Origin of the sequence: Anoxybacillus sp. PDR2 (genome assembly GCF_009834045.1) — a bacterium.
GTDB lineage: Bacteria > Bacillota > Bacilli > Bacillales > Anoxybacillaceae > Anoxybacteroides > Anoxybacteroides rupiense.
This window is the reverse complement of sequence record NZ_CP047158.1, coordinates 715,172-772,842: the sequence shown is the minus strand read 5'-3', so window position 1 is coordinate 772,842 and position 57,671 is coordinate 715,172. Positions and strand designations below refer to the sequence as shown.

59 protein-coding genes and 2 riboswitches (2 of these 61 running past the window's edge) are annotated in these 57,671 nt (G+C 42.4%); of the genes, 12 read left to right on the top strand and 47 right to left on the bottom strand.

Annotation, left to right across the window (positions count from 1 at the left end; genetic code table 11):
* From GRQ40_RS03785 to GRQ40_RS03735, 11 genes are all read right to left on the bottom strand, one after another.
* Nucleotides 1-223: the 5' end (the start) of a LacI family DNA-binding transcriptional regulator gene (locus tag GRQ40_RS03785; protein WP_066148110.1), read on the bottom strand. It extends 794 nt beyond the left edge of the window; 223 of the gene's 1,017 nt are visible here — the first part of the coding sequence; its start codon is at nucleotides 221-223; the stop codon falls past the left edge of the window.
* A 137-nt stretch (nucleotides 224-360) separates the two neighbouring features.
* Nucleotides 361-2,763: a YhgE/Pip domain-containing protein gene (locus GRQ40_RS03780; RefSeq protein ID WP_159719392.1), complete on the bottom strand. Its 2,403-nt coding sequence runs from the start codon at nucleotides 2,761-2,763 to the stop codon at nucleotides 361-363.
* 71 nt (nucleotides 2,764-2,834) lie between these two features.
* Entirely contained in the window at nucleotides 2,835-3,407 is a 573-nt protein-coding gene (locus tag GRQ40_RS03775) for a TetR/AcrR family transcriptional regulator (protein WP_044745648.1), read from the bottom strand.
* Between the two features lie 97 nt (nucleotides 3,408-3,504).
* Nucleotides 3,505-4,935, bottom strand: coding sequence for a protoporphyrinogen oxidase (gene hemY, locus GRQ40_RS03770; protein ID WP_066148105.1), 1,431 nt, complete (start codon nucleotides 4,933-4,935; stop codon nucleotides 3,505-3,507).
* 17 nt (nucleotides 4,936-4,952) lie between these two features.
* Nucleotides 4,953-5,888, bottom strand: coding sequence for a ferrochelatase (hemH, locus tag GRQ40_RS03765; protein WP_066148102.1), 936 nt, complete (start codon nucleotides 5,886-5,888; stop codon nucleotides 4,953-4,955).
* Between the two features lie 10 nt (nucleotides 5,889-5,898).
* Complete coding sequence (gene hemE, locus GRQ40_RS03760) at nucleotides 5,899-6,948, bottom strand: uroporphyrinogen decarboxylase (protein ID WP_080860796.1); 1,050 nt, start codon at nucleotides 6,946-6,948, stop codon at nucleotides 5,899-5,901.
* Nucleotides 6,949-7,088: 140 nt separating this feature from the next.
* Complete coding sequence (locus GRQ40_RS03755; protein ID WP_080860500.1) at nucleotides 7,089-8,264, bottom strand: M20 family metallopeptidase; 1,176 nt, start codon at nucleotides 8,262-8,264, stop codon at nucleotides 7,089-7,091.
* 145 nt (nucleotides 8,265-8,409) lie between these two features.
* The gene (locus GRQ40_RS03750; protein WP_066148095.1) at nucleotides 8,410-9,804 is read right to left on the bottom strand and encodes a hypothetical protein; all 1,395 of its coding nucleotides are present in this window, start codon (nucleotides 9,802-9,804) and stop codon (nucleotides 8,410-8,412) included.
* A gap of 163 nt (nucleotides 9,805-9,967) precedes the next feature.
* Nucleotides 9,968-10,471 carry an antibiotic biosynthesis monooxygenase family protein gene (locus GRQ40_RS03745; RefSeq protein WP_044745643.1) on the bottom strand — a complete coding sequence of 168 codons (504 nt, stop codon included), beginning with the start codon at nucleotides 10,469-10,471 and terminating at the stop codon, nucleotides 9,968-9,970.
* On the bottom strand, nucleotides 10,468-11,676 hold the full coding sequence (locus GRQ40_RS03740) for an ABC transporter permease (protein WP_159719391.1): 1,209 nt from the start codon (nucleotides 11,674-11,676) through the stop codon (nucleotides 10,468-10,470). Before GRQ40_RS03740 ends, GRQ40_RS03745 begins: the two co-directional genes overlap by 4 nt.
* Nucleotides 11,669-12,412, bottom strand: a complete 744-nt coding sequence (locus GRQ40_RS03735; protein WP_304439438.1) for an ABC transporter ATP-binding protein — start codon at nucleotides 12,410-12,412, stop codon at nucleotides 11,669-11,671. Before GRQ40_RS03735 ends, GRQ40_RS03740 begins: the two co-directional genes overlap by 8 nt.
* A gap of 489 nt (nucleotides 12,413-12,901) precedes the next feature.
* On the opposite strand from GRQ40_RS03735, the gene GRQ40_RS03730 reads away from it, so the two are divergent.
* The gene (locus tag GRQ40_RS03730) at nucleotides 12,902-13,324 is read left to right on the top strand and encodes an HIT family protein (RefSeq protein ID WP_159719390.1); all 423 of its coding nucleotides are present in this window, start codon (nucleotides 12,902-12,904) and stop codon (nucleotides 13,322-13,324) included.
* 33 nt (nucleotides 13,325-13,357) lie between these two features.
* Here the strand turns inward: GRQ40_RS03730 and GRQ40_RS03725 are convergent, their stop codons facing one another.
* Complete coding sequence (locus GRQ40_RS03725; RefSeq protein ID WP_159719389.1) at nucleotides 13,358-14,191, bottom strand: peptidylprolyl isomerase; 834 nt, start codon at nucleotides 14,189-14,191, stop codon at nucleotides 13,358-13,360.
* A gap of 380 nt (nucleotides 14,192-14,571) precedes the next feature.
* Here GRQ40_RS03725 and GRQ40_RS03720 point away from each other — a divergent pair, with 380 nt between their 5' ends.
* Nucleotides 14,572-14,664 (top strand): YjcZ family sporulation protein, encoded by a 93-nt coding sequence (locus tag GRQ40_RS03720; RefSeq protein ID WP_063504933.1) that lies wholly within the window; start codon nucleotides 14,572-14,574, stop codon nucleotides 14,662-14,664.
* 42 nt (nucleotides 14,665-14,706) lie between these two features.
* Here the strand turns inward: GRQ40_RS03720 and GRQ40_RS03715 are convergent, their stop codons facing one another.
* On the bottom strand, nucleotides 14,707-14,886 hold the full coding sequence (locus GRQ40_RS03715; RefSeq protein WP_066148079.1) for a hypothetical protein: 180 nt from the start codon (nucleotides 14,884-14,886) through the stop codon (nucleotides 14,707-14,709).
* A gap of 537 nt (nucleotides 14,887-15,423) precedes the next feature.
* On the opposite strand from GRQ40_RS03715, the gene GRQ40_RS03710 reads away from it, so the two are divergent.
* Complete coding sequence (locus GRQ40_RS03710) at nucleotides 15,424-15,762, top strand: YhaI family protein (protein ID WP_159719388.1); 339 nt, start codon at nucleotides 15,424-15,426, stop codon at nucleotides 15,760-15,762.
* Here GRQ40_RS03710 and GRQ40_RS03705 read toward each other — a convergent pair.
* From GRQ40_RS03705 to GRQ40_RS03675, 7 genes are all read right to left on the bottom strand, one after another.
* The gene (locus tag GRQ40_RS03705; protein WP_172798649.1) at nucleotides 15,757-16,353 is read right to left on the bottom strand and encodes an HTH-type transcriptional regulator Hpr; all 597 of its coding nucleotides are present in this window, start codon (nucleotides 16,351-16,353) and stop codon (nucleotides 15,757-15,759) included. The genes GRQ40_RS03710 and GRQ40_RS03705 overlap by 6 nt on opposite strands.
* A 393-nt stretch (nucleotides 16,354-16,746) precedes the next feature.
* Nucleotides 16,747-17,271 (bottom strand): tryptophan transporter, encoded by a 525-nt coding sequence (locus tag GRQ40_RS03700; protein WP_066148070.1) that lies wholly within the window; start codon nucleotides 17,269-17,271, stop codon nucleotides 16,747-16,749.
* Nucleotides 17,272-17,385: 114 nt separating this feature from the next.
* On the bottom strand, nucleotides 17,386-18,468 hold the full coding sequence (serC, locus tag GRQ40_RS03695) for a 3-phosphoserine/phosphohydroxythreonine transaminase (protein ID WP_066148067.1): 1,083 nt from the start codon (nucleotides 18,466-18,468) through the stop codon (nucleotides 17,386-17,388).
* 292 nt (nucleotides 18,469-18,760) lie between these two features.
* A complete protein-coding gene (locus GRQ40_RS03690) occupies nucleotides 18,761-18,943 on the bottom strand; it encodes a sporulation YhaL family protein (RefSeq protein WP_159719387.1) in 183 nt (60 codons plus the stop codon).
* A 97-nt stretch (nucleotides 18,944-19,040) separates the two neighbouring features.
* Complete coding sequence (yhaM, locus tag GRQ40_RS03685) at nucleotides 19,041-19,985, bottom strand: 3'-5' exoribonuclease YhaM (RefSeq protein WP_066148064.1); 945 nt, start codon at nucleotides 19,983-19,985, stop codon at nucleotides 19,041-19,043.
* An 89-nt stretch (nucleotides 19,986-20,074) separates the two neighbouring features.
* Nucleotides 20,075-21,313, bottom strand: coding sequence for an ABC transporter permease (locus tag GRQ40_RS03680; protein ID WP_159719386.1), 1,239 nt, complete (start codon nucleotides 21,311-21,313; stop codon nucleotides 20,075-20,077).
* The gene (locus tag GRQ40_RS03675) at nucleotides 21,306-22,205 is read right to left on the bottom strand and encodes an ABC transporter ATP-binding protein (protein ID WP_159719385.1); all 900 of its coding nucleotides are present in this window, start codon (nucleotides 22,203-22,205) and stop codon (nucleotides 21,306-21,308) included. Before GRQ40_RS03675 ends, GRQ40_RS03680 begins: the two co-directional genes overlap by 8 nt.
* A gap of 153 nt (nucleotides 22,206-22,358) precedes the next feature.
* Between GRQ40_RS03675 and GRQ40_RS03670 the strand changes: the two genes are divergently transcribed.
* Entirely contained in the window at nucleotides 22,359-22,544 is a 186-nt protein-coding gene (locus GRQ40_RS03670; protein WP_066148059.1) for a YhzD family protein, read from the top strand.
* A gap of 292 nt (nucleotides 22,545-22,836) precedes the next feature.
* Here GRQ40_RS03670 and GRQ40_RS03665 read toward each other — a convergent pair whose 3' ends face one another.
* The 5 genes from GRQ40_RS03665 to GRQ40_RS03645 form a co-directional block, all read right to left on the bottom strand.
* Nucleotides 22,837-24,348: a coproporphyrinogen III oxidase gene (locus GRQ40_RS03665; RefSeq protein ID WP_236546393.1), complete on the bottom strand. Its 1,512-nt coding sequence runs from the start codon at nucleotides 24,346-24,348 to the stop codon at nucleotides 22,837-22,839.
* 106 nt (nucleotides 24,349-24,454) lie between these two features.
* On the bottom strand, nucleotides 24,455-25,321 hold the full coding sequence (locus GRQ40_RS03660) for a Cof-type HAD-IIB family hydrolase (RefSeq protein ID WP_066148056.1): 867 nt from the start codon (nucleotides 25,319-25,321) through the stop codon (nucleotides 24,455-24,457).
* 92 nt (nucleotides 25,322-25,413) lie between these two features.
* On the bottom strand, nucleotides 25,414-25,767 hold the full coding sequence (locus tag GRQ40_RS03655; protein WP_044745626.1) for a YlbF/YmcA family competence regulator: 354 nt from the start codon (nucleotides 25,765-25,767) through the stop codon (nucleotides 25,414-25,416).
* A gap of 262 nt (nucleotides 25,768-26,029) precedes the next feature.
* Nucleotides 26,030-27,163, bottom strand: coding sequence for a DUF445 domain-containing protein (locus GRQ40_RS03650; protein WP_159719384.1), 1,134 nt, complete (start codon nucleotides 27,161-27,163; stop codon nucleotides 26,030-26,032).
* Between the two features lie 121 nt (nucleotides 27,164-27,284).
* Nucleotides 27,285-27,695 carry a hypothetical protein gene (locus GRQ40_RS03645; RefSeq protein WP_044745624.1) on the bottom strand — a complete coding sequence of 137 codons (411 nt, stop codon included), beginning with the start codon at nucleotides 27,693-27,695 and terminating at the stop codon, nucleotides 27,285-27,287.
* Between the two features lie 100 nt (nucleotides 27,696-27,795).
* Between GRQ40_RS03645 and GRQ40_RS03640 the strand changes: the two genes are divergently transcribed.
* From GRQ40_RS03640 to GRQ40_RS03630, 3 genes are all read left to right on the top strand, one after another.
* Nucleotides 27,796-27,975, top strand: coding sequence for a hypothetical protein (locus GRQ40_RS03640; protein WP_044745623.1), 180 nt, complete (start codon nucleotides 27,796-27,798; stop codon nucleotides 27,973-27,975).
* 355 nt (nucleotides 27,976-28,330) lie between these two features.
* Entirely contained in the window at nucleotides 28,331-29,236 is a 906-nt protein-coding gene (locus tag GRQ40_RS03635; protein WP_159719383.1) for a PucR family transcriptional regulator, read from the top strand.
* A gap of 114 nt (nucleotides 29,237-29,350) precedes the next feature.
* Nucleotides 29,351-30,460, top strand: a complete 1,110-nt coding sequence (locus tag GRQ40_RS03630; RefSeq protein ID WP_159719382.1) for an ABC transporter ATP-binding protein — start codon at nucleotides 29,351-29,353, stop codon at nucleotides 30,458-30,460.
* A gap of 320 nt (nucleotides 30,461-30,780) precedes the next feature.
* On the opposite strand, the gene GRQ40_RS03625 is transcribed toward GRQ40_RS03630, so the two are convergent.
* On the bottom strand, nucleotides 30,781-31,023 hold the full coding sequence (locus GRQ40_RS03625) for a hypothetical protein (RefSeq protein ID WP_066148042.1): 243 nt from the start codon (nucleotides 31,021-31,023) through the stop codon (nucleotides 30,781-30,783).
* A 653-nt stretch (nucleotides 31,024-31,676) separates the two neighbouring features.
* Here GRQ40_RS03625 and GRQ40_RS03620 point away from each other — a divergent pair.
* Nucleotides 31,677-31,883, top strand: coding sequence for an alpha/beta-type small acid-soluble spore protein (locus GRQ40_RS03620; protein ID WP_044745619.1), 207 nt, complete (start codon nucleotides 31,677-31,679; stop codon nucleotides 31,881-31,883).
* A 55-nt stretch (nucleotides 31,884-31,938) separates the two neighbouring features.
* On the opposite strand, the gene GRQ40_RS03615 is transcribed toward GRQ40_RS03620, so the two are convergent.
* The 13 genes from GRQ40_RS03615 to tenA form a co-directional block, all read right to left on the bottom strand.
* Complete coding sequence (locus tag GRQ40_RS03615; RefSeq protein WP_044745761.1) at nucleotides 31,939-32,673, bottom strand: amino acid ABC transporter ATP-binding protein; 735 nt, start codon at nucleotides 32,671-32,673, stop codon at nucleotides 31,939-31,941.
* Nucleotides 32,674-32,687: 14 nt separating this feature from the next.
* A complete protein-coding gene (locus GRQ40_RS03610; RefSeq protein ID WP_044745618.1) occupies nucleotides 32,688-33,398 on the bottom strand; it encodes an amino acid ABC transporter permease in 711 nt (236 codons plus the stop codon).
* Nucleotides 33,376-34,206: an amino acid ABC transporter substrate-binding protein gene (locus GRQ40_RS03605; RefSeq protein ID WP_159719381.1), complete on the bottom strand. Its 831-nt coding sequence runs from the start codon at nucleotides 34,204-34,206 to the stop codon at nucleotides 33,376-33,378. Before GRQ40_RS03605 ends, GRQ40_RS03610 begins: the two co-directional genes overlap by 23 nt.
* 332 nt (nucleotides 34,207-34,538) lie before the next feature.
* The gene (locus GRQ40_RS03600) at nucleotides 34,539-35,804 is read right to left on the bottom strand and encodes a hemolysin family protein (protein WP_159719380.1); all 1,266 of its coding nucleotides are present in this window, start codon (nucleotides 35,802-35,804) and stop codon (nucleotides 34,539-34,541) included.
* A gap of 587 nt (nucleotides 35,805-36,391) precedes the next feature.
* Nucleotides 36,392-37,417, bottom strand: coding sequence for a thiazole biosynthesis adenylyltransferase ThiF (locus GRQ40_RS03595; RefSeq protein WP_066148031.1), 1,026 nt, complete (start codon nucleotides 37,415-37,417; stop codon nucleotides 36,392-36,394).
* Nucleotides 37,414-38,181, bottom strand: a complete 768-nt coding sequence (locus GRQ40_RS03590) for a thiazole synthase (RefSeq protein ID WP_066148367.1) — start codon at nucleotides 38,179-38,181, stop codon at nucleotides 37,414-37,416. The genes GRQ40_RS03595 and GRQ40_RS03590 overlap by 4 nt, the downstream gene beginning before the upstream one ends.
* Before the next feature lie 2 nt (nucleotides 38,182-38,183).
* Nucleotides 38,184-38,387, bottom strand: coding sequence for a sulfur carrier protein ThiS (thiS, locus tag GRQ40_RS03585; RefSeq protein WP_159719379.1), 204 nt, complete (start codon nucleotides 38,385-38,387; stop codon nucleotides 38,184-38,186).
* A 12-nt stretch (nucleotides 38,388-38,399) separates the two neighbouring features.
* A complete protein-coding gene (gene thiO, locus GRQ40_RS03580; protein WP_159719378.1) occupies nucleotides 38,400-39,536 on the bottom strand; it encodes a glycine oxidase ThiO in 1,137 nt (378 codons plus the stop codon).
* Between the two features lie 2 nt (nucleotides 39,537-39,538).
* Nucleotides 39,539-40,180, bottom strand: coding sequence for a thiazole tautomerase TenI (gene tenI / locus GRQ40_RS03575; protein WP_159719377.1), 642 nt, complete (start codon nucleotides 40,178-40,180; stop codon nucleotides 39,539-39,541).
* A gap of 12 nt (nucleotides 40,181-40,192) precedes the next feature.
* Nucleotides 40,193-40,978, bottom strand: a complete 786-nt coding sequence (locus tag GRQ40_RS03570) for an energy-coupling factor transporter transmembrane component T family protein (RefSeq protein ID WP_159719376.1) — start codon at nucleotides 40,976-40,978, stop codon at nucleotides 40,193-40,195.
* Nucleotides 40,953-42,443, bottom strand: coding sequence for an ABC transporter ATP-binding protein (locus GRQ40_RS03565; RefSeq protein ID WP_080860466.1), 1,491 nt, complete (start codon nucleotides 42,441-42,443; stop codon nucleotides 40,953-40,955). Before GRQ40_RS03565 ends, GRQ40_RS03570 begins: the two co-directional genes overlap by 26 nt.
* A gap of 12 nt (nucleotides 42,444-42,455) precedes the next feature.
* Complete coding sequence (locus GRQ40_RS03560; protein ID WP_044745759.1) at nucleotides 42,456-43,043, bottom strand: ECF transporter S component; 588 nt, start codon at nucleotides 43,041-43,043, stop codon at nucleotides 42,456-42,458.
* Nucleotides 43,012-43,725 (bottom strand): thiaminase II, encoded by a 714-nt coding sequence (gene tenA / locus GRQ40_RS03555; protein ID WP_080860465.1) that lies wholly within the window; start codon nucleotides 43,723-43,725, stop codon nucleotides 43,012-43,014. Before tenA ends, GRQ40_RS03560 begins: the two co-directional genes overlap by 32 nt.
* A 103-nt stretch (nucleotides 43,726-43,828) precedes the next feature.
* Nucleotides 43,829-43,936: riboswitch (TPP riboswitch) on the bottom strand.
* 142 nt (nucleotides 43,937-44,078) lie between these two features.
* Here tenA and GRQ40_RS03550 point away from each other — a divergent pair.
* A complete protein-coding gene (locus GRQ40_RS03550) occupies nucleotides 44,079-45,263 on the top strand; it encodes a class I SAM-dependent rRNA methyltransferase (protein WP_080860463.1) in 1,185 nt (394 codons plus the stop codon).
* A gap of 27 nt (nucleotides 45,264-45,290) precedes the next feature.
* Here GRQ40_RS03550 and GRQ40_RS03545 read toward each other — a convergent pair whose 3' ends face one another.
* From GRQ40_RS03545 to GRQ40_RS03525, 5 genes are all read right to left on the bottom strand, one after another.
* Entirely contained in the window at nucleotides 45,291-45,818 is a 528-nt protein-coding gene (locus GRQ40_RS03545) for a YfiT family bacillithiol transferase (RefSeq protein ID WP_159719375.1), read from the bottom strand.
* 370 nt (nucleotides 45,819-46,188) lie between these two features.
* Nucleotides 46,189-47,856, bottom strand: a complete 1,668-nt coding sequence (locus GRQ40_RS03540) for a glycoside hydrolase family 13 protein (protein WP_159719374.1) — start codon at nucleotides 47,854-47,856, stop codon at nucleotides 46,189-46,191.
* A gap of 476 nt (nucleotides 47,857-48,332) precedes the next feature.
* Entirely contained in the window at nucleotides 48,333-49,250 is a 918-nt protein-coding gene (locus tag GRQ40_RS03535; protein ID WP_066148003.1) for a ketopantoate reductase family protein, read from the bottom strand.
* Between the two features lie 157 nt (nucleotides 49,251-49,407).
* The gene (locus GRQ40_RS03530) at nucleotides 49,408-49,611 is read right to left on the bottom strand and encodes a YbdD/YjiX family protein (RefSeq protein WP_044745604.1); all 204 of its coding nucleotides are present in this window, start codon (nucleotides 49,609-49,611) and stop codon (nucleotides 49,408-49,410) included.
* Nucleotides 49,604-51,682, bottom strand: a complete 2,079-nt coding sequence (locus tag GRQ40_RS03525) for a carbon starvation CstA family protein (RefSeq protein WP_066148000.1) — start codon at nucleotides 51,680-51,682, stop codon at nucleotides 49,604-49,606. Before GRQ40_RS03525 ends, GRQ40_RS03530 begins: the two co-directional genes overlap by 8 nt.
* 319 nt (nucleotides 51,683-52,001) lie before the next feature.
* Here GRQ40_RS03525 and GRQ40_RS03520 point away from each other — a divergent pair, with 319 nt between their 5' ends.
* The 3 genes from GRQ40_RS03520 to GRQ40_RS03510 all read left to right on the top strand — a co-directional run bounded on the left by GRQ40_RS03520 (nucleotide 52,002) and on the right by GRQ40_RS03510 (nucleotide 56,228).
* Nucleotides 52,002-52,463, top strand: a complete 462-nt coding sequence (locus tag GRQ40_RS03520; protein WP_044745602.1) for a hypothetical protein — start codon at nucleotides 52,002-52,004, stop codon at nucleotides 52,461-52,463.
* Nucleotides 52,464-52,608: 145 nt separating this feature from the next.
* Nucleotides 52,609-52,805: riboswitch (cobalamin riboswitch) on the top strand.
* Between the two features lie 124 nt (nucleotides 52,806-52,929).
* The gene (locus tag GRQ40_RS03515) at nucleotides 52,930-55,170 is read left to right on the top strand and encodes a ribonucleoside-diphosphate reductase subunit alpha (RefSeq protein ID WP_066147997.1); all 2,241 of its coding nucleotides are present in this window, start codon (nucleotides 52,930-52,932) and stop codon (nucleotides 55,168-55,170) included.
* A 17-nt stretch (nucleotides 55,171-55,187) separates the two neighbouring features.
* Entirely contained in the window at nucleotides 55,188-56,228 is a 1,041-nt protein-coding gene (locus GRQ40_RS03510; protein WP_044745600.1) for a ribonucleotide-diphosphate reductase subunit beta, read from the top strand.
* A 217-nt stretch (nucleotides 56,229-56,445) separates the two neighbouring features.
* Here GRQ40_RS03510 and GRQ40_RS03505 read toward each other — a convergent pair whose 3' ends face one another.
* The 3 genes from GRQ40_RS03505 to GRQ40_RS03495 form a co-directional block, all read right to left on the bottom strand.
* The gene (locus tag GRQ40_RS03505) at nucleotides 56,446-57,135 is read right to left on the bottom strand and encodes a TerC family protein (RefSeq protein ID WP_066147992.1); all 690 of its coding nucleotides are present in this window, start codon (nucleotides 57,133-57,135) and stop codon (nucleotides 56,446-56,448) included.
* Nucleotides 57,136-57,154: 19 nt separating this feature from the next.
* Nucleotides 57,155-57,427: a YkvA family protein gene (locus GRQ40_RS03500; RefSeq protein WP_066147989.1), complete on the bottom strand. Its 273-nt coding sequence runs from the start codon at nucleotides 57,425-57,427 to the stop codon at nucleotides 57,155-57,157.
* 240 nt (nucleotides 57,428-57,667) lie between these two features.
* On the bottom strand, nucleotides 57,668-57,671 hold the 3' end of the coding sequence (locus tag GRQ40_RS03495) for a flavodoxin (RefSeq protein WP_369815512.1). The gene runs 446 nt beyond the window's last position; only the last 4 of its 450 coding nucleotides appear in the window; the start codon falls outside the window, past its right edge; the stop codon is at nucleotides 57,668-57,670.

The window sequence follows — 57,671 nt, the reverse complement described above, 5'->3', positions numbered from 1 at the left end:
TAAAAAACGGATTCATGATTCTTGGAACAAATAATGCAATCACATCTGTTTTCTGACTTCTCAAACTTCTTGCCGAAGAATTCGGAACATATCCGAGCTGCTCCATCGCTTCGATGACCAATTTCCTTTTATCTTCTGACACATATGGATGATTGTTAATCACTCGTGATACAGTTGTCCGAGAAAGCCCTGCCAGCTTCGCTACATCTTCAATCGTTGGCATCGCTGCATACCCCCTTTCTTGTTGGAGTGCCGCGCCTTTCGCGGTAATGAAATCGTTTTCATATTTGAATTATAATCAACTTTCCAAAAACATTCAACTAGCAATCTCAAAATTTTTTGACAAAAGCACCTCGGCCGTTACGCCTGAGGTGCTTCTGTCATCTGTTTTGCGGTCTTATGAAATTTCCGTTTATGCCAATATATGAAGTATAAGGCTGTGCTAAATGCACCGAATACTAGATAAATCGCAAGAATAGCCGCGTTTTCCCACATGAAGGAAAAATCTCCGCTGGAAATGACAGATCGGAACCCTTGAATGGAGTATGTCATTGGTAAATAAGCCGTTACATGCTGCAGAGCCTTTGGAACTAATTCAATAGGGAACGTCCCTGCGCTCGCTGACAATTGCAAAATGAGAATGATAATTCCAATAAATCGGCCCGGGTCCTCTAACGTTGTGACAAGAAATTGGATCAATGCCATAAACGCAAAGCTGACAATGATACTAAAAATGATAAATCTCGGGGCGCTTTGTACATGGACTCCTAATCCGATAAGCAGCACCAGATCCGCAAGCAATGCTTGCACTGTCCCAATCAGCATCATCACACCAAATTTGCTAATGAACCAGCTTAATCCAGAACGCGGCACGCCCGCTGGTGAACGTAGCGGAAATACAATAGTCGAAAGAAGCGCTCCTACATATAATCCAAGCGATAAAAGATACGGAGCCATTCCTGTTCCATAGTTCGGCACATGGTGAATGGATTCGGTTTTTAGCTTTACTGGTTCCGCAAACATATGATAAACTTCATTATTTGCTTTAACATTTCTGGATTCTTTTGCCCCGTCTGTAAGCTTTTGCGCAAGTTCTCCCGATCCGTTATCAAGTTTTTCCATGCCATTGACTAATTGATTCGATCCATCCGTTAATCGATTCATTCCTGTTAGAAGCTGGGAAGCGCCATTTTCTAACGCTGTCATACCGCCGGCAAGCTGGCTAGATCCGTTGGCTAACTGGCTTGCTCCATCCTTTAAGCGTCCTGAACCATCCGCAAGCTCTTGTAAACCATTGGAGAGCTGATGGCTTCCATTGGCGAGATCAGCCGTTCCCGCTTTCGCTTCTCCCGTTTTTTCTTCTAATACCGCTAAGCCTTGAATCACTTTTCCTTGACCTTCTACAAGAGCGCTCGCTCCTTCTGCCAGCTTCTGTTGACCGTCTATCACTTGCTTAAAGCCTTGGTTGAAGGCATTCTCCCCGCTATAAAGCTGAAGCGCTCCCTCTGCCAGCTGATCGGCTCCAGCTTTTAGTGCCGTGGCGCTAGCAGTGAGCTGGCCGATTCCCTCCGTTGTTCGTTTGCTTCCTTGCCATAAAGGCTGAAGCTGATTTTTTAGCGTTTGTAATTTTGCTTTTTCCTCCTCAGTTGGTGCTTGAGCAATCATTCCATCTAACTCGGTTACCACTTGCTCCAGTCCGTTGCTGACTTGCATCGCTCCGTCCTTTGTGCTTTCAGCCCCTTGCTGCCATTGTGACAATGATGCAGAAAGCTCTCCGCTTCCCTCCTTTAACTGTAGAGAGCCGTTAGTCAACGATGGCAGTGCTTCTTGTAGTTGTTCCATCCCTGACAGTGATTGCTGAATTCCTTCCAAAAGACTCTTTGTGCCACCTTCTGTTTGCTTCGCTCCATTAAGCAGTTGGGATTGACCTTCATGTATTCTTCCCAATCCGCCATTTAGCTGCTGAAGGCCGTCATTTAAACGCTGGGAACCTTCACTGGCCGATTTCACCCCGTTTTCAAAGGCAGCTGACTTCTCCGCTAAGAAAGTTAAGTTTTGATTGATGGCTTCTGCCCCAGTCTTGGCTGATCCAATCCCTTTCTGAAGCTGGCTGCCTCCTGTTTGTGCAGAATGAAGGCCCTTCTGCAATTGAACGGCCCCGTCCTCCGCAGTTGACATCCCATTATTTAATTGTTTTGCACCAGCGCTCGCTTCCTGTAATCCTTTCGCCATCTTCTGTACATTTTCAAGCATTGCTTCTGCATAAGTCGCCGTTACCGTGCGGGAGATTTCCTCTTTGATTGCTTCAACCGCTTTATTTCCGATTTGTGCTGATAAAAAGTTCATCCCTTCGTTCGGCTTATAAACAATCTCCATTTGCTTCGGATGTTCATTTTGTAAGGTTGTGGCGTTTTCTGAGAAATTTCCAGGAATCTCGACAACCATATAATACTTGCGCTGCTTTAACCCTTTATTTGCTTCTTTTTGTGACACAAAGTGCCATGCGAACGTGTTTTTTTCTTTGAGCTTTTTCACAAGTTCGTTGCCAATCTCCAGCTTTTCTCCATTTAAAACAGCGCCCTTATCATGATTAACAACAGCAACCGGCAGTTTATCTAACTGCCCATACGGATCCCAAAACGCCCATAAAAACATTCCGCTGTACATTAATGGAATAAAGAGTATAGCAATAATCGGAATCAATATTTTTCGATTGGTAGCAATCGACTTAATTTCCTGAAGCAACAATGAAAACTCTTTCATTGTCTCCCTCCTTTTTAGACATCTGACCATTTTGTTCATTCAGTCATATTTTCAAAAAAGAAGAAGGACCATCATTTTGATAATCCTTTGAAAAAATATAGCTCAAATAATTCGGCAATTTTTTCTTTTGAGAGCGGCTCGTGCTTTTTTTCCCATTCAAACACAAGCGCAAGATACATTTTCAGCATTAAAAATGCCGTGATTTCAGCATCACATGGACGAATTTCCCCCTTCTGCATGGCCTCTTCAATTTTATCGCGAATATAGGCAAGAATCGCCTCATCTAGTTTATGCAGCACCTCTTGAACCGTAGGAGTGCCGATATCACGTACTTCCTGCAAAAGCTTAATCGTCAGCTGATGCTGTTTGCGAAACTCTAAAATGCGGTATAGCGCACGATGAACATTTTCAAAAAAGGAACGATTTTCATCAATCGACTGCTCAGCTGCTTCTTTAATTTCAATAATAACGGATGAAATAATTTCTTCGAGCAGGTCTTCTTTGCTATTAAAAAAAGTATAAATCGTTCCCTTTCCGACATTCGCCATCTTTGCCACTTGATCCATCGTCGTCGCCTTATATCCAAACAGCGAAAAAGATTGCGTAGCAGCCTCAATAATTTGCTGCTTTCGATTCACTGACATTTTCCTTCCTCCTGCAAATTGACTAAATGAACATTTCAGTCATATGGTATAAGGAATGTTACCATAGAACAAAGAAAAAGTAAAGAGGTTAACCTTGTTAGTTAACCTCTTTTAGCGCTTTTCTATTCATTTCTAAATAATCCAGTACTTTTTTGACCGCTTCCTCCCCTTGATCAATACAATCGGGCATTCCCAATCCTTCATAAGAACTGCCCGCTAAAAATACGCCCGGAAGGTGTTCAGCCATTTGTGATTTTATGGTCTCGATTCTTTCTTTATGGCCAACCGTATATTGCGGCATCGCTTCCTTCCATCTGGAAACAATCGAAAATTCCGGATTGCCATTAATGCGCATGATTTTATTTAAGTCATCAAGTACAACCTTGACGATTTCATCATCCGATTGCTCCACGATTGTTTCGTCTCCTGGACGCCCGACATAGCAACGCAATAACGCTTTGTCTGCCGGAGCGGTATGCGGCCATTTTTTATGCGTCCACGTGCAGGCCGTTATCGTATAATCGCTGCGTCGCGATACAACAAAACCTGTTCCGTCTATATCTTGTTCAATCGCTCTCTCTGGAAAAGCAAGCGCTACTGTCGCAACTGAAGTGGACGGAACCGCTTTAAATGGCGCAAAAAACGAATAATCAGAAAGCATGGATGGCACTGTTTGATGCGGAGTGGCAATCACGATGCTATCGGCTTTCCATACATCGCCATTGCTTAAATATAGCGAATAATTCGTATGTTTTCTTTCAATTTTTTCAACGCGAATGCCTTTGAGTACGCTTCCGTGCTCCAATCGTTTTTCAATCTCATCGACTAGTGATTGCAGCCCCGTCGTTAACGTCTGAAAAGCCCCTTTTTTGTTTTTCTGTCCTTCTTGTTTTGGAGTTGTCCGCTTGGTTCCCAGCACAAGGCTTCCATATTTTTGCTCAACATGAAAAAATTGTGGGAATGTTGCCATCAAGCTCATTTGGTCGATATCTCCAGCATAAATTCCTGATAAAAGCGGTTCAATCAAATTCTCTACTACTTCATCCCCGAGTCTTCGTCGAAAAAATTGTCCCAGTGATAAATCTGCGTCTGTTTTGGTCGGCGGCAAAATAAAATCGAATGCCGCCCGCAGCTTTCCAACCGGTGAAAATAACCCTGTTGTCACAAAAGGGCCTATCTTCGTAGGAATTCCCATCACCGCACCGCCAGGGATTGCATATAATTTTCCATTCACTAATATATACGATTTTCCTGTTGCGTTGTGCACGATTTTATCTTGAAGCCCCACTTCATGGACAAGGCGAGACGCGCTTTGCTTTCGCGCTAAAAATGAGTCAGGCCCCCGTTCAATCACAAAACCGTCATGAATGACCGTTTGAATTTTTCCGCCAAGTCGGTGTGTAGCTTCAACCAGCTTGCATTCAATCGGTAGCTGCTGTTCTCTAATCGCTTTTTGTAAATAGTAAGCAGCGGCTATTCCGGCAATTCCTCCTCCAATGACAATGACCGTTTTCTTTTCCTCACTCACCGTTTCATCGCCTTCTTTTACATAAGTTTCATATGCTTTAAAACCACTGTTGCTAACGCATCGATAAAGGAAGGATGAGCATTTGGCATTTCTGGACGGTAATAGCTCGCTCCGATTTCCTCCGTCACTTGCTTACATTCAATATCATTATCATAAAGCACTTCTAAATGATCAGCAACAAATCCAACCGGTAGATAAACAAAGGACGTGTAGCCTTTTTCCTGATGCAGCTGTCTTGTTAAATCTTGCACATCTGGTCCAAGCCATGGCTCTGGCGTATTGCCGGCGCTTTGCCATCCCACTGCATAATGAGTGACTCCTGCTCCTTTGGCAATCATCTCTGCCGTTTCTTGTAACTGACTTGGGTACGGATCGCCTGCAGCTATAATTTTTTCCGGCAAGCTGTGAGCCGATACAATCAACACCGCTTTCTCTCGTTCTTCTTTACTCATTTGGCCATATATTTCTTTTACTTTTTCCACCCAATACTCAATAAATTTCGGTTCTTGATACCAGCTTTCAATCGCATGGATGATTGGACCGTTCAGCTTTTCGGCCTCTGCCTTGGCGCGCGTATTGTACGATTGAATGCTAAAAGTTGAAAAATGCGGTGCGAGCACAAGGCTCACAGCCTCCTCAATCCCATTTTCGTGCATTTTTTTGACCGCATCCTCGACAAATGGTTCAATATGCTTTAAACCTAAATACATGCGAAAGTCGATCTTATCTTGGATTTCATTTAAATGCTGTTCTAACGCTTCAGCCTGCTCTTTCGTAATTTTCGCTAAAGGAGAAATGCCGCCAATGGCTTCATAGCGCTCCTTTAAATCTTGAAGCTGTTCAAGAGGCGGCTTTCGCCCATGGCGAATATGCGTATAATAGCGTTCGATATCCTCTTCTTTATATGGGGTACCATATGCCATAACAAGCAGACCCATTCTCTTTTTCGCCATTTTGAACACCTCATTTTCTATTTTGCGATGTATATTCATGTATAAACGCGGTTAACCGCTTCAGCGTCTCTGGACGAATCTCTGGAAAAATGCCATGTCCTAAATTGAACACATACCCGGATTGCTCCATTCCCTCATCTAAAATTTGTTTAACCCTTGCTTCAATAACTTCCCAAGGCGCAAGCAGCACAGCAGGATCTAGGTTTCCTTGAAGCGCTTTTGTAATTCCTTGAGCTCGCGCCTCTTTAATCGATAAACGCCAATCCACCCCTACGACATCGAGCGGCAAATCGTTCCACTCTTTTGCCAAGTGGCTAGCACCCACACCAAACATGATGAGCGGAACATTTTCCTCGCGAAGCTCCGAGAAAATCCGTTGCATGGTCGGCTTAATAAAATAACGATAGTCTGGCACATTGACCGCCCCAACCCACGAATCGAAAATTTGAATGGCTTTTGCCCCTGCTTTAATCTGAGCTTTCACGTAGCGAATGGTCATATCCGCCAGCTTGTCCATCAACGCAAACCATGCTTTTGGCTCTGCATACATAAACGCTTTTGTTTTATTGTAATTTTTTGAAGGTCCCCCTTCAATCATGTAGCTTGCTAGTGTAAATGGTGCACCGGCAAAACCGATGAGCGGAACTGTCAGTTGTTCGGTCGTTAACAAGCGAATCGTTTCCAACACATAAGGAACATCTTCCTCTGGCTGGATCTCTCCGAGCTTCTCTACATCTTGAAGGGAACGAATCGGATTAGCGATGACCGGACCGATCCCCGCTTTAATATCCACTTCCACTCCGATTGCTGGAAGCGGTGACATAATATCTTTATAAAGAATGGCTGCATCAACCTGATATTGTTCGACAGGCAGCCGAGTGACATAGGCGCACAACTCTGGCTGGTGCGTAATTTCAAACAAAGAGTACTTTTCTTTTAGAGCCCGGTATTCCGGTTGTGAGCGTCCTGCCTGTCTCATGTACCATACAGGAACATATTCTGTTTTTTCCCCAAGACAGGCGCGCAAAAATGTATCATTAAATGGTAGTTTCGTTGTCATCATCATCCGCCTTCCTTTATGACATTTATGCCGTTACATAAGAAAACTTGGCCACAAGCCAAGCTGTGTACAATTACAACTATACAAGTTTCTCTCTTTAATGTATAGAAAACATAACGAAGTGTCAAAAAATTGACGATTTATTTTGTCAAATATGACAGAGCAGCTGTTCCAAGCATTTTAGCAGCAATTAACATCGCTCTTTCATCAAAATCAAATCTAGGATGATGATGCGGAAATGGGGAACTAACCTCCTCCGCTTTCGCTCCAGTAAAGAAAAAGGTTCCCCTTACCTTTTGCAAATAGTAGGCAAAATCCTCTCCGCCCATACGCGGCTCCACTTCTTCAATCATCGTAACCTCAGAAACCTGCTTCGCGATGTCTACAATCAGCTTCGTTTCTTCTTCATGATTGACAACTGGCGGATATCCCTTTGTATACGTATACTCATACAAACAATCCGCAGCTAAACAAACGCCTTTTGTAATCCGCTCAATTTCTTTCTCAATCTCATCGCGCACAGCTTCATCAAAGGTACGCACTGTTCCAATCAGCTTTGCGGTATCGGCAATGATGTTAAAGGCGTTATCTGCGATGAATGATCCAACTGACACGACAGCTGGCTGCAAGGGATTCACACGGCGGCTGACAATTTGCTGCAAAGCAAGCACAAGCTGTGAGGCTACAACGATCGCATCTTTGGTGCGATGCGGTTCCGCACCATGGCCGCCCATCCCTTTGATCGTTATTTCGAATCGGTCAGCAGCAGCCATAATCGGCCCTGTTCGATATTGAATTTTTCCTGTCGGTTCTGTTGCCCATAAATGCGTGCCAAAAATAGCATCCACTCCTTCCAAGCATCCCGCTTCAATCATGGAAATGGCCCCGCCTGGCGCATATTCTTCAGCATGTTGATGAATCAGAACAATCGTTCCAGCTATTTCCTCCCGTATTTCGTGAAGCACTTTACCTAGTACAAGCAATGACGCCGTATGTCCATCATGTCCGCACGCATGCATCACTCCAGGAACTGTTGATTTGTATGGAACGTCCTTTTCATCTTGAATAGGCAGCGCATCAAAATCAGCTCGAAGCGCGACCGTTTTCCCCGGTTTTCCCCCGTGAATTTTGGCGACTACTCCATTACCGCCCACCTGTTCTTGGACAGGAACGTGTAACGCTTTATAATAATCAGCTATGTACTTGGCCGTTTGATATTCTTGAAATGATAGCTCGGGATGCTGATGCAAATAGCGGCGAATCGACACCATTTCATCATAATAAGCCTCTAGGCGTTCATATAATCGAATATTCATTTTCTCTCCCCCTGTTTTTTTCCTTATTATATCATGATATGACAAAAGCTGCCTCTTTAATCAAAAGGCAGCTGAAATAGATGCAAACGAAAAATCTCCTAAATCCTCATGCCTACATTTCTTTTAGGGCGGGGCAGTGAATAGGTCAAATCAAAAACATCGCAACAATGGTGGTTACGACTAAGCCAATCGTAACAGGCACCAAATTCCGCCGGGCTAGCTCAAATGGATCAACTCCGCAAATCGCGGCAGCTGGAATTAAAGCCCAAGGAACAAGCGTGCCTCCTCCCACCCAAATGGCAGAAATTTGTCCAAGCGCTGTCAGTGTAGCAGCACCTGTGCCGATGGCCGTTGAAAATAAATGCGCAATCGAACCGGCTAATGAAATGCCTGAAAATCCAGAGCCGTCTAATCCTGTAATGGCTCCCACGATTGTTAATGTGACCGCACTAATTCCCTTATTTAGAGGAACAAGATGAGCTAATGCCACTCCCAAATCATTGACAATCCCATGTGAAGAATTTGGTAAGTACTCACCGATAATCTTCGCAAATCCTGTATCACCAAGATAAAAAAATGCAGCAATCGGAATAACGGCGCCAAATATTTTAAAACCAAATTGAAAGCCTTCAATAAAATAATTCGTAATCTCTTCAAAGCTGTTTTGCTTATGAGCAAACAAAGCGATTAAAATCAAGATAAAAATGGAGGTGCCTCCAACTAAAGCGGTAGCATCTCCTCCTTGCAAATGCAAGTAGGACATAGCCACAACATTGAGTGCAAATAAAAACAAGATCATAAAAGCAAACGCTATTTTCGCTTTTTTGGATAGCAGAGAAGGAGGCTGTTCGGCTTTTGCCGCGGTAACGTTTTCATTAAGAGGTGAGCGTAGCTTCCCATTTTTCATATCACGGCGCAGCAATATAAACGCCGTTACCGTTGTTACGATCCCCATCACTAAAACAAGCGGAACGCTCGCAGCCACCACCTGTGAAACCGGGAGATTGGCGGCATCCGCTGTCAGCTTAGGCGCTCCTTGAATGACAAAATCACTTGATAATGCAATGCCATGTCCAAACAAGTTCATAGCCACCGCTACTCCTAAAGCTGGAAGCCCTGCGCGGATAGCAACAGGCAAAAGGACTGCTCCCATAATCGCTACTGCCGGTGATGGCCAGAAAAACCACGAAATCACCATCATTAAAAGTCCGATCGTCCAATATGCTCCACCTGGCGTTCGAATCAGCTTAGCAAATGGAGAAACCATCATATCATTGATGCCCGTGGCCGTTAATATTTTGCTCATTGCCACAATAACGGAGATTACCAAAATCGTTGGCAATAGCTCGGTAATCGCATAAATAAAACTGTTAAACACCACGCTAACGGCAGTGCTTAGTGAATGTGTCGCCACCATCCCCAGCAAGAAAATACCGATAATACAAACAAACGATGTATCTTTTCGTGCGACCATAAATCCAATAATCAGCACGATAAACAGCAAATACATCCAGTGTAGCGCTGTTAGCTCCACTCCCATACCTTATTTCCCCTTTCCGTTTTCCCCATCACGATAAACAAGGCGTTTACCTAACGGATGTGCTTACATGATATGAAAAACGGAAAAAGGTGTGACCGCCCCATTTCCTCGGAAATAGTCGAAAAAACAAAAATGCCGCTATAATTTAGCGGCATTTGAAATTTTATTCGATAATGCTATAAGTTGTTACGTAAGAAGGGCGGGGAAAGAGCTTAACTTGCTGTCCTTCTTCTTCTTTCGCTTTTCGTTCGTGATGTGCTTTTTCAAACGCGCGCGAACGCTGCCAATTTTGAAAATGCTCTTTTCCTTCCCACAATGTCATAATGATATACGTATCGTTTGATAAAGGGCGTAATACACGAATAGCGACAAATCCTGGTTCTTTTTCAATTAATCCGGCCCGCTGACTAAAGCGGTATTCAAATAATGGCCTTCCTTCATCTGTCACCGGAATATGATTGAGCACGGCAAATGATCCTCCTAAGTTTCCAACCGCATCAATCACTTCGTAATGACGCGGCTCCTGAAAAACCGTACTGCCATCTGTTTCATGAAAAAGCGCGGCTCCATCTTCTCCTTCAAGCAATAGCATCGTTTCATGAGCATAGCTGTCTTTCAATTTTTGCAAATAATCTCTTGTTCCTGTGGTCACATATATCTTTTTCATCTATTCACCCTCCTGCGCCGATTGAAATAAAAAAACAATAGCCAGTAACTAAAAACCAAACCAATAAACAGCAATAATAGACCATGCACCACATAGCCGAATACAAGCATAAAGAGCGCAAACACGATATTTTGTCCAAGCAAAAGCCAAAACAAAAGCTGAAGCACGGTTTTTTTCTTCAACTGATCAGACAATGGATATAATTTATAAAAAATATTGGAACGATGGTGCTGCTGAAGCCTTAATAATTGAAATCCAGTGGCATAAAGGAAAAATAAAGCAGCGATTATTTTCCCATAGATAGGCGGTACAATATAAAGGACGAGGCAGGAAATACAAGTTAACCGTATGTAAAGTCCCAAATAATCTCCTGCTCTTAAAAACGTCCGTAAATATAAATAACGAAACGCCTGCTCTTGACGATACGGGACAAAGGATAAGACAAAATCCATCCATTTACGACGCTTCGCCCGCTCTTTCAAATGAGGAACATCTGTAAAAATGTTAGCTAGCCGATAAAATGATAGTTGTGCCTTTTCTTCTTGAAGGATCAGATGTTCCCAGTTCAGCCCTTTTCGCTTCGTTGTCTGCATAAAGTAGAAAGACAAAGCCGCCATAATAAGCAGTAGCATACCCCAAAATAGTATGGATACGTTTTTTAACAAAAAATACAGAAAGACCATATTAAAAAGCAGTCTTGTTCCATAGCCGAAAGAACGAGCCCCCGTCGTTGCAAAACTTTGCTCTTTCCAACCAATCCACATATTCCATCCCTTTAAGGCTAATAAAATGATCCACAGCAGCCATATCGATAATGCCGAAAACTCGAGATGTAACGGAGCCAGAGCCAAAACAGCTAAAGAAAGCAGAGACGCCTGCATCCCCCAGCTGAATACAAAGGCGCGGCGAAGATAAGGAGTAAGTTTTGCTTCAGCCGGCAATAAAAAGACAAGATCCGCTTCTCTAAAAAAAGTGCGGACAGAGCCGTATGTAAGAAACATCGAAAGAACAACAGCTTCTATCATTGCATAAGGAAAGCTGCTTGTTAACGTTTGTAGCCATCGCTGATAGGCAAACGCACCAGCTCCCAAGCCAATCAACAGCACAAACAACAAATGATCATTAAGCATATACCGCAAATAACGCCTTCGTTCAGAGCCGTAACGAACGAAGCGCTGCTTCCACAGTAAGCGGCTATCAAGCATATTCCTCTTCCTTTGTTAATTCAATATAAATCTCATCTAATGTCGCGGTCGGGAGCTGAAGCTGTTGGCGCAGTTCTTCTAATGTTCCTTTTGCCTTTACCTTGCCATGATGAAGAATGACAAATGCATCGCAATATCTCTCAGCAGTCGCTAAAATGTGGGTTGACATTAAAATACCGGCTCCTTTTTCTTTCATGCTTTGAATCAGCTGAAGCAGCGATTGGATACCAAGCGGGTCAAGGCCGACAAAGGGCTCATCAATAATATAAAGAGACGGCTCAATTAAAAAGGCGCACATAATCATGACTTTTTGCTTCATTCCTTTTGAGAAATGAGCCGGAAACCAAGACAGTTTTTTCTCCATGCGGAACTCTTTTAACAGCAGAGGCAGCCGCTTTTCATATTCCGCTTTTGGCAAGCCATACGCCATCGCCATTAATTCTAAATGCTCTTTTAATGTTAATTCATCGTATAAGATCGGTGTTTCCGGTATGTATGTAAACTGACTGCGATACCATTGTGGATCATCGGCAAACATCTTTCCATTGATCGTAATCGTCCCTTTCCTCGGCTCCATTAATCCAATAATATGCTTAATCGTCGTGCTTTTTCCTGCGCCGTTTAAACCAATCAACCCGACAATTTTGCCGGTGTCTACCGCAAATGAAACATCCTCAAGGACATTTCTGTTCGTATAACCGCCATGTACATGTTTCACTTCTAAAAGCGCCATGATTCGTTTTCCTTTCTTCCTAATTCAATCGCGTTACCGTCATTTTATCAAAAAAACTTGATTTTTTCCAAAAATGAGAAGCATATAAGCGGCTGATTAGGAGATGATAAATAACGAAGAGGGGATGAGGAACCGCTTAAACAGCTATTGATGATCATTGTGGTTTGGTGAATCGTCCAAATTGAAATGAGGTGTTTACAAAAGATAACACCGCTTAAAGCAAAAGAGAAATCTCTTGTAAATGAGGTGTTTGTCGGAGATCATCCAATGATATCCAAGGCTTTGGTTCCTTGTGAAAGAAGATGATCATTGTGAACAGAGAAATGTTCATGAAGTAAAAACTCATAAGTAAATGAGGTGTTCATCAAACGCCATTTCATTGAATAAGTCCTTACCCCTTTTCATGACTGACAGGATGTGGCCATTCCGGCTTACATCCTGTTCTTTTTATGGTAAAATGTAATTAAAATCGCGAGAAAGGTGGCCGATTTTATGAGTGATTGCATTTTTTGCAAAATTATCAATGGCGATATTCCCGCCGCAAAAGTATATGAGGACGAGCATGTGTTAGCCTTTCTTGACATTAGCCAAGTCACAAAAGGGCATACGCTCGTCGTTCCAAAAGTACATACAAAGGATATTTTTGAACTTACGTCCGATACGGCAAGCCACGTTTTCCGCGTTGTTCCGAAAATCGCCAACGCCATTAAACAGCAGCTTGCCCCAGTGGGTCTAAATCTGTTAAACAACAATGGTGAACAGGCTGGACAAACGGTTTTCCATTATCATGTTCACCTTATTCCGCGCTATGGAAAAGGCGATGGATTTGGCGCTGTGTGGAAATCACATGCCAGTGATTATACGTTTGCGGATTTACAAACCATTGCCGAGACGATTCAAAAAGGAGTGCAATAATCAAACAGGGAAGCGATCTGCTTCCCTGTTTGATTATTGAATGGCATCTTTAAGATCCTCATCTTCAATTTTCACGTTCGCGTCTTTAATCACTTTCGCTACTTTTGACTCAATCTGTGAAGCGTCAACCTTGCTCTTTTTCACTTCAAATTCGATTTCATCCTTCATTTGTTCGTAGGACGGCTTTTTCTTCTTATCCGTCACTTTAATAATATGATAACCATACTCCGTTTTAATCGGCTGGCTAATTTCCCCAACCTTCAAGGCGTATGCGGCATCCTCAAACTCCTTCACCATTTTGCCTGTACCAAACCAGCCTAAATCGCCGCCGTTTTGTGCAGAGCCTGTATCCTGCGAATACTCTTTAGCGAGCTTAGCAAAGTCTTCTCCTTTATCCAGCTTCGCCTTAACCTCTTGCGCTGTTTTTTCATCCTTGACTAAAATATGGCTTGCCCGTATTTCCGGCTTGTATTGATCGTAATATTGTTTTAATTCTTTTTCGGTTACTTTGACATCCGCTACCGCTGCTTTTTGGCGCAGCAAGTCCAGCTTCACCATGTCACGGATCGCTTTTTCGCCATTTTGCTGAACAGCTAAATCATATTGCGTTCCGTACATCTCCTTTAAGTTCTCAATTTGCTTATCAATTTCTTTATCCGTCACTTTATACTTCTTGCTTAACACCTTTTCATACACAAGGTCGCGGATGACTTCTTTACCATACCGCTCTTTCATTGCGTTATAAAATTCTTCCTTCGTAATGTCGCCCGCTTTCGTCTCCGCAATGACTTTTGAATCTCCATTGCTACAAGCAGATAGTGCAAGAACAGAAGCTGCTGTCGCAACAGCAATTGTCCATTTTTTCATCCAATTCACAACTCCTACTATCAAAATTTTTTGCAAAAAACTACAACAATTAATATAACACATTTTCCCATAATACAAAAATGTTTTCCCCTATTCCACCATTGCGATTAAGATTTTTTTTCCTAAATATAACGATCTTATGATCCTTCTTCTTCAAACAAGAATAGCAGATGAAGAAAAAATCTATATCACAACTAGAGGCGTCAGCATGTGCCTGAAGCAAGCATTTCGACAGCCTTACGACCGAAACAACGCCGCTTTTCCAGAACTGAAAATGAGCGTGAATGAATATAGGGCACGTGCCTATACACACTTTATCGCGGCTGCATAAAATAAACTATCCAAAAACGAGAGCCCCCTTTTTGAAAGGAGGTGTTATAATGGGTGCACCTGTTCCTTACGCTGGTGGATTCGCGTTGATTGTCGTGTTGTTTATTTTATTAATTATTGTCGGGAGTGCATGGTGGTTCTAAATGCCTAATAAAAAAGCTGGCAGTCATGGCTGTCAGCTTTTTTTATGTAAATAACATTTCAAAATAAGAAGAAATAAGTAAAATAGTGATAAGTACATTAATGGTGCGGAACACGACCGGCTGTTTGTCCTCGGGAATTTCTTTTTGAACACAAAGCGTATTGGTAAGCTGATTAATAGAAAATAAAATAATGACAGCAAGGGGTATGAAGTAAATCGTCATGTTTAACTCCCCTCCTATTCCTTACAAAATTACTTTATTTACTTTACAATTTTTTTCTGGATAAATCAATATGTATTTTACCACCTTTAATTTTCCAGCATCAATAAAGAAATGTACCGATGTTTATGTAATCGTTGTCACTCGACATATTCACATTGACAAAAATATGAAGTTTGCGGTATTTTCCGATGGCCGCACAACCCAACAATGCCGCTTACAGCCAAGTTCATTTACGAGTAAGCAGCTTGTTAACCGACGCTCAGCCATGCTTTGGCGCAGCCGGGCAGATCGGCGACTTGCCTTCCAAGCTTGGATTTTTACGCATAACATTCGCTCATATTGAGCACAAAGACAACAAATGAATCAATTAAATCTGACACGCAAGTGTTGAAGCTCCCCCTTCCTAACTAAATGGAGCTAATAGGAGGAAAAGAATGCTAAAAATTGATGGTTGCCAGACTGTTATGCATACAAAAACTTATAGTTGGTTATTTTCTATTATTTGAATAAAATATATAACAAGGGGGAAGACGACATATGGAAAAACGAATGGCAAAACTTGAGTATCACCGATCACTGCTATTACAAATGGTGGATGAGTCCAAAAATCCTTTTTATTCTCTCGTTATCACCGCTGATTTGGCAAAAGAAGAAGTAGAAGAAGTTCTTTCCCTTTGTGAAGAATTGAACAAAGAATATGAAAAACAAAAAGCGGAAGGCTTGACGATTTTCACTCCGCTTTTGCTTCATTTTGCCGGCATGCTCCATCCTCGTCTTCCGCTTGAAAAAACTATTGATGCTTTGCTAAAACAACGTTTGTTTGTTCCGCTGATGCAAGAATTTAAAAAGTTGATCGAAACGATTCCTTCCTCATGATTGGCTCGCTACTTCCTTCTCAGCTTCTGGCAATGTCTTTTTTATCAGCTTTCCTTCTTCCTCAATAAAATCTGTTTGAATATTTTCAAACGATTTTTCGAAAATCTCCATGAAATCATCCCCATAAATATTGCGGATAATACACATCATTTCTAAAATTTCTGGAAATTTTCCGTATAGCTCACGCAAAGGCAGCGCTCCATTCAACACAGCATTTTGCTTTGGATCATATGATTCCATCAGCTTCAAAAACACTTGCTCCCCTTTTTCTGTCAATTCAATATATGTGTTGCGTTTATCATCTTGTTTTTTCGAAAAGGACAGCAGTCCTCTTTCTTCTAGCTTTTTGGAAAAGTTAAATGCGGTTGATACGTGCATGACCCCAAATTTTGCGATTTCTGAAATAGAAGCTCCTTTAAAATGATAAGCAATCCATAAAATATGATGTTCATTAATGTTTAGATCGAACGGTTTGATCCACTGCTGCCAATCCTTTTCGATTGATTTCCAAAGCGCTTTGCTTAATTGTGCAATCCGCTGGCTAAACATCATTGCTTCTTTTATGGAATAATGTTGTTCTCCATGTTTCATCGTTCCACCCACTCTTCCCTCACCATTATTATTTTATTCTATTATGCCAGTAAAATAAAAATTAATAAAGATACAAATGTTAGAATTTTTAAATAAAGAATAACACATCTCGAGACTCATAGTTAAAGAACAAGGTACATATAGTGAAACATAGGAGGAGAATATGATGGTTTATATAATGTCCTTTTGTTATATTCTTAATGTTGTTTTTCTCTGTCTTGCAGCAGCCACATTTTTTTCGCTACATAAGGCCAAAATGTATCCGCCCAAAAGAATATTGCAACAAAGGCTGCTTTTATATATACTTGTCGCTGTTTTTTCTTTTTTGCTGGCCTGGTCGCTGCAGCACTTTTTATAGCAAAACCCGACCTGGAGCGATCGGGTTTTGTTGTTTTACGGTTGTGCCGCCATATTCGTCCGCTTAAAAATGGACGATACAAGCGGATATACGAATAGAATAGCAAGGGTGTTAATCAAGGCTGTTGGCAACACAACCGTAACGAACAAGCTTGAAAAAGCAGCACCTCCAGGCAGGCCGACAACAAGTAGAGCAACTGTCAAAAAAATCGTGCCAGAAACGATCGTTCCTATCGCTGTTAAAACAGCGGCCCCCTTCGTTGTTTGTCCATATTTTTTCATCATAAGCAACAAAGCCAAAAATATAAAGGCTGTCGTTGGTTTATCAAGCAGATTGGGCAATAGCCCCCCTGGAAAGCTTGTCGTAATCCCAGAAATGATGCCGGTTGCCATTCCCAGCAGACCGACTGACTTTTTATCAGGAAACAACAAAATGCCCAAAAACATCATCAGCAGCATCATATCTGGCTTCATACCAAAAAAGAATCCAGGAATTGCACTGTGCAGCACCGCACCAATCCCCACAAACAGTGCAAGAGAAACTAAAACTTTTGCTTTCATTTTCTCATCTCTCCTCATCTCAGCTTTTCTAACCTTCTCTTCTCTAGTACCTTTTGCCTATTACAAGATTTTTTACATTATACTACTTTATCGCATAAAAGTGAAGAAAAATTTTTAACCAAAATATTTTGGGAACTCCTTCATAAATTGCGCTAACGCTTCACATGCTTCCAAAGGAACCGCATTATAAACAGAAGCGCGGCAGCCGCCAACAGAACGATGTCCCGCCAATCCAACAAATCCGCGTTCTTTTGCTTCAGCCAAAAATCTTTTTGTTACTTCCTCGTTTGGCAATGTAAACGTAATATTCATTAAAGAGCGGCTGTCTTTTTTCGCGTGCGGCGCATAAAACCCATCGCTTTCATCAATTGCGGCATAAATAACCCCTGCTTTTTCTTGGTTGCGTTTTTCAATCACTCCCACTCCTCCCTGCTCTTTGACCCATTCAAGCACGAGCGAGAGCATATAAATCGCAAAGGTCGGCGGCGTATTATATAAAGAATTACTTGTGCTATATGTGCGGTAATCAAGCATGGTCGGCAGATTTTCTGGAATTCTTTCAAGCAAATCAGTGCGGATAATCGCTACTGTCACACCGGACGGCCCTAAATTTTTTTGCGCTCCGGCATAAATGAGGGCAAATTTCGCCACATCGATCTCTCGGCTTAAAATATCGCTCGACATGTCGGCAATTAAATCGGTATCCGCATCCGGAAACTCGTTCCATTGCGTTCCAAAAATCGTATTGTTGGATGTGATATGTAAATAAGCGGCCTCTTCGGAAAGCTGAATGCTTTCATTCGCTGGAATGTACGCGTAATTCTCTTCTTTACTCGATGCGGCAATATGCGTCTCTCCTACTTTTTTCGCTTCTTTCAACGCTTTTTCCGACCAAGCCCCCGTTAGCACATAATTGCCCACTCGGCCATCTGTCAGAAAATTCATGGGCACCATCGAAAACTGCAAGCTTGCTCCTCCTTGCAAAAAGAGCACATCATGCGTATCGGGAATATTCATAAGCTCTTTTAATAATTGCTTTGCCCGATTATGGACCTCATCATACTCTTTGCTGCGATGGCTTAATTCCATCACCGACATGCCGGTGCCGCGAAAATCAAGCAGTTCCTGCTGTGCACGCTGCAATACAGCAAGCGGAAGCGCTGATGGACCTGCATTAAAGTTGTATGCCCTTTTCATCTGCTAGATTCCCCCTACTTTATTTCTTTACTGAATAACAGTTATTTATTATCCTAACATGAAACCTAAAAAAATAAAGCTTATTTTTTGGAAATTCTAAAAAATAACTTTTGGGATCAGATACAATCGATTTACGAATGGTCCTTGTGCTGTTATAAATATGAGTGATCGCTATTTGTAAATCCCCATCTCTTGATCGCCGACATATCGGAGCGCCATCCGCTTATATGGACCAAATGTTGATGTTGGCACATCAAGACGCTACGGATAAAAAATAAAATCCTTGTGCCTATCACAAGGATTGCTGCTGCCGGCGCATTTTTTCCTCTCGAATGCGCTGCATATAAATTTCTCCTTCTTTTTCAATGAAGGCTTCATCGATTTCTCTCTCTTTAGCCGCCGTTCTCACCGTCATGTACCCGCTAAAAATAATTCCAGAAATGACAATATAAATCCACCATGGCAAAGATAGCACATTCTTCCCCCCTATCTACTCAGCTTGTCTTATTTCCACTATATGATCCAACGATCGTTTTTATGCAAAAAAACAGAAGCGATCTGCTTCCGTTCTGTTATTTTTGAAATGTCGGCTTATAAAATGAACGGTTGTCCAACGCAAAAATCCGTTCGGTAAACTCTCCGGGCTTCACTTTTTCCAATGCGCGATCAATCATATTCATTTTCGCATCTAAATTATCAATATAATGAAGAATCTCTGCCTCTTTCACCATTGGCGGCTTCGGACTCCCCCACTCTGCTTTTCCGTGGTGGCTCAGCACCATATGCTGCAGAATGACGACTTCCTCGCCAGCAATTCCAAGATGCTCAGCCGCCTTGCCAATTTCGCCTACCATAATCGAAATATGTCCAAGTAAGTTTCCTTCAAGCGTATAGGTCGTAGAAATAGGCCCTGATAATTCAATCACTTTACCAAGGTCGTGCAAAATGACTCCCGCGTATAAAAGATCCCGATCCAGCGACGGATAAAGGCGAGCGATCGCTTTTGCCAAATCAAGCATCGAAACAACATGATAGGCAAGACCGGAAATAAATTCATGATGGTTTTTCGTGGCTGCCGGATACTCCAAAAATTTGCTTTCATATTTTTTGAGCAAATGCCTCGTAATGCGCTGGATATTCGGATTTTTCATTTCAAAAATATACTGTGTGAGCTTCTCCATCATTTCGTCCCGCTTCATTGGCGCAACTTCAAGAAAATCGGCGATCCGTACCGGGTCCGCTTGATTGGCCGGACGAATATTGCGAATTTTAAGCTGTGTACGCCCCCGATAATTGCTAATATCTCCGAATACTTTGACAATGCTTTCCGGCACATACACATTTTCATCTTCTGATGAAGCGTCCCATAGCTTTGCCTCAATTTCGCCTGTTTTATCTTGCAAAATAAGAGTTAAAAACGGCTTCCCGTTACTTGCGATCCCTTTGGCAACAGATTTTATCAACAAATAAACATCGACTTGTTCTCCGACTTCGTAATGAATAATCCCTTTTGCCAAGCCATTCTCCTCCGTTTCCGTATTTGCCTATCGTCTAGTATACCATATCCAGCTTAGGCAAAAAATAAGACCTTGCTTAAAGCAAGATCTTATTTCTTCGTTAGCTCAAGCGCTTTTTTCATATCTTTAAGCGAAGTCGATTTCCCATACATTAAAACGCCGCCACGATAAATTTTCGATCCTAAAAAAGCAAACAACACAATCGTTCCGATTAACAACACAAGGCTCAGCGCTACTTCCCAGAAAGGGATATTCAGCATGCCGATCCGCAGAAGCATAATCATCGGTGTAAAAAACGGGATAAAGGAAGTCACCGTAATAAACGAAGTTTCAGGAGCATTCAAGCCAAACATCGCAATTAAAAAAGCGGCAATGACGAGCATGGTGACCGGCATAACGACCTGCTGCACTTCTTCCGCACGGCTGACCATAGAGCCAAGAACGGCAAATAACGTGGCATATAAAAAGTAACCGAGCAGGAAAAGGACGACAGCATAAACGAGCGTCGAAACCGGAAGATGTTCAAAGCCTAAAAGCTGCAATAGCTCTTTTCCACTGCTTTTCAAGGAGCTAAAACCAATCGCAAATAAAACCAAAAACTGTGTCAAACTGAGGAGAGCCACTCCAATAATTTTACCGAACATTTGCTGAACGGGAGGAACGCTGGAAATCAGAATTTCCATAATACGTGATGATTTCTCGGTCGAGACCTCTGAAGCGATCATCGATCCATACATAAGCACGAACATATACATGGCAAACACTAAAACATAAACAAGTCCTCTTGCTTGATTTAATTCCTCTTCCGTTTTCGCGTTTTCCTCCAACGCGATTTTTTGGAACGACACCGGCTCATACAGCTGCGTTATTTGCTCCTGCTTTAAGCCGATTTTAGCCGTCGCCATCGCCGTTTTGATTTGCTGAAGCGCTTCTTTTACTTGATCGGATGTATCGCTATCGGCAACCGTCTTCGCATAATATACCGCTTCAGGCAACTGCTTATCATCATAAGCAATTTTTAAAAAAGCTTCCCATTGACCGCTCTCTACCTTTTGCTTCGCCGCTTTCTCCGATCCTTGAAAGAATTCCAGGCTGATCTTTTTGTCGCCTCTTTTTTCAAGCTGCGCCTTCAACGGCTTATACATCTCCTCCGTTTGATCCATCACCGCAATCGTTTTCTTTTCATTTTTGTTAAAAAAGTCAATAATGTGGGTGATATTCGTCACTCCAAGAATGAGCAAAGAGGTAATCGCAGTCGTAATAATAAACGATTTCGATTTCAGTTTTGTGATATACGTATGCCATAGGACAATCCAAAATTTATTCATATGCCGCACCTACTTTTTCAATAAAAATGTCATTCAAAGAAGGTTCCTCTAAAGCAAATTTCCGAATAAACCCTTTGTCGGCAATATGGGCCAGGATGTGTTGGGAAACGTCTTCATTTTCTACCTGCAGATGAATTCCTTCCGCTGTTTGCTTTGCTTTCATGACTCCCGGAAAATGGCGCAGCTCATCAAGCGGAAAATCAGCATGAATAATAATATTTTTTTTGCCAAAGGATCGCTTAATCTCTCTCAGCGCCCCGTGGACTACCGGCTTGCCGCGATGCATAATACACAAATATTCACACAACTCCTCCACATGCTCCATGCGGTGGCTTGAAAATACGATAGTAGTGCCATTATTTTTTAAATCAAGCACCGCCTCTTTCAACAGCTCCACATTCACAGGATCAAGGCCGCTGAACGGTTCGTCCAAAATTAACAGCTTCGGTTGATGCAAAACCGCAGCAATAAATTGAATTTTTTGCTGATTTCCCTTTGACAATTCTTCTACTCTTTTTTCCGCATATTCAGGCACTTTAAAACGGTCGAGCCATTTTTCCATTTCTTGAATGATCGTTTGCTTATCAAGGCCTCGCAGCCTTCCTAAATAAATGAGCTGTTCCCTCACTTTTAATTTTGGATACAGGCCTCGTTCCTCCGGCAAATACCCAATTAAATGGCTTTTAGCGTATGTAATGGCTTCATCGTTCCATTGGACCGCTCCCGACGTTGGCTCAAGCAATCCTAAAATCATGCGGAATGTCGTTGTTTTACCCGCTCCATTTGCGCCAAGAAATCCAAACATCTCTCCTTCCGGAATACTTAACGTAAGGTGATCAACCGCAGTCACATTTCCAAAACGTTTCGTTACCTGCTCGAGTCGTAAGCTCATCGCTACTTCCCCCAATTTTGAAATAAAAGATAAAATTTCCACATTATATTACACGTTTTATGTTATCGAAAAGTTTCACATTTGAGAAGGAAATTTTCAAAAAACAGCAAAATATTTAATGTTCATTCATTATTCAGCAAAGGAGGAGCGATCGTGCCGACATTTACTTTAACTGCTTTTGATAAAAATGGAGAGACCCTATTAAACGAAACATTTGAAGCAGACAATGAAGAAGAAGCTAAAAAAATCGGCGAGCAAAAGCTGCGTGAACATAACTGTTACGATAAAACGCATCGTTGCACGACCTCAAGCGGAAAATTGATTTTGTTTCATCGTTAATGACAAAAACCCCGAAACATTCGGGGTTTTTTCCGTTTCATACCACTGTCCATCGTGTTTATTTGACGTGAATCGTCACCGTCCGCCATGACGCGTTCATGTTATGGTTCGACAGCTGGGCCGATCCTATATTCCCGTTTTAACAAATCGCGCGGGCGAACGATACGTTTGTTTTGAAGTGTGTGTCCGGGCCGCAAGCGGACGGTTCTTGCCCCACAGTCGCAAATATAAACAAAAAGCGGGTTTCCGATTTTAACGGATGCCCGCTTTCCGCCATATTTACGCAGAACGTTTAACGAAACAACTCGTCCATCATTTTCAGTTTTTCCTCTGTATAGTGTACAAAGTTTTCATTATATACTTTCGGTTCTTTCGGATTAGCAAAACGGGTAATCGCTCGCGTTTTCGGGTGGACAAATTTGCTTGATGCCCCACATCCGAGACCGATAATCGATTGTTGCTCTTCCATAATCATAATGTTATAAAGGCTTTCTTGTCCCGGAAGCGCATACCCTACATTTTCTAGATTACCGAGAATATTTTTCTGGCGGTACAAATAATAAGGTACATAGCCATGACGCTTTGTCCATGCTTCGGCGTTTTTCATCATCGTCTGAATCTCTTCACGGTCGGCCACTCTGTATTTTTCTTTGTTTTTTGTCATTTCTGACGCCCGTTTAAACGACAAAGTATGGACCGTCAATGACTCAGGCAGCAGCTTTTCTGTTTGCGCAAGTGTGTAGTTAAACTGTTCGATTCCTTCTCCCGGAAGACCGATAATTAAATCCATGTTAATGTTGTTCATCCCCATCTGGCGCGCCAAATGAAATTTTTCCACCGTCTCTTCAACCGTATGATGCCGGCCGATCGCTCTCAGCGTTTCCTGAATATAGGATTGCGGGTTGATGCTGATGCGGTCGATGTTCCACTTTTTAAGCACCTCCAGCTTTTCCGGAGTGATCGTATCCGGTCGTCCTGCTTCTACTGTTATTTCTCGGACGCGTTCCATATTTGGGAACGATTGATACATCTGCTCGTATAATCGATCCATTTCTTCAGCAGTTATACTGGTTGGAGTACCGCCGCCGTAATAAATGGTCGTAATATTGACGCCGCGCTCCTTTAAAAACTGTCCGACTTCTTTTATCTCATAATGGAGACCAGCTAAAAAGGCATCAACCGAGCCTTGGCGTCCATTAATCGCATAGGCTGGAAACGTGCAATACGCACACTTTGTCGGACAGAATGGGATGCCGATATAAATGCTTACTTCATGGGCAAGGTCATATAAATCGGGGACAACGGTTAGTTGCCGATCCACAATTTTTTGCATCAGCTGAATTTTTTCTTCGGTTATTAAATAATCTTCTCGAAGCTGGCGATGCGCTTCCGTTTGTGACAGACCTGACCGCAATTTTTGGTGCAGCAGCTTAATCGGGCGCACTCCGGTTAAAATTCCCCATTGCTGAATCATTCCCGTATATTCTTGAAAAAGTGTTAGATAAACATGAAAAACCGCCTGTTTCCATTGTTTCAGCCGCGCTTTCTCGTCGTGGCACAAACGCAAATCTGTTTGATAATCATGCTTCCATTCATGCCCGCTGGCCGTTTCAATGAGCATCCCGTTCACGATGCCCATTTCTTCTCCATGCAGCGAAAAGGTGGCAACTATATCAGCAGCGGAAGAAGCTGGTTCAAATAATAACTCATATTCTTCAAAAAATAATCCTGTTATCACTTCAAGCGGGCGCTTAATTTGTTCCAAGGCATGTAATCCGTAAATTTGAATGCGCAATGATATCACCTTTCTACGTCAAACTTATTTAAGTGTACAGAAGGCCGTTTATGCTCGTCAAGTGACGATTATTTCCGAACATCATAAAAGGCTGAGATTTCATCTCAGCCCCCTTTCATCGCTTCATTTTCAATTTATGCAAAAACTCTGGACGCTGCTGCTTGCGAAAATGCTCTTTAATCATGTAAGCAACCCCGAGCTGTTCGTTAGAACGCGTAATCCAGTCCGCTGCCTTTTTGACCTCAGCAGGCGCATTTCCCATTGCCACTCCTAATCCCGCCGCTTCAATGGCTTGAATGTCATCGATTCCATCACCAATGACAACCATTTCTTTTAATGAAATTCCTAAAACATCCCCAAGTCTTTTGAGTCCATCTAGCTTGGAGACACCGCTTGGCACAATTTCTACTTTTCCATTCGGATGTTCAATCATATCAACCGTTGGAAATTCCTGTCCTAGAAGAGAAGTCACCTCTTTTTTCTCTTTTTCATTGGCAAAATATACGTCAATTTTAGGAACAGCAATTGGATCATCGCGCAGAACATCACTTAGCGAATCAACAAATTGAGTTGGATAAAAAAACGGATCTCCAGAAGACAGCACGGTTTTTACCACCAATTGCTTCTGAACCTTTTTACGATTTCCAAGCGAGTATCGTTCATGCATGAGCCGAACATTGCATGAATAATTTTCCAAAATTTGCACAATATTAAATGTCCGTTCCTCTGGAATGGTCGCCTCATATAATTTCTCATTTAACGATTTTCCGATGATCGCTCCTTGAAACGTGATAATCATCGTATTTAATTTTAACGATTTCGCTATTTTTCGCGCTGATAGCAAATTTCGCCCGGTCATTAATGTCACATATACTCCTTTTCGTTTGACAAATTCCACTGCTTCCTTTGTCTCCTTTTGCAGACGCCCATTCTGTTTTAAAATCGTCCCATCGATATTAAGAGCAAGTAATTTATAAGACAAAGCAGCTTCCCCCTTTTCATGTTGTCACACTTGCCTATCACATAGCTATGACAAGTAGGATAAAAAAAGAACACTCAATTGAGTGTTCTCCCTTATTCAGCAAATGAGCGATATAATTCTTCAAGCGGTTTCATGATGATTTGGTTCATGTCGGCAATTGTCATGCTCATGCGCTGTTCAAGCGCCATAAGAGTTGATAATTTTTCATTTTGCTGTGTCAGCGCCATTGCTTTTTGTGCTTGTTCCACTTCTTCTGGAGAAATGGCCGCTCCCGTAAACTGCTTTTCGTGTAGCTGCAGCTGCAATTGCCGGAAATGATTAAACATGCGATAGGCAGTTTCATCGCGACGCACCGCTTCATACGCCCGCTTGAGCTGCTGGAAATCCTCGCTCGTGCGAATCGCCTGCTCTAATTGTTGAGCCAGTGTATACAATGAATTGGACATAAAATAGCCTCCTAAAGATAAAAATTACGGTTATTCCTAAACATATGCGCTCCTAAAAAACAATATGACACCAAGTGATCAAGCGAGCTCCTCAGCCCATATATAACGGATGAATGAGTGGGGCGTCCGATCCCTTGCCGAATGGATGGCAAGAAAATGAAAACATATCACTACTGTTGGGGATTCCATTCATTTGCTAAAAAACAAACTGATAGGGCTTAACGTCAGCTTTTTTGCTTCTTCCTAATATTAACGCGACCTGCTAAAACCACAATCCGACAATCGCTTGAAAGATTCCGATGATTCCTCCCAAGAGCGCTCCTAAATACGTAATCATCTTAAATTCGCGCTGTGAAATTAACAGAATCATTTGCTCAAGACGTTCAACAGGAAATTTTTCCACTTCTTTACGAACAATATCAGCGACTTGCAAGCGTTCGATAAGCGCTTCTACTTGACCAATAATCCATTGCCGCGCTTTCTCTATTGACTTTGGAATCCATTCATTGATAATAGGCTCACGATACATAGCTGCAAGATCTGCTACTTTTTTCTCCCATATTTCATTTTGATGAATGGCTTTTATCACCCAATTGCGCAGCGACTGCTGAATCCGTTCTTTCCCAATAAAAGCTTCCGCCTCTGCAACAGAAGCGGCGGACCATTTGTGCCACTCATCCAATAAAAGCTGGGCTAGCATTTGTCTTGTCCCTTGATGTTTAAGAAATTTAATCACTTCTGGCTGGACTTTGTCAACAAGATTTACATTACCTAGAAACATTTGCAGCATGTTTCCCAACATGCCGCGACCAATAAAAAATTCGTCAATCATTTGGGCAATCCGTTGTTTTCCATCCTCACTTTGAAAATAGCTGAGCGCCCGATCTGCGATATAATCAGCAAAAGCACTTACCCTTTTCTCTACTTGAACGCGCACCTCAGCTGGCAGGACATCATAAATCCTTTTATTTCTTAAAGGAGCTAGTGAGCTTTCATACGTATCTTCGAGCCATTGTGCTATTTTGGCATCAATCCATTCTTTCGGGGCTCTCATGCCAAGCTGGCGAAGCAGCCCGTCCACTGTTTGCTCGCTGCTCAGCCAACGATCGGCCAACTGTTGTCCCCATTGAATCACACCGTCTATCAGTTCAGCCTCCATCAACTTGCGGCGAATTCCTTCCGCTGTCAACAGATGCTCTACTACCATTTTCCCTAACTGATGCGCCAGTTCTTCACGCCGCTTTGGGATTAACCCTGGTGTAAAAGGAAGGCGTTTTCCATAGACATAAATCGGCTTATACGGACGAAATAGCATTTTTATCGCTAGCGCGTTAGTGACTCCTCCGATAATCGCACCAGCAGCAACCATAAACAGCACATACAAAACGGTTTCCATCTTCCTTCCTCCGCTCTGATGTTTACTTATTTGCCTAATGTCTCATTATATCGTTTGTTCGGTGAAAGCGCAAATATGTGACAACGGAGGAAAAGATGGTCGATCATTTCTTGCACCAGATTTATATAAGCTGTGCTTGTTCTCTCTCTTTCTGCATCCACTGAAAAAAACAACGGCTATGTTCCAATGAATGCGTTAGCGCTTGCTCTGCCGCATATTTCGGTGCTTTCGCGAGCTGAGTGTACATGCGATAATACAGCATGTTTTTTTCTATCTCATGAAAAAACAAAGCTGCCACCATTTCTTCAACGTGCTGCACAGCTTGACCTTTATCATTTAAGGCTCTTTCATACGGAATTCCTCTTGATACCATAAATAAATATTTCCATATTTCATGCTGTTTTTGTTCTTTCGCGATATATGAAGTCAGCCATGACTGCCATTGTTCATCACATAGTTTCTCTAACAATTGCTCCGCTAATTGCCATGTCACAAATGTAGCGCGAATCGCTTGTTCTAGCATATCCAACATATTTTCCCTCCTACTATGCTTGTCCATTTGCCTTCATATATATGAATGAAGGAGTTTATATATGACAAAATAAACTTAACAAGCAAAGGAGGGTGGGAAGATGGATCACAAGCATCAAAAAGATTCCTGTCACGAAGGACGCGATAAATATTACATGGACATTGATCGCATGATTAATGAAGGAATGGCAGGAGGTTACGTACATGCGCGCCATGAAGCAACAAATATTGAAGAAGCACATGAGCTAATAGAAGAAGAACCGCCACATGAAATAAGCTAAAAGCAGATGCCGATTTTCCTTTTTACAGGGAAAATCGGTTTTTTTGTATAATAAACAATAGAAGACTGACGGCGAAAATAAGGAATCGGGCCAAGATAAAATCAGAATATGACCACCATAGCTGAGGGATTTTATCATTTCCCTAACACCGCGATATCAGTTCAACTGGCAACTAAAATAGATTTTCTCCGGAGTCTCGACGATCAGATAAGCCTGCTTCATTATCCAAAGACTGAAGCACCATCACTTCCATTCATTCGACTGTGAAATGGTCCATTGTTCCGCCATAGGTCCGTCAAAAAACAATAGGCTCCATCCAAAAGTTAAAACTATGACAAAGAAAGGAAGGCGCACAATGCTCGAACAATTAAAAGCTCATTTTAAAGATGCGCTGCTCATCAATGAACAAACAGAACAAATGGATAAATATGAATGGTTTTATACAAAACAAGGAGATCGAATCGGTATTTTAAAAAAAGCACTGACCGAGCGGGAAAAACAGCTGTTGTCCATCTTCTTTATCCCTATGCTCCAGAATCAGCGGCTACTGACAAAAGAGGAATTCGCTTGGCATTGTTTTGTTATCCAAGGAGATGATACACCGCTTCGCCTTCTTGATAACCACTCTCCTTATTACCGCTTTATTCACTTTCAAACCAAACAAACTGCAATAGATCAAGCGGACTTCCACGAAGCAATAGCCGGTTTGCTTGATGAAACATTTATGATTATTTGGGAAAATGAATATGGGGGAGTGATTATAGAAAAGCGACTCAGCCAGGTGGAAAAGCATCTTCCGTTTCTTGAGATGATCGATACCCTTTCAAGTGATTTTTATGTAACGCTCCATGTATTCATTGGCCAAACACATCCAAATCATCATGAGCTTTATCGCCATTTTCGCCTTGAAAAACAATATTTCCACTGGGCTAAAACATACATTCAAACACAAACCGTTTATACGATTGAAGATATATTGCCGATCGCATTGATTCATCATCATCCAGATTCGGAAACCATTCAACATCTCCGCTCCATCGTTCATAGCATTGATGATGAATTGCTCGAAACCATCAAAGTATTTTTTCAATGCAATTTAAATGTTTCATCGGCTGCCAAAAAACTTTATATGCACCGCAACAGCCTGCAGTACCGCCTCGATAAATTTATCGAAAAAACAGGAATCGATATTAAACATTTTAAAGGCGCGGTCGCTGTTTATTTAGCCATCTTAGCAACTGAATCCATAAAGAATCACTAATTCATCACGCTGCCTAAAATCTTCGCTATTTTTTGTGCACATTGTCCATTTACGCCTTCCGCTATTTTCCGTATGATGAAGAAAAAGTGAAAACGATTTCGCGGAGGGATTCAAATGGCTGAGCTTCGTTTAGAGCATATTTACAAAATCTACGATAATAACGTAACGGCTGTAAAGGATTTTAATCTCCATATCCAAGAAAAAGAATTTATTGTCTTCGTTGGCCCATCAGGATGCGGAAAATCGACAACGCTTCGGATGATTGCTGGCCTTGAGGAAATTTCAAAAGGCGATTTATATATTGACGGCAAGCGCATGAATGACGTAGCTCCAAAAGATCGCGATATTGCCATGGTGTTTCAGAACTATGCGCTCTATCCGCATATGAGCGTTTATGACAATATGGCATTCGGATTAAAATTGCGCAAATTCCCAAAAGCAGAAATTGACCGTCGTGTTCGCGAGGCTGCCCGCATTCTTGGACTGGAACAATATCTTGATCGCAAACCAAAGGCTCTATCCGGTGGTCAGCGCCAGCGCGTTGCCTTAGGGCGCGCCATTGTCCGCGATGCCAAGGTGTTTTTAATGGACGAGCCGCTTTCTAACCTTGATGCTAAGCTTCGGGTGCAAATGCGCTCAGAAATTGCAAAATTGCACCAACGCCTAGAAACAACTACCATTTATGTAACACACGATCAAACTGAAGCCATGACGATGGCTACCCGCCTTGTTGTCATGAAGGATGGCGTCATTCAGCAAGTAGGCACGCCAAAAGAAGTATATGAAAAGCCGGAAAACATTTTTGTCGGCGGCTTTATCGGATCGCCGGCTATGAACTTTTTACGAGGAACACTGGAAGATGGCCAATTCGTAACCGGTTCCGTCACGATCGGCATTCCTGAAGGAAAAATGAAAATGCTGCGCGAACAAGGATATGTAAATAAAGAGGTCATCTTAGGCGTTCGCCCAGAAGATTTCCATGACGAGCCTGTGTTTATTGAAGCTTCACCAACTACGAAAATAATCGCAAACGTCGAGGTGGCGGAATTGCTCGGTGCTGAAACGATGGTTTATTCGCAAATCAACGGCCAGGAGATCGTTGCTCGCATCGACGCTCGTACAGAAATTAAACCAGGCGAACAAATCGAGCTGGCCCTCGATATGAATAAAGCCCATTTCTTTGATACTGAAACGGAACAACGCATACGGTCCAGCAATGAATAATGCCCTTCAATATCTGCCGCATCAATAGGGAATTTAAGCGGTCTTTTAGCCGTCAAATGTTTCAGCCCAATCGCATGATGAATGAAGCGGCTCAGTTGCGGTCATGAGAAACAGGCCAAATATCCAAGGCAAGCCCGTCACTTGTCTCCAGCTATTGAAACCATTCCTCATCATATAGTCAGACGGAAGACAAAGCCCACATAAACTTTGTCTTCCGTCTTTTTACGCATCATCCATTCATGCACTGCGCTTGACAAACAAGGACAGTGGTACAGAATTCAAATGTTGATTATCAGTCTGCCCTCTTCATGAAGCAGATGTCACTCTTTTATAAAACGGACCTCCTCTATTCGACATTGAGGACAATAAAACAAATGAACACATTCATGATGTTTCAACGTCATTGGATATCCATCCACTTTTTTCATCGTATCAATCTCCATATATGGGCTATAATCATCAAAGTAGTCTGTTATTTTACCGTGATCCTCCAAATCTGTCCCACAGTGGGAACAAAAAAAGATTCGTTCTCTTAATCCATTGCAAAGCGGACAAATATTCATCTGTGCATCCTCCTGTTGAAAAGCTACCTCTTCTCAATATTCCCAAATAAGCATAGATAGATGTACTCGTGCTGCTAGTTAGCCATTGAACGCAACAATGATCGATATCACTTTGATCTCTATATTTCTCCTCTATGTGAACAGAGCATAATTCATGGCATCAGCAAAACGAGCACAAACCCGTGTTTTTTTACAAATTCTGTCCATTCATCATATATACATAGCACAAGAAGCAGCAATCAGTCGATTGGAATTGGCACCATGATGATAAATGTTTTTTGGTCAACTTGACATTTTCACATTTATATAGATCCAGCGTCTGAGTCTGTTTTTTTGACAGCCGGATCAATGGAAAAACGCCGCTTTACAGAGCCATCAATAGGTCTGTGAAAGCGGCGTTTTTCCGAATCTTCGTCACGTGAATGTGCGGTGATATTTCAAGCTGAATTGATACAAGTGTAAAAATACCAAAAATTACTAAGAATGAATGAAGAATAATAATAAAAAAATGTTTCAAACTACTAGTACTACTTTCACATTCACTACATTGGGGTTCGCCAAGTTGGGCAGCATGCATCAACAGCATGCGGCGCTGGTGCAAATCCAGCCAACCCACCATTTAAATACTTAAATTAATAAGGAGATGATTTAACATGGCTCGTAACAACAACTCTAATCAAGTACTAGTTTCTGGTGCTCAACAAGCGATTGATCAAATGAAATACGAAATCGCACAAGAATTTGGTGTAAATCTTGGAGCTGAAACAACTTCTCGTGCGAACGGTTCTGTTGGTGGAGAAATTACAAAACGTTTAGTTGCTATGGCACAACAACAACTTGGTGGCCAGTATACTCGATAAAACTGCATATACATGGCAAAAAGCCCCGAGCAATGAATCGCTTGGGGCTTTCTCATTATTCGATAAGCCGCAAAAACTGTTTGGTTCGTTCATGTTGAGGGTTTATAAATAATTGTTCCGGTTTTCCCTGCTCAACAATGCGTCCATGATCCATAAAAATAATTTCATCTGCTACTTCTTTTGCAAACCGCATTTCATGCGTTACAACAACCATTGTCATCCCTTCGGCGGCCAAATCTTTCATCACCTTTAGCACTTCTCCCACCAGTTCAGGATCGAGCGCTGACGTCGGCTCATCAAAAAGCATGACTTCCGGCTCCATCGCAAGTGCCCGAGCGATGCCAACCCGCTGCTGCTGCCCTCCCGATAATTGAAATGGATATTGATCCGCTTGCTGAACCAATCCTACCTTTTTCAGTAAGTCCATGGCTTTTTGGCGCGCTTGTGCTTTCGCTTCCTTTTTCACCGTTACCGGTCCTTCCATTACATTCTCAAGCGCCGTCATATGAGGAAACAGCTGATAGTTTTGAAAAACCATTCCCGTCAACCGCCGGAAAGCATGAATCTCCTGCTTGGCAACGGATTTAGCAAAATCAAGCTCCTTTTCTCCGATCCTAATCTTGCCCTTATCAGGTTTTTCTAGCACATTGAGGCAACGCAGCAAGGTGGTTTTTCCAGATCCAGAAGGTCCGATAATAACAACAACCTTCCCCTTTTGAATCTTCAGATCGATTCCTTTTAGCACCTCAACTTCGCCAAACTGCTTATATAAGCCTTGTACAGAAATCATCATTTCTTATCTCCTTATCGAGCAATGTAACGATTCAAACGTCTTTCGATCCGATCTTGAATGATCGATAATCCAAAGCATATGACCCAATAAATCAAGCCTGCTTCCGTATACACCAGCAAAAACTCGTAGTTAGTCGAGGCAATTTCTTGCGCTTTTCGAAACATTTCTGTTACAAGAATTAAGGAGGCAAGCGATGTATCTTTCACTAAGCTCACAAACGTATTCGAGAGAGGCGGGATCGAGACGCGGGCCGCTTGTGGAAAAATCACACGCCGCAAGACTTGTCCATAGCTCATGCCAATCGAATAAGCAGCTTCCCACTGTCCCTTTGGAATCGATAAAATCGCCGCACGAATAATTTCAGAAGCATAAGCACCGACATTTAATGAGAACCCAATGACAGCTGCCGGAAAAGGATCAATGGTGACCCCTAAATTCGGTAAGCCGTAAAAAATGATAAACAGCTGAACGAGCAAAGGAGTTCCGCGAATAGCCGATACATATACTCTGGCCATTCCATGAAGCAGCTTGATGCCGGAAATGCGGGCAAGCGCCGTAAGAATCGCTAATAACAATCCGATAAAAAATGTAATAATCGTTAACGGAATCGTATTATATAAAGCTCCCTTCACTAGAGGGAGAAGGGAGCTTTGAGCGATTGATGCAAGCCGCTCCAAACGATCATGATCCATCATTATGTTATTTAGATAACTTAGATACATCTTGACCAAACCATTTCTCTGAAATTTTTGCGTATGTTCCGTCCTTCATCATATCTTGTAAAGCTTGGTTAACAGCTTCCACCAATGAATCATTTCCTTTTCGGAACATGAGACCGCTTTGCGAAGCATCTTTATGTGTAGCGACAACTTTAATCGGCGCATTCGGCTTTTGTTTTAAGTAATCAAGCACAGACAATCTATCATTAATCGTAACATCTACCCTTTTTGAGCTTAACAATTCCACTGCCTGATTAAAGCCTTCCACTCCGACTATTTCCGCGCCGTATGAACGTGCCAAGTCGGCAAAATTGCTTGTCATGGATTGGGCGGATTTTAATCCTTTGATGTCCTCAAACTTTTTCACGTTGTTGTTATCCTTATGAATCAGTAAAACAGCAGCTGATGTCGTATACGGAATAGAGAAATCGTATTTCTCTTGCCGGTCTGACCGAATGCCCACTTGGTTGGCGATCATATCAAACCGCTTCGCATCTAACCCGGCAAACATCGCATCCCATTGCGTTTCCATAAACACTGGTTTCACACCCAGACGCTTGGCCACCTCTTTCGCAACCTCTACATCAAAACCTGTTAATTCCCCATTTTTGCCATGGAAGGTGAATGGCGGATACGTTCCTTCTGTACCGATGCGAAGCTCTCCGGCTTCCTTTATTTTTGTCAATAAATCCGTTGAATTTTTTGCTCCATTATTTTTCGCTCCATTATTCGCTTCCTGATTGCCGCATCCGCTTAACAGCAACGCAGCACTAATGAGCAATAAAGAGCACATAGTAAACAGTTTTTTCATTGATGAACCCCCATTATTCCTATTGGCTTTATAACATATGTCATCATAAAAGAAATAAAAGAAGTTGTCAAATCCATTGTTTTTTGACAAGCTGATGATGAGGAAGAGAAGCTAGCAGACTGCCTTCGGAACGCATAACAAAGGCTTTCTTTTTAGAATAAATCAGTAATTTATATTACAAATGTTGATGATCTATTTATTATAGCTGCCAATAAAAAAAGAGTGTTCATCACTCTTTTCAGACTGTTGCCAAGCGCTTTCTCGACCTTCTTGATTATGCCTAAAATAGTTGTAGACAAAGTCCAATTGGACTTTGTCTACAACTTACTCCATTACGCATTTTCAGCAATCGGTTCATTTAATGAAACAAGTACCTTGCGGATTCTTCGGTTTTCCACTTGACGAACCGTTAACGTAAGAGGGCCATATTGGAGCGTTTCTCCGACGTTTGGAACGCGCTCAAACATTTCGAATATCCATCCGCCCAGTGTATGAGATAAGCTTTCCGGCTCATCAATCTCCATCAGTTCACAAAACTCATCAAGCGGCAACTCGGCATTTAACTCATAACTGTATTCATCAATTTTATGAACATTTTTTACCGCCTCGTCATGTTCATCCCATATTTCTCCAACAATCTGTTCAATAATATCTTCCAATGTAATCAGACCAGCTGTTCCCCCGAATTCATCCACAACAATGGCCATATGCACTTTACTTTTCTGTAAAGCCGGCAGCAAATCGGAAATTTTCATTGATTCCACAACAAAGAGAGGCTTTCGCAGCAGTTCGCGAATATTCACATCCCTTTGCTGAACAAGCTGGCTAAAAAAATCGCTTTCGGACAGGATACCGATCACATGGTCAATATCTTCCTCGTACACAGGAATGCGCGAATACCGCTCCTCTAAAAATATATCGCGGATTTTTTCGATCGGCATGCTGACCTCGACAGCGACCATATCAATGCGGGGCGTAAAAATTTCGCCAACTAAAATATCATTAAAATCAAGCGAACGATGGACAAGTTCCTTTTCTTTATTATCGATAATCCCTTCTTCTTCGCTTAAATCAATCATTTCTTTAATCTCTTCTTCTGTTACAGACGGACCTACGATGCCATGTGTCAACCATTTTGTCAGTTTTCCTTTTAAACGAGCGAACAGCAATGTGATGGGAAATAGCATTTTGATAAACACGTACATCACACTTGAATATTTCAAAGCGACCGATTCAGCGTGTTCTTTTGCAATCGATTTCGGTAATATTTCCCCAAAAATCAACAACAGAAACATCATCGCGATACCGCTGACCAACAGACCGACATCTTCTCCTAATAAAGGAAACGCCATTTTGGCAGCGATCAAGATAGCGGAGATATCGACAATGTATTTCGCTACAATCACGGTAATTAACACATGGTCTAAATGCTCTGCAATATAGAGAACTCGCTTGCTTCCGTTCCGCTGCTCGTCTGCATCATGCTTAAAGCGCGCTTTATTTATCGAAGAAAACGCCGCTTCTGCTGAAGAAAAAAAAGCTGACAAAACCACCAATAAAAGAAGTGAAATAAGAAGGCTCAGAGGCAATTCTCCCAAAGAATATTCACACTCCTAAACCGTTTCCTTGTTATTATTATCCATTCTATTTATATGTATTATCATATCAAACTTTTCACAAAATGCCTATAGCATAAACAGTGCAAAAAGCTGCAGTCATATGACTGCAGCTTTACGAATCTAAAATCACAGCGCCAATCACAAAAATCAATGTTAACAGCGAAGCAATATTTAACGTAACCGATAGCTCCTCCATTTTTTCCCCCTCCTTATTCATCGACAAAATCCCCCACCTATAAGGTAGCACTTTCTTTGGAAACAAACGAAATAAAAATCGTACAATTTATTGACAGATTCAAATGGTTCAAACCAATCCTATGACCCGGCGCTTTTTTATTCCTTGATTTGAACACCATCTTTTAGCCTAAGGAAGAAGGGAAAACTTTAGCCGATCACCGAATGCTTCACAGCGCCACGAAAGCGACTGAAAATCGCATGGTTCAGACCTTTGCTACACATTTGTACTACACCGCAGTTGACCTCTTCTCTCTTTATTTCACCTTCAAGCCGGCTGATTATAGCGCTTTTCCTGCATAAAAAATCCCTCTGAATAATCAGAGGGCGAGTTATCCTAAATAACGATAATAAATCGTTTTGGCTGTTTGAATATCTTTCGTCCCATGAATGAGCGCACGCCCATCCTGAAAGATGACAAAGCGATAGTCTCCAAGAGAAACCGACAGGAGATACGGGTTAGCTTCCGCAACCAATCCTTGTCGCAAAAACAATTGCGCCAGCTCCTGCAAATCATAATTGCGCTTTGTAGCAGGGCGAATTTGCACGGAATCCCGTCCGCATAATACGGCCGTTTTCGTTTGCATTTCATACGATAAATAGGGATAAGTCGGATGTTGACCGCAAGATGGACAATGGCTCTTTTTCACTTGATCCACACGAATGGCGGCATATTGATTATTCCAAACATCAAAAGAGACTAACTTCCGGCGAAGTGAGCTTTTATCTCCGACTAATAGCTTCAGCGCTTCTGCCACTTGATAAGCAACGACCATTTGTACGGCTGGGCTGATAATTCCGGCTGTATCACATGTCGGACCGCCCGCAGGTAGCGTTTCAAGCAAGCATTGGAAGCATGGCGTCTCTCCAGGGAGAAACGTGTAACTTAATCCATAACTGCCGACACAGGCTCCATAAATCCAAGGAATGCGATATTTGCATGACACGTCGTTAATGGTCATGCGCGTTTCAAAATTATCGGTCGCATCAATGATGACATCTGGTTTAAGCTCGCTTGCTATTCTTTCCAATTCCTCCGCGTTGGCATCGCCAATGATCGCTTGAATGGAAACGTCCGAATTAATTCGTTCCAGCCTTTGCTTAGCGGCAATCGCCTTCGGAAGACGTTGTTTCGCATCCTCCTCACTATATAATTGCTGGCGCTGCAAATTGCTCCATTCTACATAGTCGCGATCGATCAACGTTAATTGGCCAATGCCTGCCCTTACAAGCGCCTCGGCACTTCCTGTTCCTAATGCTCCCGCTCCAACAATCAGGACATGCTTAGTGGAAATCCTTTGCTGTCCCTCTTTGCCGATAGGGGCAAACAACTGTTGGCGTGAATACCGTTCATTCAAACAACGCTCATTCCTTCCGTTGGGCTGCTTGCTGTCGCATACCGTTTCCGCGGAATTCTTCCTGATTCGTAGCCAAGGCGTCCTGCTTCAATGGCCAGCTTCATCGCCTTAGCCATTTTTACCGGATCTGCTGCGCCAGCAACAGCTGTATTTAATAAGACGCCATCGGCTCCCATTTCCATAGCAAGCGCCGCATCCGCTGGGCTGCCAATACCTGCATCTACGATCACAGGAACTGTTGCTTGCTCAATAATAAAGCTTAAATTGAGGGGGTTAATAATTCCCTGACCTGAACCAATTGGGGATGCTCCTGGCATGATCGCATGGCATCCCATCTCTTGTAATCGTCTTGCCAGCACGACATCATCCGATGTGTAAGGAAGTACAATAAATCCTTCCGCTAAGAGCTTTTCCGCAGCTTTTAGCGTTTCTACCGGATCAGGGAGCAACGTTTTATCGCAACCGATCACTTCCACTTTAATCATATCACATAGACCAGAAGCTTTGGCTAATCGGGCAATGCGTACAGCCTCCTCTGCCGTTTTCGCACCTGCTGTATTAGGAAGCAGCTTATATTGGGTTAAATCTAACTGTTCGAGAAAATTAGGCTGGTTGGGCTCAAAAATATTCATCCGCCGTACAGCGAATGTTAAAATTTCAGCTCCCGACACTTCAACTGCTTCTTTTTGGATTGAAAAATTCGGGTATTTTCCTGTCCCTAATAAAAGCCGTGATTGAAATTCATATGGTCCAATTTTTAACATCATCATCCGCCTCCTACAAAATGAACAATTTCAATGCGATCTCTATGACACAAAGATATTTCAGCATAACTAGGCTTCTCGATAATATCCGCATTCACTTCAACGATGACAATCTTTTGATCTAATTGAAAATGAACAAGTAAATCAGCAACTGTTCGAACATGGTCAGGCACATGAACTATTTCTCCATTAATCAACAATTCCATATTTATTCACCTCTACACTGTGCTTATGGCATCGTGATGTCTTGTCACAGCAAAAGGGGTGATATCAAGTTCTCCTCTTCCCTTCCCTTCGACAAGATCCGCGATGAGCACCCCTGTAAGCGGACTTAATAAAATGCCATTCCGATAATGTCCAGAAGCAATCCAGACATTTTGATAATGAGGGTGCTTTCCTATATAAGGCAAGCCATCTTTTGTTTGCGGTCTGATACCTGCCCATGATTTCTCCAGCTCGGCTCCGCCAATGCTTGGAACGAGCTCTTGGGCTTTTTCAAGCAAGTGAGTGACTCCTTGTACGGTTACTTTTTGATCAAAGGTATGCGGAGTGGAAGTCGCTCCAATTAATATTCTGCCGCCCCTCTTTGGAACAAGATAACAGCCATTTTTAGCAAATAACGTTGCTTGAATAAGCGGCTTTTCTGTTTTAACAAGCAGACATTCTCCCTTAACAGGATAAACGGAAAGCGAAAGACCCGTCTTTTCGAGAAATAACGCAGACCAAGCCCCTCCAGCCACAACCACAGCGTCTGCTGCAATCACTCCTTGATTGGTGCGGAGTTCATATAAACCTCCCTGCTCTTTTATATCGATGACTTCCGTAAACTCATGCCACTGCGCTCCATATGCCATGGAAGCTTTAGCAAAAGCAAGCGAGAGATGCGGGGCGCTTACTTGTCCGTCTTCAGCGATGTACATAACTCCCTTAAGCGTTGGGTTCACATTCGGTTCCAGACTTGCCAGCTCCGAAGCGGACAGCCATTGAACAGGCTGTCCCATCTTCCTCCAAAACTTATATTGTTCTTGAAGCGATTTTTGCTCTTCCTCTGTCACGGCTACTTTTAGCATGCCTTTTTGCACATAGCCAATATCGATGCCGGTCAGCTGCTTTAGCTCCTCTGCAACTTGTCCAAACATAGCACGGCTTTTCAAAGCCAATGAAATCAGCGGGCTATCGCTTGCAAATTCCGACTGCGCTCCAAGCATCCCTGCAGCCGCACTGGATGCTTGACTCGCGATTCGCTCCTTTTCCAGTACGATTGTGCGTACATTTCGTTTCGCTAACTGAAACGCGATCGAACCACCAATGACTCCGCCGCCAATAATCGCAACATCATAATGATTATGAGCCATCCTTACCCCTCTCCTTTATTACATGCCGATCCTTTCGCATCAGGATCACATGCTTGCATAGCATAACGTTTTACCTGAGCCAACGGATCCTTCGCTAAAAACACACCGGACATCACAGCTACTCCGGCAGCACCTGCGCACCATACTTGTGAAACATGATCAGGTTGAATCCCGCCAATAGCGATGACAGGAATGCGAATGGTTGCAGCGATTTCCTGCAGCTCACTGACTCCTCTTGCCGGTATCCCCGCTTTACATTCTGTCGGAAAAACATGTCCATATATACAATAATCGGCTCCATCCTGCTCCGCTTCGATCCCTTCTTCTAATGAATGAATGGAGCACCCAACAAGAAGCGACGGAAAATGAGCTTTGACCGCTTTTACTGATAAGCTATGATACGCCAGCTGTACTCCTTTTACCCCGCAGGCAACGGCTACATCGACCCGGTCATTTACAATGATCTTTTTGGCTGGCACACCAGCATAAAGTAGAGCCTCAATCCATTTCACCAGCTCTTTTGCTGTTTTGTTTTTTTCTCGTATATGAATCGCATCCACATGCGAATGAATGAGCGAAGAAATGGCAGCAAACTCTTCAAGCGACTGAGTTCCCGTTGAGATGACATGAAGCGCTTTCTTCATCAAAATCCCTCACTACCGCACATCTGTTACTGGAATATACGGCAAAACGATTCCTGTATAGCAGGCAAGGGCCGTTATGCCAATGATGATCAGCAAAAAGATAACATCATATTTGCTAAAGCCAATTTGATAATAAAACGTTCGATTGGTCTGATTAGAAAACCTCTTCGCCTCCATTGCCACCGCAATGCGCTGTGCTCGGCGAATGCTTTGCGATAAAAGCGGAATCGCATATCGCTTTAGCTTGGTGTTGAGCCCGCGCTCCGCATCCGCTCCACGTACTTTTAAAGCATTACGCACGGTCTGAAATTCCTCCAGCATAATCGGCAGCAAGCGAATTCCTGCCAAAAAGCTGTACGCATATTTGGGATTCAGCTTTAACTGCTGCATCAGCGAGTAAAACAAGTAAACAGGACGCGTGGTTAAGGAAAAAAGCAAGCCTAAAAGCGCAAACGATAAAGCGCGAAAACCGAGATGCATTCCCCTTAAAAAGCTTTCCTTCGTAACATGCACAAGTCCCCATTGAAACCAAGTCGTTGTTCCCTCCCCAAACATCGTCATGGAAGAGGCGGTCGAAACAAAAATCACGAAAAAAGGGAAAAAGAAAAGCAACAAGTATTTAAGCGGATAACCAGTATAAAGGAAAAACAACAGTAAAAAGCCAAGCGAAAAATTCATTAATACATTTGGGTTATGCACGAATAACACAGCCACAAATAATGCCAGCATCACGAGCAATTTTAAGCTCGGATTCGTTCGGTGAAGCCATGTTTCACGATAGCTTATATTCCATCTCATGGCTCGCATCCTCCTTGCCTAATTCTTCATCAGCTGTCGTTTTCCTAATGATCGGTTCATCATGAACGAGCTTTCCTTCAGCAATGGTCCATCTTCTTGTGGCAAAATGCTGCACAATTTGTTCATCATGAGTGACCATCATAATCGTTGCTCCTTGCTCCCGGTATGATTCAAGCAATTCTAATAGCGCGAACGTATTTTTGGCATCTTGTCCAAAAGTCGGCTCGTCCAATAAAAACACTTTTTGGCCGCCAATGATGGAGGCCGCAACACTCAAGCGACGCTTCTGCCCCATAGACAGCTGATAGGGGTGCTGATCTCGTTGTTTTTCCAAGTGAAAGGCCGCCAACAGCTGTTCAACCTTTCTAGAAATTTCTTCTTCCGTGCGCTTTTCTAAGCGAAGAGAATAAGCCATCTCTTCCCAGACGGAATGGGTCACAAACTGAAACTCTGGGTTTTGGAAAACAAAAGCCATATGGCGAGCGATTTGTTTCGTTTTTTGCAGCTGTTTGCCATAGAGTTCATATGTGCCCTCGGTTGGAATCAACTTCATGAGCGCATGCAGCAGCGTGCTTTTGCCCGCTCCGTTTTTCCCCGTTACCGCAATCCACTCTCCTTCGCAGACACTTGCTTGGTCGATGTGAATTTTGGCTTCTTTTTTGCGATATCCTTTCATTTCTTTTAGATAAATGATTTCATGATCTGATGCAGAAGCTGGCTGTTCATTTCTCCGCTTTTTCCTATAATCCTCCCAAACTCCCGGATACCAAATTCCTTGTGAAGCAATCACAGATTTATAGGTTTGAAAGATCGAAGCCGCATCGCCGTCCGCGATCATGTCTCCGCTTTCATTAAATAAAATGATGCGGTCCACGAAATCCAGCACATGTTCAATTTTATGTTCGACGACAATCACCGTTTTATCATGAGCAATTTGTTTTACCGTCTTCCAAATTTCTGCGGTTCCCTCTTCATCAATCATCGCTGTCGGCTCATCAAGAAACAGTACATCAGGCTCAAGCGCAAGAACCGAAGCAAGCGCCAGACGTTGCTTCATTCCTCCCGATAGCTCATGAATATTTGTATGTGGCTGGATTGATAATCCAACCATTTGCAGCAATTCACAAATGCGATCATCCATTTGTTCACGGGGCACCCTGATATTTTCTAACGCAAAAGCAATTTCTTCATCCGCAAACGGCATGCAAAATTGCGAATCAGGATCTTGAAACACATATCCCCAGTTATCAGGCACCTGAATATGTTTCGCCTTCATAGGAATGTCCACTGAATGCGGAATTAATCCGCAAAGCACTTGCAACAGCGTCGATTTGCCGCATCCAGATGGACCTAACAGCAATACTTTCTCCCCTCTTGAAAAAGAAACTGACAAGTCTTTAAACAGCAAGCCTTCTTTTCCGGGGAATTTGAGCCGCAGCTGGTCAACAAAAGCTACGAGTTCCATTTTCTTCACCCTTTAACGGTCTAGCTGATCATAATCTTCTTTTGATGCGGAACGAACCATTTGCGTCACTCCAGTGGCTTCAAGTGCTTTCACTAAAGAGGAAGCAAACACGCCGGAAATTAAAATCGCGCCAACAAACCGTGCAACAAAGAACAATGTTAAATTCCATGGAGCCAGCGCTTCAATGTATCCTTTATAATAGTCCATAATTAACGAACCAATGGTTGAGCCAATCGCCGCAAGCGACACAACAAACACATCAAATCGCTTATAGCGGAACGCAGCGAAAGCAAGCTCTGCAAACAATCCTTGTACGACACCGTAAATTAATACTTCAAGTCCCCACTCAGAGCCGGTCACAAATTCGCTTGATGAAGCAGCAATTTCCGCCAAAAGGGCAATACCAGGCTTGCGAATAATTAAAAAGGCAACAGTAGCGGCAATGAACCACATTCCATAAATGAGTTGATCAAGATGGAAGCCAAACGGCTTAACAAAATAGTAGAATGGTCCCCATAGCTTATACACAATTCCAAATACAATGGAAATGACAATTGTAATTAAAATATCAGCTAATTTCAATCCCTTGGTTGTCTGCATCCTTTACTTTCTCCTTTCCTTGAATTGGCCATGTTTCTAAACGGTACGCCATTTCCCAAAATGAATATTCGTATTGGCTGCTAATGATAAAATGCTGTTCCATTCGCTTGCGATCCGCTTCCGACACGTTTTCTGCTACCGTATCTAATCGCTGAATTTGTTCTTCCACTAACTGACGGAACCATTCCGATCCATAAGCGGCAATCCATTCTTGATAAATCGGCTCCTGCGGCGTACAATGCTTTAATCTCTCACCAATTTCGTAATAAAGCCAATAGCATGGTAAAATAGCAGCAATCACATCGCCTAAATGACCTTCATACGCTGCCCTGTACAAATGAGAAGTATAGGCGTAAGCCGTCGGTGCCGGAACGAACGAAGCTTTTTCCTCCTCCGTGATTCCGAGCTGCTTTGCAAACTTCTCATGCAAAGATAGTTCCGCTTGCTGAGTATTTTGCGCATGATGCGCCATCCGCGCTGTTGTTGCCAAATCAAACGCTCGTGCAGCTCCAAGCGCTTGTACTCTAGCAAAATGGCTTAAATAATAGGAATCTTGCAAAACATAATAACGAAAGCACGCCAGGTCGAGCGCTCCCTCACCAAGCTCCTTGACGAATGGATGATGAAAGCTTGCCTCCCAAATAGCGTCTACCTTTTGACGCAATAACTGTGAAAATGACATGTCAATCCCTCCTTCATTTGGAAACATATCCATGCTTGAATCAATAAAAAACCACTTTCTTTCGCGAGCGCAAAGAAAGTGGTTTACAAACATTTATAAAGCCAGTACGCCACTTCCACTTCCCTACGCTGGCATAATCCAGATCAGGTTCTAAGGGTCTCAAAGGCACACTTTGATCTCAGCCTATCTAAAGGCCCCCCTAGTGGATGATTAGAAGCATGGATATAAAGTTATTTAAATTTATCATATCACTGTTCGTATGATTGTCAAGTCTCCCCTCCTATCATTGCTTCCTAATCGGCAATTCTGTATGATAGAGAAGGCAAATAACTTAATTTAATGGAGTGAAGAATGTGGCAAACGTTTTTTTGAAGCGAAAGCGCAAAAAGCGGCTGGAGCAAGGCCATCCTTGGATTTTTCAAAGTGAAGTAGACTACATTGAAGGTGATTTTGAACCAGGCGATTTTGTGAACGTCTATAACCATCAGCATTACTTTCTCGCAAAGGGGTATATTAATCCTCGTTCACAAATGATTGTGCGCGTCTTAACTCACCATGCAGACGAAGAATTGAACGAAACATTTTTCATGGAAAGGATTCGTCAAGCATGGGCATATCGGGAACGAATGATTCCAGGTGTCCGTTCTTGTCGCGCCATTTATGGTGAAGCCGATTTTTTGCCGGGGCTTATTGTCGATAAATACGAAGATGTACTTGTTGTGCAAATTCTTTCCCTTGGAATGGAAAAGCGAAAAGACTGGATTTTAAAAGGCTTGCTTGAAGTATTTCAACCAAAAGCGATTTATTTGCGCAATGATGTATATGTCCGCGAGCTGGAAGGGCTTGAGCAAGAAAAAGGATTTTGGTACGGCACATGCGATACAGAAGTGATCATTGAAGAAAACGGGGTAAAATACATCGTTGATATTGAAAACGGGCAAAAAACAGGGTTTTTCTTTGACCAACGGCAAAACCGCGCCGCCATTCGCCCGCTCATCGACACGGATACAACCGTTTTGGATTGTTTCACCCATACAGGCTCGTTTATGCTCAATGCTTGTTTATACGGAGCAAAGCATGTCACCGCTGTCGATATTTCCGATCACGCGATTGAGACAGCGAAACGAAACGCAGCACTAAACGGTTTTACGAACGTTGATTTCGTTGTCGCCAATGCGTTCGATTATTTGCGAGAGGCCGTGCACGAAGGAAAGCAGTGGGATGTCGTGATTGTTGATCCCCCGGCATTCGCCAAATCGGCTCACTCTGTTCCAAAGGCCTTGGGCGGATATAAGGACATTAACTTAAACGGTTTAAAATTAGTAAAGGATGGGGGATTTTTTGTTACAGCCAGCTGCTCCTACCATGTCCATGCTGATATGTTTCAAGCGATGGTGGAAGAAGCTGCATTTGATGCAAAAAAAATTTTGCGCCAAGTCCATTGGAGCGGAGCCGGCTATGATCATCCGAAGCTGCTTGCTGCCGATGAAGGCGATTATTTAAAATTTGCCATCTACGAAGTGCATTCACGCAAATGACGGACATCAAGCACGATGTCCGTCATTTCACCATCCTTTTTTCTGGCGCAATTGCTGAATATGTGCAGTATGATGCTTCCCATGCCAAGCATACATAGCCACAAATGTATATAAATCGATTTTCGTTTTGGTCCCTTCATGATAGAACGTTTTTTGAAAATCTTCTGTTGCCAACGATTCAAGCAGCTGTGTCCAACGTCCATGAACTCCTTCAAGCAAACGCAAAGAAAGCTCGACTGACACCGAACGGGCATCGACCGTTTCGGCCCAAGCATTTTCATCAAATGGTTTAATGGAAGGAGCCGCTTCGGTAATCGTCCATTTTGTGCGCAAAAACGCATTCATGCTGGCATCCGCCATATGGTGGACCACTTGCGCTACCGTCCAGCCCCCCTCACGATAAGGTGTGTTCAACTGCTCCTCATTGAATCCACTGACAGCTTCACGCATCGCTGTTGGCAATTGACGAATATCAGCGATCCATTCCTTTATCTTCTCTTCTTGAAACAAAGCTGGCTTTTCAAATTTTCCAATCGGATAGCGAATATCATTCATTTCTTCATCCCTCCCACTTAACCATTCGCCCTATCACTAAGTAAATCCTTTGTTTGTTCCTAACAAAAAATACACCGTATCTATAAAGTATAGATCTTCCCCCCCTCCCCTTTGTTTAGAGATGGGAGACTTCTCCGTAGATCTGTTATTGACCATTGAAAAAATAGCGCTTCTTCTTTCCAATCCGCTATCAATTCCATTTTCTATATCAAACATAAATGCAAGCGATGAACAACCAACCGCTTCCAGAGAATTTCGTTCGTCTGAAAGCGATGCTGTTCGGTTGGACGGACTGAAATCGATGATCACCTGCCCACTTTGAGCAAATGTTGACTCATCAAACGATAGATCATTGCATCAGCTCCAAATGCTAAATTTGATTTATATAAACACGCGCTTCGTACGGCCGCAGCTTAAAACGGGTCGCGTTTTTATGCGGCTTGACCTCATAGTTTTGCAGCGCTAAATGGTCTGAAGATAGTTTGATGGCATCATAGCGATAAAGAACCGATTTAGGGCTCAAATTGACAATCACAACCGCTTGTTCATGCCCAAGTGTCCGCGTATAAGCGTAAATCGCTTGATCATTTTCTAAAATTAGATCATACGTGCCGTAAACCAATACTTCATGTTCCTTGCGCAGACGAATCATTTTTTTATAAAAGTGAAAAACCGAATGAGGATCGTTTTGCTGCCTTTTTACATTGATCGTTTTATAGTTTTCATTGACTCCTAACCATGGCGTTCCTGTAGTAAAGCCGGCATGAAGCTCGTCAGACCATTGCATCGGCGTGCGGGAATTATCGCGTCCTTTTTGCCAAATCGACGGCATGATTTCTTCATGTGAACGTCCCTTTTCCCGCTCGCTCCGATAAAGGTTTTTAATCGCAATATCACGATATTCATCAATCGATTGAAAACGAACATTGGTCATCCCGATTTCTTGTCCTTGATAAATGAACGGAGTTCCTTGCATGAAAAAGTAGAGCGCCCCCAGCGCCTTGGCACTTTCGTTAAGATATTCCTTATCGTTTCCCCATGTTGAAACAGAACGAGGCTGATCGTGATTTTCAAGGAACAAAGCATTCCAGCCGCCATTTTCAAGCCCTTTTTGCCATTTCGTCAACACACGCTTCAATTGGCGGACATCCACTTGATGATTGATGGTTTTCTCCCATAATCCCAGATGTTCAAATTGAAAGATCATATTAAAAATGCCTTCTTTTTCTCCTACCCATTCCCCCGCCTGCTCCACCTTTACGCCATTCGCTTCTCCGACAGTCATAATATCGTATTGCGCAAACGTTTGCATTTTCAACTCTTTTAAATATTCCATAATGCCTTCTTGATTCATATGGCCCGCAAAGGAAGGAACGTAATCCAACCCCTTGGGATTCGGCAAGTCTGGCAGCCCAGGCTTTTTCTTAATATGAGAAATCGCATCAACACGAAAACCGTCAATCCCTTTATTCAGCCACCACTTAATCATTTCATACAACGCGCGGCGCACCTCATCATTTTCCCAATTTAAATCAGGCTGCTTCGCCGCGAAAACATGCAAGTAATACTGTTTTGTCAACGGATCATATTCCCAAGCCGATCCGCCAAAAATACTTTCCCAGTTATTCGGCTCTTTTCCATTTTTACCATCGCGCCAAATATACCAATCGCGTTTCGGGCTATCTTTTGCAGAACGTGACTCTACAAACCACGGATGTTCATCGCTTGTGTGATTAATCACCAAATCTAAAATGACTTTCATGCCGCGGTTATGCGCTTGCTGCAACAGTTCGTCAAAATCGTTCATATCTCCAAACTCTTCAGCAATGGCATAATAATCACTTATATCATATCCATTGTCGGCATTTGGCGATGGATAAATCGGACAAATCCATATGATATCGATTCCAAGATCGTGCAAATAATCAAGCTTTGAAAGAATGCCGCGAAGATCCCCGATTCCATCTCCATTGGAATCCATAAAGCTTCGCGGATAAATTTGATACACAACCCCTTCTTTCCACCATGCTTTATTCAAAGTAGTACCTCCTCTATTCATCGACATGCAATATCCTAATTATTAAGTTACATGATCCGCTATCGAGATACAATACACTTTGAGAAAAAAGTAAAAACGCTCCTGAATGATCCCCAATCATAAGCATACTCAAGACGGACAATAGCCTTTTTCGTAGCGCCATCGGATACCAGGATTTTTCACAGGAAGTAACAGCCATCATCAAACAAAGGAATACTTGCCGATGATAAACCGAAAAGCAAATAATCCCACCATTCATAACTTAAAGCCTGTAAAAAACATGGGCGGAGACAAGTCGGTGAACTTGCCTCCGCCGCACCAAAACGCAACCAAGCGGCGAACAACTAGCTGCTTTCGACTGCTCCCTTTTCAATTATTCATTCCGTCCACTGAAACGTTCTTGCTTCTCGCTTCTGTCCATTTTTTCCATTTGAAGCTATCCATATCAAGCAAATCAAACATCGTCCCTTCTCAATCTATCCTCTTTGCCGCTCATATAACTTTAAATGATGATACACAGCTTTAAGCAACGGGGTAGTGATTTGATGCTGCTTCGCTAGTTGAAGCAAATATCCTTGCAAATGATCGACTTCGACCATTTGCCCTTTTTCCATATCGCGCTGCATGGAAGATTTCATTTGCGGCGGCATGCTATTCATTTGCGCCCATTGTTTTTCCTCAATGCCGTCTTCAATTGGGGCCCCGTGCGCTCTCATAATGGCTCCGATTTCTTTCAATAAAGCTAAAAGAATTTCTTGCCCGTATTCTCCTGAGCACACCAGACCCATCGGAACACGGAATAATGTCGTCACACCAGACATCGCTGCAATAAATAAATATTTGTGCCACATATCAGTGACAATTTGTTCACTCAACTCAAATCGTGCATTGCATGATGAAAACAGATCATCAAGTCTTTTCACCCGTTGGGTAATCTCACCTGACCATTCACCGAACTTGACAGTGTGAGTAGGACTTGATTGAATAATCGTTCCATCTTCTGCAAGGGTTGTTTCAATAAAACAAAGTCCTCCCAATACGTTCTCTTTTCCAAACTCCTGCCAAAGCAAGTCCATGTGCGCAATACCATTTAATAGCGGTAAAATAAGCGTTCCTTCTCCTACATATGGCTTGACATCGCGAATGGCTTCAGGCAAATGATACGCTTTGTTAGAAAAAATGACAACATCAAACGGTACTGCTTCCTCTGCGGCAACAAGCAGCTTGGGAGTTAGCTGTGCGTCACCATGGACACTGCGAATGACAAGCCCTCGTTTTTCTAATTGCTGTTTTCTTTTTTCGCGAACAAGAAACGTGACATCTACTCCTTTTTCCAGCAGACGACCGCCAAAATAACCGCCGACTGCTCCAGCCCCCACTACTAATATACGCATCTTTGATTCCTCCTCAGCAGATTGGATGAAACGTCCCTAAACCGACAATCCTTCACCGATAAAACAAAATAAAGGCTCCATAAAAAAATCCTATCATGTTCTCTGGCATTTCTAAACAGCAAAGAAAGAGAAAAGGGAGATCAGAATCCCCCTTTTTTCAGCAACACCGAGATACTTTTCCACCTTTGGCGTTATATCTTGCATCTTGTGCCTCGCAAAAAAACTCCTTTCGCGACTTAATCGGTTCTCCCGGGTGATGCGTTTTCATATGTTCAACATAACGTTCATAATTCGGCACCCCAACAAGCAAATCGAAAAATTGCCGCCGATATTTGATCATATTTGCTAGAAGCTTACGCATAATGCTTAACCCCATTTCCATCATCCCGTGGAATATAAGGAGCTTCTTTAAGAGGTGTTGCTTTATTATTCAATACTTTAATCCAAATGTTAATCGACGAAATGAGCACAGCTAAAACGACGAGCATAAAAATGCCGCATAACGCTGCATCTACATAATCATTCATAATAATTTGCCGCATTTGCGCTTCTGTCGTCGCTGGTGCTAAAATATTGCCTTCGTTTAGCGCATTTCTGAATACTTTCGCATGTGATAAAAATCCAATTTTAGCATCCGGATGGAACAATTTTTGAAATCCAGCTGTCATCGTTACAACTAATAGCCACACTGTTGGCACTAACGTTACCCATGCGTATGCCTTTTTCCCCATCTTAAATAAAAGAGTCGTTCCTAATAAAAGGGCGATACCAGCAAGCATTTGGTTGGCAATACCAAACAGCGGCCATAATGTATTGATTCCGCCAAGCGGATCAATGACTCCTTGATAGAGGAAATATCCCCATCCGAGTACACATAAAGCCGTTGCAATAATATTGGCCGGCAATGAATCGGTTTTAGCAAATGGTTTATAAAAATGTCCGATAATATCTTGAATCATGAAGCGGCCAACACGCGTTCCCGCATCAATCGTCGTTAAAATAAATAGCGCTTCAAATAAAATCGCAAAATGGTACCAAAAAGCCATAAATGCTTTTCCACCAATCACTTTTGAAAGGATCACTGCCATCCCAATAGCCAAAGTCGGTGCACCGCCTGTACGCGATAAAATCGTTTGCTCCCCTACATCTTTGGCCAACTCTGTCAATGCGTCTGGGGTAACGACAAATCCCCAAGATGAAACCGTTTGGGCAGCCTGGACTACATCTGTGCCAATAGCAGCTGCTGGACTATTAATCGCAAAATAAACCCCTGGTGTTAGCACGCATGCTGCGACAAGAGCCATTACCGCTACAAACGACTCCATAAGCATCGCCCCATATCCGATTGGGCGGGCATGACTTTCGAGTTCGATCATTTTTGGCGTCGTTCCGGAAGAAACAAGAGCATGGAATCCAGAAACAGCTCCGCACGCAATGGTGATAAATAAAAATGGGAATAAATTTCCTGAAAATACAGGTCCTGTTCCATCCACGAATTTGGTCACAGCAGGCATTTGCAAATCAGGTGCAACAACAAGAATACCAAGCGCTAGACCAACGATCGTTCCGATTTTAAGAAAAGTGCTTAAATAATCGCGCGGCGCTAGCAATAGCCATACAGGCAACGCCGAAGCCACAAATCCATAAGCAATCATTAAAAGAGCAATTGTCTCCCCTTTAAATGTAAACATATTGGCTAATGTCGGATGTTCAGCCACATGCTGTCCCGCAATAAGGGAAACAATCAGCAGAACAAAACCGATCAATGAAGCTTCCCCTACGCGGCCTGGCCGCAGATAGCGCATGTAAATTCCCATAAAAATCGCAATCGGAATCGTTGCCGCAATGGTAAACATTCCCCACGGGCTTCCTACAAGCGCTTTCACAACCACCAACGCTAACACGGCTAATAAAATAATCATGATACCTAAAATCCCAAGCATAGCAACAAGCCCTGTGAAGGAGCCCATTTCTTCTTTAATCATTTCACCAAGTGACTTTCCGTTGCGGCGCATTGAAGCAAACAAAATGACAAAATCCTGTACCGCACCTGCTAGTACCACACCGACTACAATCCAAAGCGTGCCCGGCAAATATCCCATCTGTGATGCCAAAATAGGGCCAACAAGCGGGCCAGCTCCTGCAATAGCAGCAAAATGATGTCCGAATAACACCCATTTATTCGTCGGCACATAGTCTTTTCCATCATTCATCACTTCAGCTGGTGTTTTGCGATTATCATCCAGCTCAAATACTTTCTGCGCAATAAATTTGCTATAAAAACGATAAGCCACTGCATATACACACACCGCTGCCACAATGAGCCAAATCGCATTAATCGTTTCGCCGCGGTGCAGAGCCAATACCGCAAAGCCAATGGCTCCAATGATCGAAATCAATCCCCAAATCACGATTGATTTAACCGCTTTCAAAATCCTCTCCCCCTTTGCACTAAAAAATTATACTCTACTCACAGCGATTATACTAACTATTCTGAAAAGTTACCCAAATATTTTCTTAACATGAACAAAACTAGACATAACATGTCAAATTACACACCTAACATGCACCATTTTCAAATTCCCGATCTCAATAGGAACAAAATGTATATTTTCAATAAAATGTAATTATATAAACTGTAAAAAGCGGAAATGATAAAAATAAGGCAGGGCTCTTTTTCTATATACGAGGCGATATAGGATATAGTCGATGATCAACAAATAAAATCCATTAGTAAAGGGTTAAGAAAACGTGAAAGCAATTGAACGGTTGTTATGGAGTATTGCTTTACCAGGATTCGGACAGCTTTTGAATCAAAAGTATTTCAAAGGAACCATCTTTATTTTATTAGAATTTATTGTAAACTCTCAATCCCGATTTAATGAAGCCATTCGCCTGAGCTTTTTGGGAAAAACAATCGAAGCAACCCAAGTCATTGATTTTCAATGGCTTATGTTTTATCCGTGTTTGTATTTTTTTGCAATGTGGGATGCTTATAAAGATGCTGACGGTGGTCGCTCTCCTTACGCTTTTCTTCCATTCGTTTTTTCAGCTTATTTTGTCACAGTTGGACTGATGTACTCTTCCCGCGTTACCATCTTCGGCATTTTTTTTGGACCAATTTGGCTGCCAATGCTCTCAGTTATTCCTGGTGTGCTCACCGGTTTACTGATTCGCTCGCTGCTTATTAAATTTCTCCCACTTCAAAAATAAACGCGCCGATCGAGCGCGTTTTTTATTTTTCCACTTCAGAAATATTATAGTTGAATTTTCCATTGATTTATTATATGATGATACCAGTGCAACTAACAAACACAATATATTGTATCGAAGAATAAAAACAAAACTATATATAGTAGAACAAACCACAAGTAAAGGTGTCCCTTAGGACTTAATAGGGAATCTGGTGTAAATCCAGAACTGCCCCCGCAACTGTATGTGCGGACGAAATGGAAGCTCCACTGTATACGAAAGCTTATACGGCGCGTATACGGGAAGGATCCAAAGTAGGAAGAAGCACAAGTCAGGAGACCTGCCTTGCTTGTTTCGTTTCACATTCTTCGGGGAGGGAGAAGATGAAGCGATGGTTTAAGAAGGGAAGTTTTATTCCTTTTTATACTATCGTTTCATCCACTCAATCCGGAGTGGATTTTTTTATTGGAAAGAGGAGGAGCCGATAATGACGTTTACTTTTCAAACCGTTTCTCAAGAAGAATTGATTGCCTGGATTCATGATCTTACAAATGAATTTCCTCATCTAGACACATCCGAATATATCAAGCGTGTGCTTCGCATGATTCAAAACAAAGACACTGCGTCCTTCGAACAAATGGCAAATGATTGCATTCTTGAGGGACTTTCATATATTAGCGAAGCAGAACCAGACTGGACCTTTGTTTGCGCCCGCATTTATTTACAGAAGCTTTATCACGAAGCAGCTCAAAATCGCGGTTATCATCCAAAAGAACGCTACGGTGATTTTTACGAGCTGGTCGCTTCTCTCGTTTCCAAGGGAGTTTACAACCATTCTTTGCTTGATGATTATGAAAAAGAAGAAATTAAAGAGATTGGAGCGATCATCAATCCAGAAAAAGACAAGCTATTTACCTATATCGGTCTCCGCACGCTTGCAGATCGCTATCTTGCCCGTGATTATGAAAGAAATTTATATGAACTGCCGCAAGAGCGCTTTCTCATCATCGCGATGACATTGATGGCCAAAGAGCCAAAAACGCAGCGACTTGCCTTTATCCGAGAAGCATACTGGGCATTAAGCAATTTATATATGACGGTTGCCACTCCGACTTTAGCCAATGCAGGAAAAAACTATGGTCAGCTATCAAGCTGCTTTATCGATACGATTGATGACAGCCTGCAAGGTATTTACGACAGCAATACCGATATTGCTAACCTTTCCAAGGCAGGGGGCGGCATTGGCGTCTATCTCGGAAAGATTCGCAGCCGCGGCAGCGATATTAAAGGATTTAAAGGGATTTCATCCGGCGTGATTCCATGGATGAAGCAATTGAATAACACCGCTGTCAGCGTCGATCAGCTTGGCCAAAGAAAAGGAGCCATCTCTGTCTACTTAGACGTGTGGCATAAAGATATTTTTGCTTTTTTAGATGCCAAATTAAACAATGGCGATGAACGGATGAGGACACACGATTTATTCACAGGCGTTTGCATCCCTGATTTATTTATGGAGCAAGTAGAAAAACGCGGAGATTGGTATTTATTTGATCCACACGAAATACGACAAATCATGGGATTCAGTCTAGAAGACTTTTATGATGAAGAAAAAGGGGACGGCAGTTTTCGTCAAAAATATTGGGAATGCGTTCAAGAAAAGCGCCTTTCAAAAGAGAGAGTTCCAGCTATTGAAATTATGAAAAGCATTATGCGCAGCCAGCTAGAATCAGGCACACCATTTATGTTTTATCGCGATGAAGTGAATCGAAAAAATCCGAACTCACATCTCGGCATGATTTATTGTAGCAACCTTTGCACTGAAATTGCCCAAAATCAAAGCCCGACCGTGATGGAAAAACAATATGTAAAAGATGGGAAAATCATCATTGAAAAAATCCCTGGCGATTTTGTCGTCTGCAACCTATCATCGATCAATTTAGCTAAAGCCGTTATGGACGATGTGCTTGAACGGCTCGTCCCTATTCAAATGCGCATGCTTGATAACGTGATTGACTTAAACCAAATCCCTGTTTTGCAGGCACAGTTGACAAATCAAAAATATCGGGCTGTCGGACTAGGCACATTTGGATGGCATCATTTGCTCGCTTTAAAAGGCATTCGCTGGGAATCAGAAGAGGCCGTTTATTATGCGGACGAGCTTTATGAACAAATTGCTTATCTCACTATTCAAGCAAGCATGGAGCTTGCTCAAGAAAAAGGCAGTTACCCAGCGTTTTCTGGATCTGATTGGCAGACAGGGGCCTATTTCGATAAACGTGGCTACAACACTTCCAAATGGATTCATCTGAAAGAAAACGTAGCTAAACATGGAATGCGCAACGGCTATGTGATGGCGATTGCTCCCAATGCTTCGACATCGATTATTGCCGGCAGTACCGCCAGCATTGATCCGATCTTTTTGAAGATGTATGCCGAAGAAAAAAAAGATTATAAGATTCCAGTTACAGCGCCAGACTTAAACGAAAAAACAACTTGGTACTATAAATCAGCCTATCATATTGACCAGTATTGGAGCATTCAACAAAACGCGATGCGACAGCGCCATATTGACCAATCCATCTCATTCAATTTTTACGTAATGAACACCATTAAAGCAAAGGATTTATTAGCCCTTCATCTTGCCGCTTGGAAATCCGGTTTAAAAACAACCTATTATGTTCGTTCAACATCAAGCAACATTGAAGAATGTGAATCATGCGCAAGTTAATATAAGGAGGAGTTATGATGACATCTGCTTTAACGAAACGAATCATTATGGACCCTGAAGCGCCCAACCGTTCCACGCGAATCATCAACGGACGATGCTCGAATGTGCTCAATTGGGACGATATTGCCTATCCTTGGGCATATGCTAAATATAAACGAATGCTCGCCAATTTTTGGACACCATTTGAAATTAATATGTCCCAAGATGTCAAGCAATTTCCATTATTAACCGCACGTGAACAGGATGCTTTTTTAAAAATTATCGGCCTGCTAGCCTTACTTGACAGCATCCAAACAGATTATGCAGGAAAGGTTGCTGATTACATTACCGACTCAAGCATCAACGCGCTGATGATCATGCTGGCTCAACAGGAGGTCATTCATAATCATTCTTATTCTTACGTACTTTCTAGCCTCGTTCCAAAACAAAAGCAAGATGAGGTATTTGAATTTTGGCGAAATGAGCCTATATTGCGGAAAAGAAACGATTTTGTCACAAACGGATATAAAGAATTTGCCGAGCAGCCAAATGTAGAAAATTTATTAAAATCCATTGTCTATGATGTCATTTTAGAAGGCTTATTCTTCTATTCCGGCTTTGCTTTCTTTTATAACTTGGCACGCAATCAAAAAATGGTGGCCACAAGCACTATGATTAATTATATTAATCGCGATGAACATATCCATGTCGACTTATTCGCAAAAATATTCCAAGAGGTTCTGCGCGAATATCCAGAATATCGGACAGATGACTTAGCGGCATTTGTTCAGCAAACCTTTATTCAAGCGGCCGAATTAGAAATCGAATGGGCGAGCTTCATGATCGGCCATGATATTGAAGGCATTCATCTTGAGGATTTACATGATTACATTAAATTTTATGCGAATGTCCGCTGCCACCAGCTTGGCTTCGAGCGTCCATTTGAAGGCTATCGGACAAATCCGCTCCGCTGGATTAAAGCCTATGAAGAAGTAGATCTAGGCAAATCCGACTTTTTTGAACAAAAATCGCGACAATATACAAAAGTGAATGTCGATAATGGCTTCGATGAGCTCTAACAAAGCATCCGCCAATCATTCATGGCCGATGAGCCGGCAAACAAAATCCATTAAACATCCCGTCATTTCTATTTCTGCATCAGAAGGACTGAAAAACGCTTGGCAGACAAGAAACACAGCCGAACGCAAACACAAATCAAACCAAGGCGTTCACGAATAGACAAATAAAGCCTCCCTGCCGGATAAAAGCGTTTCGGCAACAGTCTAAAGCCGCCAATCATTGATTGGCGGCTTTAGCTTCCCCTTTATTATTTTCTTTTCCCTTTTTGATCATGCCAGCGCAAACGACTCCAGCAACGACAAGCAGCTCAAAACCATATTTAATCACAGGATTAGCAAAGTATCCTTTTAAAAACGGCTCATCAACAATCATCTTTGAAGCGGTCCACGCAAGAATGGCACCACCGATTGTAATAATGATTGGAAAACGCTCCACCCATTTCAAAATAAGGGTACTGCCCCACACAACGACTGGAACCGAAATGAGCAATCCCAAAACGACTAATAAAAAGCTACCATGCGCAGCTCCTGCTACTGCTAATACGTTGTCTAAACCCATTAACGCATCAGCGATAATAATGGTTCGAATCGCCTCCCACATGCTTTTCCCTGCCTGCACTTCATGCCCTTTTTCTTCCACCAATAGCTTATAGGCAATCCAGATGAGTAAAACTCCACCGACTAGCAGCAAACCTGGAATTTTTAATAACCATACAACAGCCAGGGTTGCCACGGCGCGAATGACAATCGCTCCAACCGTCCCCCATAGAATCGTTTGCTTTTGTTGCTGTTTTGGCAAATTGCGTGCCGCCAGCCCGATTACAATCGCATTATCTCCAGCTAATACTAAGTCGATAATGATAATAGATAAAAGAGCGGACCAAAACTCCATTGAAAATAACTCCATTTAGCATTTCCTCCTTCCATTACACTCCGTATTTACGCTTTAAGTGATGTGGCGATGCTTCTATCATTTTCTGCAAAATCCACATAAAAATTGCCACATCATCAAAAATACCAAAAATACCTAACCAATCAGGGAGCAGATCAAACGGAAAAACAAAGTAGGCAAATATGATCAGCACATATGTCATCTTTTTAGAAAGCGGTATTTCATGAGAACAAAAAAATCCAACTAAAAATGGGATCAAGCGATAAGTGTGAAAAAGCAATCTCGCTTTTTTCCAGGCTTTTCTCATTCTCTTCCTCCTTTCTTCATGTAATGAAAAAAGACCTTTACCGTTATGGTAAAGGCCTTCTATCAAAACAGACCTTTACCATCGTTCGGTAAAGGTCTTGCTAACAACATCACCGTTGCCAACAAAGCCGAGGGTATATGCCACCCTGAACTGACGACTTTGCTGTAAAAGCTACTCCCCTTTTACGCGCATTTTTCCTATATGCTTACACCCTTATAATAGTCGATTGGCTATAGACTGTCAA

Coding starts and splice junctions, on each gene's coding strand:
- GRQ40_RS03780 (WP_159719392.1), bottom strand. CDS start 2,763: ATGAAAGAGTTTTCATTGTTGCTTCAGGAAATTAAGTCGATTGCTACC.
- GRQ40_RS03775 (WP_044745648.1), bottom strand. CDS start 3,407: ATGTCAGTGAATCGAAAGCAGCAAATTATTGAGGCTGCTACGCAATCT.
- hemH (WP_066148102.1), bottom strand. CDS start 5,888: ATGGCGAAAAAGAGAATGGGTCTGCTTGTTATGGCATATGGTACCCCA.
- hemE (WP_080860796.1), bottom strand. CDS start 6,948: ATGACAACGAAACTACCATTTAATGATACATTTTTGCGCGCCTGTCTT.
- GRQ40_RS03755 (WP_080860500.1), bottom strand. CDS start 8,264: ATGAATATTCGATTATATGAACGCCTAGAGGCTTATTATGATGAAATG.
- GRQ40_RS03750 (WP_066148095.1), bottom strand. CDS start 9,804: ATGGGAGTGGAGCTAACAGCGCTACACTGGATGTATTTGCTGTTTATC.
- GRQ40_RS03745 (WP_044745643.1), bottom strand. CDS start 10,471: ATGAAAAAGATATATGTGACCACAGGAACAAGAGATTATTTGCAAAAA.
- GRQ40_RS03740 (WP_159719391.1), bottom strand. CDS start 11,676: ATGCTTGATAGCCGCTTACTGTGGAAGCAGCGCTTCGTTCGTTACGGC.
- GRQ40_RS03730 (WP_159719390.1), top strand. CDS start 12,902: ATGAGTGATTGCATTTTTTGCAAAATTATCAATGGCGATATTCCCGCC.
- GRQ40_RS03725 (WP_159719389.1), bottom strand. CDS start 14,191: ATGAAAAAATGGACAATTGCTGTTGCGACAGCAGCTTCTGTTCTTGCA.
- GRQ40_RS03720 (WP_063504933.1), top strand. CDS start 14,572: ATGGGTGCACCTGTTCCTTACGCTGGTGGATTCGCGTTGATTGTCGTG.
- GRQ40_RS03715 (WP_066148079.1), bottom strand. CDS start 14,886: ATGACGATTTACTTCATACCCCTTGCTGTCATTATTTTATTTTCTATT.
- GRQ40_RS03710 (WP_159719388.1), top strand. CDS start 15,424: ATGGAAAAACGAATGGCAAAACTTGAGTATCACCGATCACTGCTATTA.
- GRQ40_RS03705 (WP_172798649.1), bottom strand. CDS start 16,353: ATGAAACATGGAGAACAACATTATTCCATAAAAGAAGCAATGATGTTT.
- GRQ40_RS03700 (WP_066148070.1), bottom strand. CDS start 17,271: ATGAAAGCAAAAGTTTTAGTTTCTCTTGCACTGTTTGTGGGGATTGGT.
- serC (WP_066148067.1), bottom strand. CDS start 18,468: ATGAAAAGGGCATACAACTTTAATGCAGGTCCATCAGCGCTTCCGCTT.
- GRQ40_RS03680 (WP_159719386.1), bottom strand. CDS start 21,313: ATGAATAAATTTTGGATTGTCCTATGGCATACGTATATCACAAAACTG.
- GRQ40_RS03675 (WP_159719385.1), bottom strand. CDS start 22,205: ATGAGCTTACGACTCGAGCAGGTAACGAAACGTTTTGGAAATGTGACT.
- GRQ40_RS03655 (WP_044745626.1), bottom strand. CDS start 25,767: ATGTCCAATTCATTGTATACACTGGCTCAACAATTAGAGCAGGCGATT.
- GRQ40_RS03650 (WP_159719384.1), bottom strand. CDS start 27,163: ATGGAAACCGTTTTGTATGTGCTGTTTATGGTTGCTGCTGGTGCGATT.
- GRQ40_RS03645 (WP_044745624.1), bottom strand. CDS start 27,695: ATGTTGGATATGCTAGAACAAGCGATTCGCGCTACATTTGTGACATGG.
- GRQ40_RS03640 (WP_044745623.1), top strand. CDS start 27,796: ATGGATCACAAGCATCAAAAAGATTCCTGTCACGAAGGACGCGATAAA.
- GRQ40_RS03635 (WP_159719383.1), top strand. CDS start 28,331: ATGCTCGAACAATTAAAAGCTCATTTTAAAGATGCGCTGCTCATCAAT.
- GRQ40_RS03630 (WP_159719382.1), top strand. CDS start 29,351: ATGGCTGAGCTTCGTTTAGAGCATATTTACAAAATCTACGATAATAAC.
- GRQ40_RS03625 (WP_066148042.1), bottom strand. CDS start 31,023: ATGAATATTTGTCCGCTTTGCAATGGATTAAGAGAACGAATCTTTTTT.
- GRQ40_RS03620 (WP_044745619.1), top strand. CDS start 31,677: ATGGCTCGTAACAACAACTCTAATCAAGTACTAGTTTCTGGTGCTCAA.
- GRQ40_RS03615 (WP_044745761.1), bottom strand. CDS start 32,673: ATGATTTCTGTACAAGGCTTATATAAGCAGTTTGGCGAAGTTGAGGTG.
- GRQ40_RS03610 (WP_044745618.1), bottom strand. CDS start 33,398: ATGTATCTAAGTTATCTAAATAACATAATGATGGATCATGATCGTTTG.
- GRQ40_RS03605 (WP_159719381.1), bottom strand. CDS start 34,206: ATGAAAAAACTGTTTACTATGTGCTCTTTATTGCTCATTAGTGCTGCG.
- GRQ40_RS03590 (WP_066148367.1), bottom strand. CDS start 38,181: ATGTTAAAAATTGGACCATATGAATTTCAATCACGGCTTTTATTAGGG.
- thiS (WP_159719379.1), bottom strand. CDS start 38,387: ATGGAATTGTTGATTAATGGAGAAATAGTTCATGTGCCTGACCATGTT.
- thiO (WP_159719378.1), bottom strand. CDS start 39,536: ATGGCTCATAATCATTATGATGTTGCGATTATTGGCGGCGGAGTCATT.
- tenI (WP_159719377.1), bottom strand. CDS start 40,180: ATGAAGAAAGCGCTTCATGTCATCTCAACGGGAACTCAGTCGCTTGAA.
- GRQ40_RS03570 (WP_159719376.1), bottom strand. CDS start 40,978: ATGAGATGGAATATAAGCTATCGTGAAACATGGCTTCACCGAACGAAT.
- GRQ40_RS03565 (WP_080860466.1), bottom strand. CDS start 42,443: ATGGAACTCGTAGCTTTTGTTGACCAGCTGCGGCTCAAATTCCCCGGA.
- GRQ40_RS03560 (WP_044745759.1), bottom strand. CDS start 43,043: ATGCAGACAACCAAGGGATTGAAATTAGCTGATATTTTAATTACAATT.
- tenA (WP_080860465.1), bottom strand. CDS start 43,725: ATGTCATTTTCACAGTTATTGCGTCAAAAGGTAGACGCTATTTGGGAG.
- GRQ40_RS03545 (WP_159719375.1), bottom strand. CDS start 45,818: ATGAATGATATTCGCTATCCGATTGGAAAATTTGAAAAGCCAGCTTTG.
- GRQ40_RS03535 (WP_066148003.1), bottom strand. CDS start 49,250: ATGCGTATATTAGTAGTGGGGGCTGGAGCAGTCGGCGGTTATTTTGGC.
- GRQ40_RS03530 (WP_044745604.1), bottom strand. CDS start 49,611: ATGCGTAAGCTTCTAGCAAATATGATCAAATATCGGCGGCAATTTTTC.
- GRQ40_RS03515 (WP_066147997.1), top strand. CDS start 52,930: ATGACGTTTACTTTTCAAACCGTTTCTCAAGAAGAATTGATTGCCTGG.
- GRQ40_RS03510 (WP_044745600.1), top strand. CDS start 55,188: ATGACATCTGCTTTAACGAAACGAATCATTATGGACCCTGAAGCGCCC.
- GRQ40_RS03505 (WP_066147992.1), bottom strand. CDS start 57,135: ATGGAGTTATTTTCAATGGAGTTTTGGTCCGCTCTTTTATCTATTATC.
- GRQ40_RS03500 (WP_066147989.1), bottom strand. CDS start 57,427: ATGAGAAAAGCCTGGAAAAAAGCGAGATTGCTTTTTCACACTTATCGC.